Origin of the sequence: Shewanella benthica KT99 (genome assembly GCF_000172075.1) — a bacterium.
Classification (GTDB): domain Bacteria; phylum Pseudomonadota; class Gammaproteobacteria; order Enterobacterales; family Shewanellaceae; genus Shewanella; species Shewanella benthica_A.
Genome location: NZ_ABIC01000034.1, coordinates 1 through 47647, shown reverse-complemented (window position 1 = coordinate 47647; position 47647 = coordinate 1). Strand labels below are relative to the sequence as shown.

The window sequence follows — 47647 nt, the reverse complement described above, 5'->3', positions numbered from 1 at the left end:
ATTGGATTGTTTCAGGAGTTGGCTGAAAGGTTAGCTGATGATTCTAAAGTCAGTAAAACTCAATTGAGAATTGCTTTGAGACGCTATACGAGTAGTTGGCGTTATCTGAAGGGTGTAAAAGCAGGTGTTCAGCGCATCGACCTCGAAGGAAAAGAGTGTGGAGAGTTGGAGCAAGAACATGTCGAACACGCACAATCGACGCTTAAAGAGAGTCAGGAAAAAGCGAAGGCGAAACGTGTAGAAAAAGCTGCGGCGGCAAGGAAGGAAGTGCAAGCTGCTAAGCAAGCCAAGAAATCCGTGCCTAAACGAGCCAAACCAGCGAAAGAACCTGCACCAGTTGTTAATTTGACGCCAGCAGTGTTAAATGAGCTGAAACAAAATCAGCGTGTTAGTATCAAACTTGGTAAGTCGCCAGTTTCTGGTGTTATCGTTGACATTAAGAGAAATGATGTTCAAGTCCAATTAGACTCAGGCTTAACCATAAAAGTTAATGTTGAGCTCATCATGCTTTAATTTTAGTAAAGGAGTAACTTGCTTGATGCGAAAAATTACCTTGGCTGTCTCAATCGCCAGTATTTTTGTCGGATTTTCGGCGTGGGCGTTAACACCTACAATTCCATTCAGCGAGTTACCCGCTTTAACGCAGGAGCCACAACATAAAGTTGCGAGCAAGCGCGTGACAGGCCTTTTCACTCGTTCTCACTATCACAGATTCGATTTAGATGATGCTTTTTCCGAGCAAGTGTTTAAACGTTATTTGAAGCAGCTGGATTATCGACGTAATGTGCTGCTTCAGAGCGATATTGATAGTTTCAACATGTATTCGAAACAGTTCGACGACATGCTTAAAAGCGGTGATTTGACACCTGCTTATAAGATGTTTGAACGGGTTCAACAAAGACGTTACGACCGTTTTGCTTACGCACTTACCTTATTAGACAAAGAGATGGACTTCACTGTCCCTAATGACAAATATCAGTATGATCGTGATAATGCGACCTGGCCAAAAGATGAAGCGAAAGTGGATGAGCTTTGGCGTCAACGTGTAAAATACGATGCATTAAACTTGAAATTGACCGGTAAGACATGGGACGAGATAGTCCCAGTGCTTGAAAAACGTTATAACAATGCGATAAAACGTTTGAGTCAGACTAAGAGTGAAGATGTATTCCAAGGTGTGATGAATGCATTCTCTCGAACCATCGAGCCACACACGAGTTATCTTTCACCGCGTAATGCCGAACGTTTCCAGATGGAGATGAACCTGAGCCTTGAGGGGATTGGTGCGGTATTGCAAATGGATGATGATTACACAGTTATCAAGAGTCTTGTGGCGGGTGGTCCAGCGGCGGCCAGTGAAAAGTTATTTCCCGAAGATAAAATCATTGGTGTAGGTCAAGAAGGTAAGGAGATCGTCGATGTCATCGGTTGGCGATTAGACGATGTAGTCGAACTGATTAAGGGTCCTAAAGGCAGCAAAGTTGTGCTGCAAATTTTACCTAAGAAGGGGGGCTCTTCGGCGAAGTCTTTTGAAGTCGTCATCATCAGAGATAAGATACGTCTCGAAGATAGAGCGGCAACATCCGAAGTGATAGAGCCTGATAATGGCCTCTACGCAAATCGTAAAGTGGGTGTCATTCAGATCCCTGGTTTCTATATGAACCTATCAAAAGATGTGGCTAAAGAGCTGGTTAAACTCAAAGAAGCCCAAGTTGAAGGTATCATCATCGACCTTAGAGGCAATGGCGGCGGTGCATTAACCGAGGCCACTTTGCTGACCGGGTTGTTTATCGAGCAAGGTCCAGTGGTTCAGATAAGAGATGCTAACGGCAAGGTTTCACAGAATCGTGACAATGATGGCCGTACCAGCTATAGCGGTCCATTGACTGTGATGGTGGACAGATACAGCGCATCGGCATCTGAAATTTTTGCTGCGGCATTGCAAGATTACGATCGTGCGCTAATTGTGGGAGAATCTACATTTGGTAAAGGTACTGTGCAGCAACACAAGAGTCTAGGTCGCATCTATGACATGTATGATAAACCTATTGGTCATGTGCAATACACGATAGCTAAGTTTTATCGCATCAATGGTGGTAGCACCCAACTCAAAGGTGTGACACCCGACATCTTTTTCCCGAGCGCATTAGAGCCGGGTGAGTATGGTGAGGCCGAAGAAGATAATGCACTGCCTTGGGACAAGGTGCCTGTGGCTCAATATGGCACCTTAGGTGACATCAATCCTAATCTGGTGACTCGTTTAGATTCTAAACACCAAGAGCGCATAAAAAACGATGTGGAATTTGGATATGTTAACCAAGATATCGTCGATTTTAAGCTGCATCACAATGAAACTACAGTGTCATTAGTCGAGAGCGAGCGTGTTGCCGATCGAGAAAGCAATGAAAAGAAACAGCTCGAGAGACTCAATGAACGTCGTGTTAAGCAAGGCTTAGAAATCGTCAAAACTTTGGATGATAAAGATGAGACCAGTAGCGATGATAAAGAGGCTAAGTCGAATGAGGAAGAAGTTAACATCCCCGATGCCTTCCTCGATGAAACTGTCTATATCACCTTAGATCTCGTCGACAGTGAAAGGCTTGCCAAGAACCAATCACACTAGATTGATATGATTTTTAAAAACGCGCTTCGAGCGCGTTTTTTTATATTTATTATTCAGCTTGTGGCGACATAAGCGTTGCAAAGGATTTAAGGTCTGTTTATGAAACAAGCACAAGCAAAATACCTAAAAGACTACACAGCTCCGACATTCAGCATCACTCATCTGGACTTGAGCTTTAACTTAGATGGGAAAAACACTCAAGTGATGGCTAAGAGCCAGGTGGTTAGACGAGACAGACAAGCGACAAGCTTGTTACTCGATGGAGATGAAATGAAAATTTTATCGGTGAAAATCAATGGTGGAGATGTTAACTACAAGCAAGGCTTAACGAGCCTGAGTATAGATATACAATTCGATGAGTTTGAACTCGAAATAGTGACTCAGCTAGACCCAGAGGCAAATTTGAGCCTGGAAGGTCTCTACATGTCAGACGGGGCATATTGTACTCAGTGTGAGGCTGAAGGCTTCAGACGAATCACCTATTTCCTCGATAGGCCTGATGTGCTGGCCATCTATACGGTGCGTATAGAAGCCGATAAGGCCGCTTTCCCTTATCTGTTAAGCAATGGTAATCCGGTCGAAAAGGGCGATCTCGATGGCGATCGTCACTTTGCCAAGTGGCATGATCCATTTCCTAAGCCTGCTTACTTGTTTGCCCTGGTTGCCGGTGATTTTGACTTATTAGAAGATGAGTTTGTTACCCGTAGCAATAAAGCCATCAAATTGCAGATTTTTGTCGATAAAGGCAATTTAAATAAAGCGCATCATGCCATTGCGTCACTGAAAAAATCCATGGCATGGGATGAGTCACGCTTCAATCTCGAGTATGATCTCGATATTTACATGATCGTAGCGGTGGACTTTTTCAACATGGGGGCCATGGAAAACAAGGGACTCAATGTTTTCAACACTAAATATGTTTTAGCCGATACCAACTCAGCTACCGATGATGATTACCACGGCATCGAAGCTGTGGTGGGACATGAGTATTTCCATAACTGGACAGGAAATCGGGTGACTTGCAGAGACTGGTTCCAGTTGAGCCTCAAAGAGGGGTTAACGGTTTTCAGAGATCAAGAATTTAGTTCAGATCTGGGCTCGAGAGCGGTTAACCGTATTCATGCCATTAAGGTGATAAAGAATCAGCAGTTTGCCGAAGACTCAGGCCCAATGGCTCATCCAATACGCCCCGAATCTGTCATCGAGATGAATAACTTTTATACGGTAACTGTGTATAACAAAGGCGCCGAAGTGATCCGCATGATGCATACCTTACTCGGGGAGCAGAAATTTCAGGCCGGAATGCAGTTGTACTTCGAGCGTCATGATGGTCAAGCGGTCACTTGTGATGATTTCGTTGCCGCAATGCAAGATGCGAGCGGCGTCGATCTGGTTCAATTTAAGCTGTGGTACAGTCAGTCCGGCACCCCAGTGGTGACGGTTGAAGAAGAGTATGATGAGGCAAACGCGTGTTACCGTTTAAGGATTATGCAGAGCACTCCGGAGTCAGCGGAGCAAAAAGACAAGCAAGCGCTGCATATTCCTTTCGACTTAGAGTTGTTATCCAGTCAAGGTGAGTCGATGTTGAGTGAAGTGCTCGATGTTAAACAGGCAAGCCAAGAGTTTGTCTTTAATGATATCACTCAGAAACCTGTGCCATCTTTACTGCAGAATTTCTCTGCTCCAGTTAAATTGGTGTTCGATTATTCCATTGAGCAATTGGTCCATCTAATGAGATTTGCCAACAGTGAAGTTGCTCGTTGGGAAGCATCAGTGACTCTGGTAAGCCAGTCGATTTGGGATAATGTCGCTAAGTTGCAGCTCAATCAAGCCATGCATGTCGATCCCAGAGTCGTTGATGCCTATCGAGGTGTGCTGCTTTGTGAACGCTTAGATCTTGCCTTAGTCGCAGAGATCTTTACCCTGCCGAGTGTTGCCGCGCTCATAGAGCAAGTTGAATCGGTAGAGCTCGATGCCTTAGCGACGGCGCGAGACTTCGTGAGCGAAGAGATAGCCAATGCCTGTGAAGATGAGTTACTCACTCGCTACCGAGAACTGATGGGGCAGGATAATGCCGCTGCTCGTGCGCTTAAAAATATCTGTCTATTCTTACTTCAAAAAGTCTCCGATGAATATCAAGAGTACGCCGAGAAGCAGTATCGTCACGCGGAGAATATGACTGACAGTTTAGGGGCGCTTCAAGCCGTGAATGGTGAAGCATCGCCTATCAGAACTGAGCTGATGTCAGATTATGAATCTAAGTGGAAAGCGACGCCATTAGTGATGGATAAGTGGCTGACCTTACATGCGACTTGTGGTGATGATAATTGTCTGGACACCTTAGTGGCCTTGACTGAACATGAGTCTTTTAGCTACTCAAACCCTAATAGGGTCAGATCATTAGTCGGTGCTTTTTCCGCCGGTAATCTGGTTCAATTTCATCACATAGAAGGCAAGGGCTACGATTTTTTAACCGATGCGATCATCAAGCTTAATAAGGTGAACCCTCAGGTCGCTGCGCGTATTATTACGCCTTTGATTCAATTTAAAAAGTTTGATTTAAGCAGACAAGCTATGATGAAAGCATGCCTCGAGCGTATCTTAGGCCTACCAGACTTATCTACAGACTTGTTTGAGAAAGTGTCCAAGGCACTTGGCCTCTAAATCTACTGTTAATCATTAAACATACCAGCCCCTAGTAGCTTGGTTTCTAGGGGCTTATGTCTCATTTTTTGTAGTTGCCTTTATGATCTTTTATTTTTCACTCAATATCACTTATCACGATTTTCAGCTATTCTACCGAGGAGAGGTGAATAAGGTCGAAGTCCATGACCGTAATGGCAGAACCTTGTGGATCCATGGCAGACATTTTCGCCGTTTCTTAACACGCTCGGGTATTGTGGGTCAGTTTAAGATGGAACTAAACGCTCAAGGAGAACTGGTCTCTCTTTGTAAAGTCTAAATCACTCTAGAGTAATTACTTCAAACGGGTGATTAATTTGCCCCCCTAAGCTTTCTTGCTCGAAACTAAGTTAATTTACTGTATTTACAGTTAATTAACTTACCTTGTCCGCAATAATACCTTCACCTATGTTTGATTTTAAATCAAGTGTTTGAAATAAAGCTTTAAAATCAGCTAACGTCCTTAATTCTTTGGAAGATTTTCTTAAATCCCGCCTTGCTCATAAGATGTAAATGCTGTAACAATAGTGTTACCTGCACGCTAACAAGATGTTGGTTGCCATTCCTAATAACAAGAATTCAGCAGGTTACGGAGAAGCGCTAAAATGAAAAAGGTTAACAACAGCTTTATGAAGTCGACACTTGCTTTAGGGATCGTAGCGGCACTGAGCATGGGGACCACATCCAGTGTCAATGCTGTATCTTTCGATTGGGGAGAGGTTGAAGGCACGTTCGATTCGACATGGTCAGCGGGTGCGAGCTGGCGTGTAGAGGGGCGTGATTGGGACAGCCACATAGGTAAGGTCAATCACCCGCAATTTGATTGGTCTAACTATTCGGCATTTGGTAATACCAAGTACAGCTCGGATCAGATCTGGGCACAGCCCGGCTCTTATTCCAGTAACGGTGACTTGAGTAATCTACTCTATTCTCAGGGTGATACTACTGCGGTCGTGTTTAAGGGCTTGCATGAGCTATCGCTTAAGTATGAAAATTTCGGTGTGTTTGTTCGTGGTATGTATTTCTACGATCAGAAAGCCAATGACGGCAGCTATGGTTTTAGCGACCCGTTGACGGGAAATGAGTACGATCCTTGTGCCGATTCCAAGTCATCAGAGGTGCAATGTAAAGATATTCGCCTACTCGATGCCTTCGTTTATGGTGATTTCGATTTTAACGATGGCGCCAACCCGCTAACAGTCCGAGTCGGTCAACAGGTTATTTCCTGGGGAGAAAGCACACTCATTCCTCATGGTATAGGTGTGATCAATGCGGTGGATCTGAATATTCTCAATGCGCCAGGCGCCGAGCTCAAGGAAGCGTACAGACCTCAAGGTATGGTTTGGGCATCTTTTGGAGTCACAAATGAACTTTCGGTGGAAGCTTTCTATCAGTACGATTGGGAGCCAATTTGGGTGCCAACACCAGGTTCATATTTTTCGACTAACGATTTCGTCGGTTACGCTGGTTATGGCCAGAATGCTCAGCTAGGTTTTCAGTCGAATCCTGACATGAACCTTGATTTTCTTATTTCTGAGTACAATGATCTTGTTGCCATGATCGGGTCTGGCCTATATAGCCCAGAGCAATTGGGTGCATTAGCCCTGGCGTATCCAACCAAAGCGACCTTAGTCCAAGATCAGGCCAGCGCCAGTGATTCTGGGCAATACGGTATTAAGCTTGGCTACTATGCTCCCCAGCTGGGAGAGACCGAGTTTGGCCTGTATTACATGAATTATCACAGTCGTCGTCCGTTGATCAGTGGTACTACGGCTAACTTTACTCAGGAAGCGATTGGACGTGATCTAGCAAGGCTCGGCGCAATAGCTGCCGCTGGCGGTTCTGTCGATCGTGATACTTTACTGGGTCTAGAGACATTCTCTAAGGCGCAAATTGAGTACCCTGAAGACATTCAACTCTATGGTTTTAGTTTCAATACGCTTATCGGTGATACGTCGGTGGCGGGGGAAATTGCCCATCGTCAAGATGAGCCATTGCAAATTGATGATGTGGAACTCCTGTTCGCCGCCATGCCGCAACAGCTGGCTAACGCAGGTATTCGTCCCGATTTTGATGGTATATCTCAAATGGACACGGTTGCACCAGGCCAGTATGCCGAAGGTTTCATTCGTTTAAACACCACACAGGCGCAGGCGACCTTTACTCATCTATTTGGTCCGACATTGGGGACCAGTAATTTGGTCATGTTGGCCGAGATTGGCGGCGTCTGGATCCACGACATGCCAGGATTTGACGAGCTAAGACTCAATGGTCCGGGTACGGCCCGCTCTGGTGGTAATCCTGATATGCCGGGAATTATCGAAGCCGTTCACAATGGCCCCGAGACTAACCCCTTCCCGACAGACTTTGCCTGGGGTTATCGTCTGATTGTCAAAGCGGATTACAACAACTTGTTTGCCGGGGTAAACATGTCGCCGCGGATGATTTTCTCACATGATGTTGAGGGTATAACTCCCGATCCTATGTTCCTGTTCACTGAAGGCAAAAAATCTGTGTCTATTGGGGTTAACTTCGATTACCAGAGCCGTTGGGGAGCCGATTTCTCCTATAACAGCTTTTTCGGTGGTGTAGGCACGACAAACCAGATGTCAGATCGTGATTACGTGTCATTTAACATCAAATATTCAATCTAGATCACAAGGACAATAATAATGAAGAAACTTGCGATATTGTCGGCGGCTGTGATAGTTGCTTTGAGTGTACCGAGTGCATGGGCAAAAGTTACCGAGGCTGAAGCGGCGAAATTAGGCTCTGAACTGACGCCTCTGGGCGGAGTTAAGTCGGCGAATGCCGATGGCTCTATTCCTGCCTGGGATGGTGGGATCACCACGCCTCCAGCTGGCTATAAGAAGGGGATGCATCATCCCGATCCATTTGCCAGTGATAAGATAGAATTTACTATCACTAATGCCAACAAGGATAAGTATAAAGCGCACCTTACCGATGGTCAGAACAAACTCTTTGGACTGTATCCTGACACTTACAAGATGAATGTCTATCAAACCAGACGTACAGCTTCTGTGCCTCAGTTCGTCTATGATGCGACTAAGGCGAACGCGACGCGTGCCGAGCTGGTTTCCCAAGGTAATGGCGTGAAGGGTGCCTCTATCGGCGTACCTTTCCCGATCCCTAAAAATGGATTAGAGGTTATCTGGAATCATGTACTGCGTTTTCGTGGTGTTGACGTCAAAACCTCACGTAGTCAAGCCGCGCCTACGGCTGGCGGCAGCTATACGTTGGTTGAAACGACCGAAGAGATACGTTTTCAGTATTCACGTCCTGAAATGACGCTGGATAAGCTTGCAGCTTCAAATACCCTGTTTTATTTCAAGCAAGTCGTGACTCAGCCTGCTCGTCTTGCGGGTACGGCTCTGCTCGTTAAAGAGACCATGGATCAAGAAGCTTTACCAAGACAAGCTTGGACCTATAACACGGGACAGCGTCGAGTGCGTAAGGCACCTAACGTGGCATTCGATACGCCGGGCTCGGTCTCTGATGGCCTGAGAACAACGGATGATTTTGACATGTTCAACGGCTCGCCAGTCAGATATAACTGGGAGCTTATGGGCAAGAAGGAAATTTATATTCCTTATAACGATTACAAACTTCATTCAGATCAATTGGAGTACGATCAGATTATTCAACCGGGTCATATCAACCCTGAGTTTGTCCGTTGGGAAAAGCATCGTGTTTGGGTGGTTAAGGCTCAACTTAAAGAGGGCATGCGACATATCTATAAGACGCGCGTTTTCTATATAGATGAAGATTCATGGCAGGTATCGCTTGCCGATATGTACGATAATCGTGATGAGCTATATCGGGTTGCGGTTGCGCATGCAATCAACTACTACGAAGTACCAACACATTGGACTACGTTAGAGGTCTTCCACGATCTTCAGTCCCGTCGTTATATCGCCATGGGTTTAGATAATGAAGGCCGCATGTATGATTTCGACGCCAAGCTCAGTGAAGCTAACTTCACACCGGCGGCATTGAGACGTGCAGGTATTCGTTAACCCTCAGTTTTAAGGGGCGGGACACCGCCCCGCTATTCTTTAAGGAAGTCTGTATGTTGTTTAGCATGCTTCGATCAGTCTCTATCTGTCTGTTGTTAATTGTTTTTTCACAGGCTCGCGCGCTGGCTAATGAGGCCTATGATGTTAAAGGTCAAATACAAGCTTTAGCCATTGATTCTATTATTCTTGATATTGCGACGAATGGAGACACTGTTCTGGCCGTGGGCGAACGGGGACATGTATTTGTCTTCGATGAACAGGCAAGCCCTCAGTGGCTACAAGTGCCAAGCCCGACCAGCGCTCATCTCACTAAGGTATTTTTAATCACTCCTCAACGTGGCTGGGCCGTTGGCCACGATGCGACCATAATACGCACCCAAGATGGAGGGAAAACCTGGCAGTTACAGATGGAGTCCAGGGAAATTGAAAAACCCCTATTGGATATTCATTTCTTCGATGAGGAAAATGGCATCGCAGTTGGTGCTTATGGACTGTTTTATCGCACCAATGACGCCGGGGAACACTGGCAAAGTGAGTATCATCAAGAGTTATTATTCGAAGAAGATGTCGATTATTTGGCCGAATTAAAGCTCGAGGACGAAGCCTTCTATTTGAGCGAGCGAAGCTCCTTGCTGCCACACTTTAACCGGGTTATTTCAACAACAAACGACCAGTTAGTGATGGTGGGAGAACTAGGTTTAGTGGCTGTCTCCAATGATCAAGGGCGGCAATGGCAGAAGTTAGACTTTATCTATGAAGGCTCCATGTTCAATGCTGTCTATGTTAAAGATTCATTATTTGTTATGGGGTTGCGGGGGCATGTATTTAAAACCGATGCAAGCCTGACAAACTGGAGCGAAATCTTATTACCCGTGACCTCTACCATCAATGGCGTTATGGTAAAAAAGGACGGCAACCTTCGTCTCGTCGGTAATGCTGGTGTGGTTATCGATGTCACGTTAGCGGGTAAAACTCAGCTGGTCGAGCAGCGCCAAGGTGAGAATTTAGTGTCGATAGTTCAAGATCCTCAAGGTCATATCTGGATTGCAGGTACCAAAGGCCTCTTCAAACAACAATAATAGGATCTTAAGATGTTAGAAAAATTAGTTAATGGATTAGAATCCTTTTTATTCAGGCGACGGGCCTTCATCATCTTGCTGTTTATGTTAACTACCATTTTCTTGGCATTTCAGGCCAGTAATTTGAAAATGGATGCGGCATTCATCAAGAATATCCCGCTCAATCACAGTTACATGAAAACCTACTTGAAACACCAAAATGATTTCGGCGGTGCTAACAGCATCATGGTTGCCGTTGAAGACACCAGTGGTGATATTTTCAATGAAAACTTCTTCGATGCGTTGAAGAATGTCCATGATCAGCTTTTCTTTATTCCGGGTGTCGACAGGGCACAAGTCAAATCCCTGTTTTCCCCTTCCACACGTTTTACCGAAGTGGTAGAAGATGGTTTTGCCGGCGGTCCGGTCATTCCAGCTGATTTTTCTACTACTCCAGCGGGTCTGGCTGCTGTTAGAGACAATATAGAAAAAGCGGGAATCGTCGGTCGACTCATTGCTGAAGATTATTCTGCCGCCATGGTCAAAGCCCAGTTGATGGACTTCGATCCGCAAACGGGTAAGCCTCTCGATACCTTAGCATTCGCGGCGCAATTGGAGCAAGAATTGCGCAAAAAGTATGAAAATGACCATATAAAAATTCATATTATAGGCTTTGCCAAGATGGCTGGAGATGTGGCCGATGGGGCTAAGGGTGTCATGCTCTTCTTCCTTATCGCGATTGTCGTCACGGCTATCATGGTTTACCTCTTCTCTAAGTCATTTATTCTTACCTTGTTGCCCTTAACCTGTAGTTTAATTGCAGTGATCTGGCAGTTGGGTTTATTAACTGTAGTGGGCTTTGGGCTAGACCCTATGTCGATACTGATCCCATTCTTAGTGTTTGCCATCGGGGTGAGTCACAGTGTGCAGATGATTAATGCCGTACGCCGTCGAGTGCTTGAAGGGGAAACGACGAAGGCGGCTGCAGCACTTGCTTTTAGAAGTTTATTGATCCCGGGAGGCATCGCGCTTCTGTCCGATACCGTGGGTTTCTTAACCCTGTTATCCATAGACATCGGCATTATCAGAGAGCTGGCTATCTCAGCCTCTCTGGGTGTTGCCGTTATCATATTAACGAATCTGATCCTATTGCCACTCATCATCTCCTATACCCAAGTTTTGGCGGAGAAATCGAGTGATGCCTCAATTGAGCGTACCAATCGAATCTGGGAGTTTTTGTCTCGATTTGCGACGACAAAATATGCTATCTGGGTGTTAGTGGCGACAACAGCGTTATATGCCTTAGGTTTGCAGCAAGCGAACCTGATGAAAGTGGGTGACTTACAGGGCGGGGCACCTGCACTGCATTTCGACTCTCGCTACAATCAGGATACTTTTTACATCACAGATAAGTTCTCAATCACCACCGATGTGTTGACGATTATTGTCGAAGCCTTCCCGGAAGCTTGTACTTACCACTCTGTGCTGACACAGATAGATGAATTTGAATGGTTAATGAGTAACACGCCTGGGGTGGAGACCACTGCAAGTTTGGCGTCGGTTGCCAAGCGAGTTAATGCTGGCTTCAATGAAGGCAATCCCAAATGGCAGGTTTTGCCTAGAACCACAGCTAGCCTGGTACAGGCGGTTGGGCGTGTACCGACGAGCTCTGGGCTACTCAACAGCGACTGTTCAGTCATGCCTATTTATCTTTTCTTGAAAGATCACAAGGCTGAGACGATTGAAGTTGTCATCGATAAAGTGAAAGCATTATCTGCGACGATGAATAATGACAAGTTGCAGTATCGACTCGCATCTGGGCCCGTTGGCGTGATGGCCGCGACGAATGAAGCTGTGGCCGCGGCTCAATTACCTATGATGTTATATGTGTATGGGGCGGTATTCTTCCTTTGTCTGATTAGTTTTAGATCTCTTAAAGCGACGATATCTGTCATCTTGCCTTTGTATGTGGTTTCGACATTGGCCCAGGCCTTGATGACACAACTCGATATCGGCTTGGCAGTGAGTACCTTACCGGTAATAGCCCTAGGTGTCGGGATTGGTGTCGACTATGGTATCTATATCCTTTCCACTATGGCAGGCAGACTCAGAATGGGGATACCGGTGCAACAGGCGTATTATGAAGCTCTGGTTGAGCGAGGCAGTGCGGTTATTTTTACCGGACTCACATTGGCTATCGGCGTCAGTACTTGGTTCTTTTCGGCACTTAAGTTTCAAATGGATATGGGGATACTGCTGACATTTATGTTTCTAGTAAATATGTTGGGGGCCATAATTATTTTACCGGCGATAGGCGCGGTTATGTGGCGAAAACCCAGAGAAGCATAAGTTAACAGGGAGCTTAGGCTCCTTTTTTATTGCATTGAAAATGCATAGTTACGCTGTAATGCCGATTGATTTTTCATCTAGGGGGACTAAATACCCCTGTTACTGGTTTTAAGGTGGATCTATCACTAAAATAACGCTCGAAATGTGACAGCTTTAGTAATAAACTTCGCCCATGACCTAGGTCACATTATTTTGACTGGTCATTTGTAACAAGCATCCCAAAAATTATAAAAGCGCTGCCATAGACCCTTAAAGGAAACAGCAACATGGCCTTGAAAGATGCAATGCCTTCAGTACTGCTCGAAAACGTAGTCAATCTTATTCATGCAAAAGTTCCTACAACACAAGCGAAACAGGTCGAGCAGTTTGCCACCTGTCTGTATGCCCACATGTCGAAAGACGATCTTAAATCCCGTAACGATAGTGATCTTTATGGTGCCGTATTAAGTCTGTGGAATGCCGCGAATATGACCGTGAAAGGCGAATCACATATTCGGGTTTTTAATCCCAGTCAGTCGAAGCATGGTTGGCAATCAACGCATTCAATCATAGAAATCATTCAACCTGATATGCCTTTTTTGGTTGATTCTGTGGGTATGGCGCTCAATCGCATTGGCATCACTACCCATATGATGCTGCATACGCCCGTATCGATTAAGCGCACCAAAGATGCTATTACCCAAGTTATCTATGGTGACGACGGCAAAGGTAAACTGGAAAAGGTTGCCGTATTCCTCATCGAGATAGATAGACTCAGTAGTAAAGATGATATTAAACATATAGAAAAAGAAATATCATCTGTACTTGGTGATGTTGCAGCCTCGGTCAATGACTGGGGAGCTATGTCCGTTAAGCTTGATGAAACGATTAAAGATCTCGCTATTCGCCCATATCCAGGTGAAAAACAAGAGCTTAAAGAGGCTATTGACTTCCTTAACTATCTGAATAATCATCACTTTACCCTGTTAGGGTATCGTCGATATGACTTACGTAAAGTTGAAGGCGATCTAGAGCTGATTGCCGATACGAGATCAAGCCTAGGCTTGATGAACATACCTGGTAAACCTCAGCCCGAGGCTGGATTGTTATTGTCTAGATTTTCGGCAAGTGCCCGCAAAGAAGCTTTAGATCATAGCTTGCTGCTGCTGACTAAGAGCAGCGAAAAAAGCCGGGTCCATCGTCCCGCTTATGTGGATTATGTCGGCGTTAAGCGTTTCGATAAGCAAGGTAATGTCATTGGGGAAGACAGATTTCTCGGTCTCTACGCCTCTAACCTGTATAACCGCAGCCCTCGCGAAATCCCATTATTGGCCGAAAAAGTGCAGCGCGTACTGGACCGCTCAGGTTTAACACCTCGCTCACACGATTATAAAGCCTTGATGCACATACTTGAGACCTTGCCCAGAGATGAACTCATTCAGAGCAATGTTGAAGAGCTGGCTTATGTCGCTCACGGCGTACTCGAGATGCAAGACCGAGATAAGTTAAAGTTGTTTGTGCGTAAAGATGGCTTCGGACGTTTCTTCTCTTGTCTGGTGTATGTGTCTAAAGACAGATACAACACTAAGTTACGTGAAGATACTCAACGTATTTTGGCTCAGCATTTTAACAGCGATGCCGAGGTTGAGTTTACCACTTATTTTTCTGAATCAAGACTTGCGCGTACTCACTATATAGTGAAAGTCGACAATAACAGTATGGATGTAGACGTGGTTGCCATTGAAAATAATTTAACCGAAGCTGCTCGTTCTTGGGAAGATAAACTTAATGATTCTCTCAACAGTGCCCGTGGCGAAGAGTCTGGCACTAGGCTAATGAAGCGTTATATCACCGCATTCCCACGTAGCTATCAAGAAGATGTATTACCCAGTTCGGCGCTGGTGGATATTTTGCAATTGGAAGCATTGGATGATGCTCATAAACTGGGTATGCTGTTTTATCTCCCCCAAGAAACAATATTAAATAATAGTAAAGTGCGCTTGAAGCTGTTCCATAAAGATGAGCCGATCCATCTTTCAGATGTCTTGCCTATGCTGGAGAATTTCGGTCTTAGAGTGATCAATGAGCGTCCTTATGAGATAAAAACCTCCGATGGAGATACTTATTGGATCTTAGATTTTCTCATGACAGTTCAGGGCTCTACCACTGAAAATGTTGCAGAGAGTCAAGACCGATTTCAGGATGCGCTTTCTCAGGTATGGAAAAAACAGCTTGAAGATGATGGTTTTAACCGTTTAGTCTTGGCAACAGGTCTTAGTGGTCGCGAAGTGTCTATACTGCGTGCTTATGCGAAATATATGCGTCAAATTGATGCAACATTCAGCCAAGCGTATATCGAAGAGACATTTACCCGCTATCCTCAGCTCGCCGATCTCTTGGTTAAAATGTTCATTCGTAAGTTTAACCCCAAACTTAAGACCCGCACCTTGGGCAAGTTTATTGAACAGATAAACTTACGATTAGACGAGGTGTCTAGCTTAGATGATGACAGAATTATTCGTCGTTATTTAGACCTTATCAATGCCACATTAAGGACTAACTTCTATCAAACTACCGATGACGGTGCCGTTAAGCCTTATTTGTCATTTAAGTTTGCGCCGGAAGAGATTCCTGAGATGCCGCGTCCACTGCCAAAATTTGAGATATTTGTCTACTCACCGAGAGTCGAAGGCGTGCATCTTAGGGGCGGCAAAGTGGCCCGTGGTGGCCTGCGTTGGTCTGATAGGCGTGAAGATTTTAGAACTGAAGTGCTGGGTTTAGTTAAAGCGCAGCAAGTTAAAAATACCGTGATCGTCCCCGTTGGAGCGAAAGGTGGATTCGTCTGTAAACAGCTACCAACCGATGGCGGCCGCGAAGCCTACTTCGCGGAAGGCCAAGCATGTTATCGGATTTTCATTCGTGGTCTACTCGACATCTCAGATAACATCATTGAAGGTGAAGTTATCCCGCCAAAGAATGTTGTACGTCATGATGATGACGATCCCTATCTGGTTGTTGCGGCTGATAAAGGTACGGCGACTTTCTCTGATATCGCTAACAGTATTTCTGAGGAGTACAATTTTTGGTTAGGTGACGCATTCGCCTCCGGTGGTAGTAATGGCTACGATCATAAGAAAATGGGCATCACAGCTCGTGGTGCTTGGGAGTCGGTTAAACGTCATTTCCGCGAAATGGGTATCGATTGCCAGACTACTGATTTTACCTGTTTAGCCATTGGTGATATGGCGGGGGATGTATTTGGTAACGGCATGCTGCTCTCGGAACATATCCGTCTCGTCGCGGCTTTCAACCATCTGCATATTTTTATCGACCCAAATCCTGATGCAGCATCCAGTCATAAGGAACGTGCTCGCATATTCGAACTGCCTCGTTCTAGTTGGGAGGATTACAACAAGGAATTGATCTCTAAAGGGGGGGGGGTATTCCTTCGCTCGGCTAAGAAGATCTCTCTGTCAGCAGAGATGAAGGAGATGCTAGATACCAAGAAGACGACGATGACACCGGCAGAGCTACTGAAAGAGCTGCTGAAGATGAATGTCGATCTTATCTGGAATGGTGGAATCGGTACATATGTGAAGGCATCGACTGAAACTCACGCGGAAGTGGGTGATAGAGCCAATGACGCGCTGCGTGTCAATGGTGATGAACTTAGAGCAAGAATTATAGGTGAAGGCGGTAACTTAGGCTGTACTCAGCTAGGTCGAATCGAATATGCCTCTCAAGGTGGCCGCATCAATACCGATTTCGTTGATAACGTGGGTGGTGTGGATTGTTCCGATAATGAAGTGAATATTAAGATCTTACTCAATGCCTTAGTTGCCGACGGTGAGATGACGCTTAAGCAACGTAATCGTCTCTTGGTTGAGATGACTGATGAAGTAGGACGTATAGTCCTGCAAGATTGTAACGATCAAACCCGGACCATTTCAGTGACTCAGGTTCGTGGTGCAGAGCAGTTAAAAGAGCAGATCCGCTTCATTCATTATCTGGAGAAAAATGGCAAGCTAGACAGAGGGCTTGAGTTCCTGCCTTCCGAAGATGAGCTGGCAGAACGCTTAGCGAACGGTAAGGCATTGACTCGTCCTGAATTATCTGTGCTGGTTGCATACGCAAAAATGGTGCTTAAAGAGCAGTTATTGACACCGGAAATTACCGACGACCCTTTCTTAAGTCAATTACTGATTGCTTATTTCCCACAGCAATTACAAGAGAAGTACAGCGATCGTATGGCTGCTCATCCTCTGCGTGGGGAGATCATCGCCACCTCATTGGCCAATGAGTTGGTTAATGATTTGGGTCTTAATTTTGTTCAACGTATGCAAGATGAGACTGGTGCCTCAGTCGCCGAAGCCGCGATTTGTTATACTATGGCTCGTGAAGTATTTGGTTTAGCTGATATAACTAAAGATATCACCTCTCTCAATGGTATTATCCCTGCGGTAGTACAGGGCGAGATGTTGCATCAATTACGTCGTAATATTCGTCGAGCCTGTCGCTGGTTCCTGCGCCATCGTAATCGCAGTCACAGTATTGAGCAGTCTGTCGCGTTTTTCAGTCCTGTATTTGCGGATTTAAAAGCGAATGTTCATGGTTACATGGTTCAAGCTGAAGCTGAAGGCATACAAGCTGAAATTGCAGCACTGGTGAAAGAGGGGGTCAATGAACCTATAGCGACGAATGTGGTTAATATGAGTACGCTATTTTCTGCACTGGATATTGCTCAAATTGCAGAGTTAGAAAGTAAGCCAATTGCACTGGTTGCACAGACTTATTTCAAGTTAGGCGCACGCATTGACTTGCATTGGTTCCTCGAACAGATCAACGAGCAACCGGTTGCTAACCACTGGCAAGCACTTGCCAGAGCGGCATTTAGAGAAGAGTTAGATTGGCAACAGCGTTCACTGAGTTCAGTGGTGTTAAGATCATGCACCTCGACTTGTGATGCTGATATCATCATCGATCAGTGGATAGACTCTAATCGGGGCTTGTTGGAGAGATGGTTCCATATGCTCGCAGACTTTAAAACTTCGCAAAGCCATGAGTTTGCCAAGTTCTCTGTCGCCTTACGTGAGTTAAATCTTTTGATTCTTCATTGTGAAGGTTAAAAGTAAATAATAATATTAATCAGCCCTGGCATTTGCCGGGGCTTTTTTCGGTCTAGGAGAAAGCATGTTTTACAAAATCGCTCAAAAAGTCATGTTCCAAATGGATCCTGAGAGAGCGCACCATATCGCACTCAGCAGTCTTAAATCCACGGCGAATACCCCGTTAGATTGTTTCTACGCTCAGACGTTTGAACAAGCACCTGTTGAGTTTATGGGGATAACTTTCCCTAATCCTGTCGGTTTAGCTGCCGGTATGGACAAGGATGGTGAATGTATAGACGGTTTTCATGCTATGGGTTTTGGCCATATCGAAGTGGGCACTGTGACACCCAAGCCCCAGTCAGGTAATGAGCAACCACGTCTATTTAGATTAAAGCCTGCAAAAGCCATCATCAACAGAATGGGTTTCAATAATAAGGGAGTCGATAATCTTATTACTAACCTCAAAAAGGTAAAATCCGCTGCTCTGGTTGGTGTCAATATCGGTAAAAATAAAGATACGCCAGTAGATCAAGGTAAGGATGATTATCTTATCTGTATGGAGAAGGTGTACCCATACGCGGCATATATTACTGTCAATATCTCCTCTCCAAATACACCAAGTTTGAGAAGTATGCAGTATGGGGATCTGCTCGACGATCTATTGAGTTCACTTAAAGAGAAGCAGAAAGATCTTGCACAGAAGCATGGTAAATATGTGCCTCTGGCATTAAAAATTGCGCCTGACTTAACGCCTGATGAAATTGAAAACATTGCTATTTCGCTCATTCACAACAAATTTGATGGGGCTATTGCGACAAATACGACCCTGAGCCGTGATGGTGTTAGCGGACTTGTCAATGCAAATGAAGCCGGAGGGCTAAGTGGTAAGCCACTGAATTTATTGTCTACATCTGTAATAAAACAACTTTCTGATTGTCTTCAGGGTGAGATTCCGATCATAGGTGTTGGTGGCATTAATTCAGCAGCTGACGCGCTGGATAAATTCGATGCGGGAGCCTGTATGGTGCAAATATTTTCAGGATTTATTTATCAGGGACCTGAATTGATTAAAGACATAGTCAATGCATATCGGGTTCGCTAATTAAAAGATCGTTTTCCAGATCTATTTAAGATCGCGTGATCACAATTTGATCGCGTATAATCGATGTAATATACTTTTATCTGGTTTAATTTATTTTAATTATTTTTGATATTGAGTGAAATATCATCTATTATCGGCTTGTATTCAATATGACAGGTATAAGGTTATGTTATTAATGCCAAAAATGGATTGGCAATGGAAATATAATGATGCGTATGGTGTGTTAAGCGTATCATTAGGTTCAGAGATGGAATTTCTGACCCCTTATAAGATGAAAACGTTAATTCCTGATGCTTTGATGGAGTTAGAGTTTGATATGGAACATGCCAAATTTTATATTGAGTTTCTCGACCTTATCTCAAAATCATTACACATAACGGGGGCTTTGCAAGTTCAGCTAGCGCTCAATGCCACTGCTGCACATTTTTTATTAAAGCCACAAATGCCTAAATCATGGTTTTTCTCTACCAGTAGTATGTGTGTCTTTAGTGAACTCGGTAAAGTTTTTCAGTTGTCTTGCCAGGGAGGGAAAGCACAGGTCTTGGTCGTAGACACGAGTGTTCAAGCCTCATTAGTGATGTTACTGGAGAAAGAGTTACAGCTGAGTGATAGCAAATCACTAGGTCAATTCGAATGTATTAAAGTGATGCACGATAGGCTGCATCCAATTATGCTTAATCGGCAGATTGTGGCGGCATAGCGGGCTATTCAGCCATATTTCAGTTTCATTGCTCGTCCACTTACTACCTTAGGTAAGTGCTTTATCTAGGAAGTGGGTTATTATCCAAATAGTGCTAATTCATCTCCAATAAACTTGTATGTATGATTATAGGCAATATTTTTATTGATAATAAGAATGAATATTTAGGTGAGAGTATACTAGGGGGGGATTAAATTAATTTAAATATTTGAAATTGGTTGCGGGAGCTGGATTTGAACCAACGACCTTCGGGTTATGAGCCCGACGAGCTACCATACTGCTCCATCCCGCGTCCGATAAACGCCATAAGTTGTTTTAATTCTGCTTATAAAGAATTGGTTGCGGGAGCTGGATTTGAACCAACGACCTTCGGGTTATGAGCCCGACGAGCTACCATACTGCTCCATCCCGCGTCCGATTTTAACTTCATTTGATGAAGATAAACAATGGCCATAAAGCGTTTGTTTATCTTCCTTCTCGAAGCGGGGCGAACTATAGCGATATGGTTTGGCTATTGCAAGCCTGATTTTAAATAAAGAACTTAACCGTTCATAAATAAAGCTAAGAGGGCGGTCTTTGTACAAACACGCGGAAAACAACTGGAATAATCTCCATGAGAGCCAATAACTTTTTATCATTTCAGTGCTCATCAAGGTATAATGTCTGATTGATTTTTACTGTGTGTCTATCTATACGATGTTAAATTTTTTTGCTGCGGCTCCTAGGGGCTATGAATATGCGTTATCACTCGAGTTAGCTGAACTCGGTGCCTCTGAAATTAAAGAGAGCGTGGCGGGTGTCTACTTTAGCGCATCTCTCGAGCTGGGTTATCGAATTACGCTTTGGTCACGTTTGGCGAGTCGAATCATTTTCGTTATACATAAAGGACCATGCGAGTCACCCGAACAGCTCTATAATGCTGCTTATGGTATAGATTGGCAGATGCAGTTTTCTAATCGCAGTACATTTAGCGTCGATTTCCATGGTCAGGGTGGTTTCATCAATAACACCATGTATGGTGCACTTAAGATCAAAGATGCCATTGTCGATCGTTTTCGCGACGACGATTTTTCAAGGCCGGATGTCTCTCGCCACGATGCAGATTTTCGCATCGATGCACACTATCGTCGTGGAGAGATCACCATAGGCTTGAATTTCTCCGGCCCCGCACTGCACAAGCGTGGTTATCGCTCGACCACAGGTGAGGCTCCTTTAAAAGAGAATCTTGCCGCCAACATGCTGGTTCGTAGTGGCTGGAAGAAAGAGCAAGTTTCACTGCTGGACCCTTTTTGTGGCAGTGGTACTATCTTGATTGAAGCTGCCATGATGGCTTGTGATATTGCGCCAGGTCTGCATCGTGAGCGCTTTGGTTTTGAGCATTGGCTAAGACATAATGACAAACATTGGCAAGAATTGCTCAATGAGGCCCGTGCTCGAGCCTCTATTGGCATAACCCGCTGCAGCACTAAATTTTATGGCTCAGACATAGAGCCTCATCTCATCTCTATCGCTAAACAAAATGCAGAAAATGCCGGTGTGAGTGACTTAATCGAATTTAATGTTAGCGATGTCTTAGAGCTTAAAGTGCCGGAAGCTAGCGGTTATCTGATCAGTAACCCTCCCTACGGTGAACGTCTGGGTACTGTAACTGAGTTGCTTCAACTCTATTATCAGTTGGGTGATAAATTTAAGGCTGAATTTGGTGGCTGGAAAATAGCCATGTTAAACAGTGATAAAGAGCTGTTGTCTGCCTTAAAGCTTAAAGCCGATAAACAGATGAAGATGAGTAACGGTCCACTGGATTGTGCATTCAATCTCTATACTGTGCATGCCGAGAATACTCGCCGCGTCGACCCTGAGAATATCAAGATAGAAGGGGACGTTAGCGATATCGCTGTGCCTTTCGCGAATCGTATTAAGAAGAATTACAAGCAACTTAAGAAGTGGGCGAAGAAAGAAGGGATCGACAGTTACCGTATCTATGATGCCGATCTACCCGATTACAAGGTTGCCATTGATAAATATCTGGATTATGTCGTTATCCAAGAATATACCGCGCCAATGGATATTCCCGAGTCGGTGACCAAGCGTCGTTTGACCGATGTGCTTATTGCCTTACCTAGTGCGATTGGTATCGATCCTAAGAATATCATCTTGAAGAAGCGTGAGCGTCAAAAGGGCACCAATCAATATCAGAAGCTCTCAACGACTAAGCTTGAGGTTATCACTACTGAATATGATGCCAAATTTAAGTTAAATCTTAAAGAGTATCTCGATACAGGTCTGTTCCTCGATCATCGTCTTACCCGTAAACTCGTGGGCGAAAAGTCTAACAATCGCGATGTCCTCAACCTGTTTGCCTATACGGGAACGGCTTCTGTACATGCAGCACTCGGTGGGGCTAAAACGGTTACCACCGTCGATATGTCTAATACCTATATCAGTTGGGCGAAAGAGAACTTTGCCTTAAATGGGCTAAATGACAATAAGTATTCGTTTGTACAGGCCGACTGTTTGACTTGGATCAAACGTACCCGTGATACTTATGACTTCATTTTTATCGATCCGCCGACGTTCTCAAATTCGAAACGCATGGAAGACTCCTTCGATGTGTTACGTGATCATGTGGCTTTGCTGACTGACTTGATTAAGATCCTCAGGCCAGGTGGTGAGATCATCTTTTCCAACAATAAGCGTAAGTTTAAGATGGAGATAGCAGCCCTGGAAGCTGTTGGCATTAAAGTTGAAAATATCGACAATCAAACCTTACCCATGGATTTTAAGCGTAACCCACAGATCCATAACACTTGGCTGCTAACCCATGCCGAGTAAGTCCTATATCTTGTTCCACACCGATGCGTGTCATCTGTGTGAGTTAGCCGAGCCGTTGATTATTATGTCTGGTATCTCATACATAAAAACAGACATCTGTGATGATGAAAAGCTAGCTGAGCAATATGGCATTCGTATCCCTGTGCTAAAACAGGTAGATTCTCAAAATGAGCTCAATTGGCCATTTGATGAAGATGTATTAAATAAATTTTTAGGAGCATAAATTGAGTCTTGTTCGTATTAATAGTGGCTCTCTAGCCTATGGTCACACCCCACTATTACAAAAAGCTGATTTTACCATTGAACCTGGTGAGCGCGTCTGTATCGTTGGCCGAAATGGTGCCGGTAAGTCCAGCCTGATGAAAGTATTGAGCGGTGATGTTTTGCTCGATGACGGTGAATTTAATATCGCCAGCAACGTTAAGGTGAGTCGTTTACAGCAAGATCCACCCAAAGCTGAGCAAGGCTCTGTCTATTCCTACATTTCTGCCGGCCTTCAGGACATTGGCGAGAAGCTCGAACGTTATCATCAGTTGGCCCATGATGTTGGCACCGCAGAGCCGGTGCAGATGAATCGCATGCTTAAGCAGATGGAGCTGCTTCAGGAAGATATAGATCACCTCAATGGCTGGCAGTTAGACAGTCGCATCAATCAGAATTGTGAACTACTGGGATTAGACCCTGACAGTGCCTTGACAGAGTTGTCGGGTGGCTGGCAACGTAAGGTGGCCTTGGCCAGAGCCTTGGTCAGTGAGCCGGACCTGCTACTACTCGATGAGCCTACCAACCATCTGGATATCGATACCATTGAATGGTTGGAGCAGTTTCTGTTAAATTACAAGGGTGCCATCGTATTTATCAGCCATGACAGGGGATTTATTCAGCGTATGGCGACGCGTATTGTCGATCTCGATCGCGGTGTCATTACCTCCTGGCCGGGCAATTATCAGACATATCTGGATGGTAAAGCCGAGTGGTTACGTGTCGAAGCCGAGCAAAACGCGCTATTTGATAAGCGACTAGCAGAAGAAGAAACTTGGATCCGTCAAGGCGTTAAGGCCCGGCGTACACGTAACGAAGGTCGTGTTCGTGCATTAAAGGCTTTGCGAGTCGAACGAATGGCGCGTCTCAATCGACAAGGCGGTGCTAAGATGGCCGTGGCCGATACCGAGCGATCCGGCAAGCTTGTTTTCGATATCGAAAACCTGAACTACAACCTGCCAGATAAGAACTTGGTGAAGGATTTTACCTCGACTGTGATGCGCGGAGACAGAATAGCCCTGATTGGTCCTAACGGTTGTGGCAAGTCGACCTTAGTCAAACTCTTGATTGGTCAGCTAGAGGCTCAGTCGGGTAGTATCAAGGTAGGGACTAAGCTCGAGATTGCCTACTTCGATCAGTACAGAGAAGCGCTCGATCCTGAAAAGACAGTGGAAGAGAATGTAGGTGAAGGTAAGAAAACGGTCACAATTAATGGCCAAGATCGTCATATTTTGAGTTATCTGCAAGACTTCCTCTTCTCACCGCTGAGAGCGAGGACACCAGTTAAAGCACTTTCAGGTGGAGAGAAAAACCGTTTATTGCTAGCACGTCTGCTGTTAAAACCGGCTAACTTGATTATTCTCGATGAACCCACCAACGATCTTGATATTGAAACCCTCGAATTGTTAGAGTCTTTGTTGACCGATTATAAGGGAACCTTACTCTTAGTGAGTCATGACAGAGAATTTATCGATAATATCGTGACCAGTAGTTGGTGGTTCACCGGCAATGGTGGCTGGAGTGAATATGTCGGTGGCTATGAGGATGCCGTGTCTCAAGGTGCTAAATTTTATTCTGAGGAACCTCAGTCAACAAAGAGTGTCCAACCCCAGAAGGTTGAGATTAAACCCGCAGAAAAAACCAAAGTCGAAAAGAAGTTATCTTATAAACTTCAACGTGAACTCGAAGCGCTACCGGCTAAGATGGAGCAGTTAGAAGCGCAAGTTGAAGTGTTGCAACAGAAAGTGAGTGCGCCAGATTTTTATGCTCAAACTCAAGATAAAATTAATCTCCAACTCGGCCAGTTTGCCGACAAAGAGCAGGAGTTGGAAGTATGCTTCGAGCGATGGGAAGAGTTAGAGTCGCTCAAGTAATACAAAATTAAAACTAGAAATAGTATGGGAATAGCGTTAATGAAGTTGAAACTGGATAAAGCACTATCATTAGTTGCACTGAGTGTAATTGGTGTTTTGCAAGGTGCCAATGCTGCACCTGTGTATGAAATTAAAAACCTAGACGACATTTATAGTCAGACAGACGGCGCTGAATTAATCGGCACATTACAAGGCACTCGTAGTGGCTATGGTATGGCAATTAATGCCCAAGGCGAATCATTGGGTGTCGCTAAGGGGAAGAAGTATCTCAGCGTGTCTGAGGATGATGATGGTGTCATCGATATCGAAGATGGTATCGCGCCAGAAGAGAGAATAGTACTTTCTATTAATACGCCTATCAAGGCTAACAACTTCACCTTTACCGCTCAGGACAATGATCCATCTTCTAAAAATTGGCTTCCTGTATTTGACAGCGTCAATGGCACCACAGATCCAGGCTTAACGGATCCAGATGTTCCCGAGACGATCAATTCCGTCGATGCGTATTATTATGGTATCAATGACTCAGGTGTTAAAGTGGGTTCGATGACGGCGCCGGAACAAACCGAGCCCTATACCGGCAGTACGGCAGATCAAGAGTTTTGGTACTATAGAGCGTTTGAAGAACGTGGTTTCGTTAAAAATGCCGATGGCACAGAGATAGCTCTGGTACCGCCTCTGACCGAATATGTCAAAGATGATGAAACCCCTGCAGTTAACGTGGGAGGCTATTCTGTCGCGGCTAAAGTGAACGCTAGCGGGCTAGTGGTGGGCTATGTCGGCACCGAGTTGTCTAAGAATGCTAAAGATCGTATCGATGGCTGTATTGAGAGTGACACCTATCCACTAGATGTCTGTGTGCAGAAATTGCAGTTCCCCTATAACCAGTACGGTAACAGTTATATTAATTACCAAGTGCGCGGTTATGTGTGGCAGTTAACTGCGGATGGGACGGCTGTAGAGACTCAGACTCAGTTACCATTAGGGCTAACCCCAAGCTCAAGTTCTACTTATACGGCTCAAGGCCTGGGAATCAATAACGAAGGGACTGTCGTGGGACGCTCTCATGTTTATCGTCGAGGCAATAAAGATAAGCTGGCTTATGATGCCGCGTATTGGACGAAGAACGAGGCTAGCGGCGAGTATGACGAGGATAGTTATAATTGGGTGCCTATGATAGACAATAGATATCAATCTATTGCTTACGATATCAATGATAATGGCATCTTAGTGGGCAGTTATAAGCAATATCTGCAAGGATATGTAAGAGATAAATTCTTCTATTTCGATACTAATGGGACTGAAGACGAAGACATAGTGACTCCCTATGATTTTAGCAGCAGCACTGGAATCTCAGATCTGAGCAGTAAGCCAAAAGATATCAACAACCAGGGTCAGGTAGTCGGTTATATTGAAACTACCCACGATAAGGAAAAACCGCGTCCTAAGGCGGGCTTCCTGTTCGATATTAATACTGGTGAGTTTAATAACTTAAACCAGCTGCTAACCTGTGAGTCTAAAGGTTTCGAGAAGGTCGACGCTACGTGTGATGCTAAGTGTAAGTGGCAACGCAAACAGGTTTCAGTACAAGATGGCACCGGCAAGACACTCACCTATAATGAAGATCTTGTGGTTGTCGAGGCTAACAGCATCAATGACACAATTGACAATAAACCAGCTTACATTGTCGGCACTGTGTCGGTGCGTAAGCCTCAGTACAAATTCGATTCAGCCGGTAATTTGGTTATAGGTGATAACGGCCTGCCTATCTTCGCAGTGAACGGTAATGGTGATCCACTGACCTCTTACCTGCCACGTATGGTGGTGCTGCAAGTCAATGGAGAGGAAGCGAGCGATGATTGGTTAAAGGCCAATAATTGTGTCGATAACAATGAAGAACCTGATGATTATGAGCGTAAAGGCGCGGCCAGTTTTGCCTGGTTGTTTGCTTTACCCTTAGTTTGGTTCCGTCGTCGCTACTCGAAGACATAGCACAAATATTCATTTGAAATAATCAAGGTCAATGCTTGTTATAGCGGGTACAGGCTCTTGTAGAACAAGAACATAGGAAAGTCGAGGCAAAGGCCTCGATTTTTTTGTCCAAAAAACTCAACAGCTTAAAAAATAACCAAGAAAATTGGTTAAATTTTGATTGATTTCGAGTCGAAAAAGATCTATTTCTATCAAGTGAAGCTATCGCTTCTTTGTATGTAAAACAGAGGATGCTTGCATGAAGAGACAAAAAAGAGATCGTTTAGACCGAGCTTTTTCGAAAGGATTTCAAGCCGGAGTTGGCGGCCGCTCAAAGGAGAATTGTCCGTACTCGATACTTGATTCTAAGTCACAGTGGTTAGGGGGGGGCGCGAAGGCGTAGATGGCCGAATAACTGGCTTATTTAATAAGTAACGCAGCATTTTGCCCTCCTGATAACAGAAAACTGTAGCCGAAGAGGGCATTTTCATGTCTGGTTTATTAAGCTTAAAACCACAATTACCACAATAAAGTCTAGAAATTGCTCGTATCGGTGAAGATGCCGACTTTCAAATCTTTAGCGCTGTAGATCTCGCGTCCATCGACTTCCATGGTTGCATCAGCGATACCCATGGTGAGTTTGCGGTAAACTTTACGCTTAATCGTCAGTTTATAGGTGACCTTCTTGGCATCGGGAAGTACTTGTCCGGTAAATTTAACCTCTCCCACTCCGAGTGCTCGACCTTTACCTTCGGCGCCTTCCCAACCGAGGAAGAAACCGACTAACTGCCACATAGCATCAAGCCCCAGGCAGCCCGGCATCACGGGATCGTTTTCGAAATGACAGCCGAAAAACCACAACTTTGGATCGATATCCAATTCAGCAATAATTTCACCTTTGCCGAATTCACCGCCATCGGCATTTATCTTAACAATGCGGTCGATCATCAACATATTGTTTATCGGCAGACGCGGAGAGTCTTTACCTAATAACTTAGCATGACCACAGGCGATAAGATCTTCTTTATTGAAACTGTTTGCATTACTCATTGATTTACTTACTCCAACAATATGAACAGCCAAGGTTAGCGAACACGTGTACGCTAAACAACTCCGATCAGCTAGAAAACTTCAATTTTCGGAGCAACTTCTCAAAAAATGTACTTTCTTCATCGGAATAGCCCGCTAAACTTGCCAATCGAGCCTGGACCAGACCATAGAGTGAATCTTCAGGGAAATGATTATCTTCATCGGCAACGCCGGCTGTGGTATTCATTAGTAGCTCGATGGCTTCATCGATATGTTTTATTTGGAAAATGCTAAATTTTTCGGCTTTAATCGCGGCGACGAGTTTCGCTGACAGGTTGAGTTGTTGGGTGTTGGCTCTGGGGATTATGACTCCTTGAATGCCCGTTAGTCCACGACGTTCACATAAGTTAAAGAAGCCTTCAATTTTTTCATTGACGCCTCCTATAGCTTGTACTTGACCGAATTGATCTATGGCACCGGTTGCCGCAATACTTTGATTAATCGGTTTTTCAGTAATGGCAGAGATTAAACTGCAGTATTCAGCAAGTGAGGCACTGTCTCCATCGATCTCTTGATAGGATTGCTCGAAGACGATGTTGGCATTTAAGTGTAGTGGGGCATTTTTACCGAAGATGCGATATAAACAAGAAGATAAAATCATCATCCCCTTAGCATGGATATTTCCCCCCAGTTCAGATTTTCTTTCTATGTCGGCGACCTCTCCATCGCCATAATGAACCGAAGCGGTAATACGTGCTGGCTCTCCATAGCAGTATTCAACCGTTTCGAGTACCGTCAGACCGTTAATTTGGCCGATCCTCTCGCCATCTGTGGGTAAGTTTATAAACTTATCATCGAAATTTTGTGCCGATAGTGTCTCAGAGGCGTTATGGCGCAGCTGATAACGCGTTAAGGCGTAGGTGATATCGTCAGCCGAAATTTCAGATTTACCACAATATGCGTGAGCCTGAGATATGAGTTGCCCCACTTGAGATGATAGCAAGGTCAGGCGTCGCTGATGATCGGCTAATCGTGCACTGTACTGAAATAATGGTGCCAAGGCGGATTGCGATAGAGACACTTGATTGAGCGCCGCCACAGAAATTAACCAGTTGCCATATTCTTCTTCGGTATGATGGGTTAAATCCAGTTCGTAACTCATCTCTCCCAGAAGAGGGAAATGAGTTGAAAACTGGCTCTCTTCTATCCAACAGGCACTGTATTGGTTACTCGTGCCGACGAGTACAATCTTGCAATTGAGGGGCACAGGCGGAAGCAGAGAATGGATTTTATAGCTCTTAGATGACAAAATATTGAGTAGCAGATCCCATAAACCTTCTCGCTTCCACAGGGAATCAGCACAGATAAACAGGGTATGGCATTGAGCGAGTGCGCCAGCTTGATATTGGAGTTTATCAAGATTATCTGCATTGACGGGATGTTGGCGGGTATTTAAAAGTCTACCGACTAAATCAGTACGTTTAATATTGCCTGATAGGTAAGAGTAATTTTGTCTTTTATGGGTGAAAACTAGCGGTTCTTTCTCTTCATCCAGTACTAATTCTTGTTGCTCTATCCACTGAAAACTGAGTGTATTGCTATCATTTGAACCAATGAGCAGCTGAGGAGCCTTATTTTCTTGCTGGTTAGCTAACGCATCAATGAATGCTTTCCTATCTATCCCCGCAAAATCTGCAAGATACATATGCTGGTGTGCCGTTTTAGTCAAAAGTGTGAAAGCGTCAACGACTCTCTCTTGACCTAAAAGCAAATTTTTCTTTGCGTTTTTTAGTGTTGAGAGTACAGGAAGGTTATGCTGAGGCGTTAATGATGACACTGGAATGACGTTTGGATTCATAGAAACATTAGCTACTTTAAAAATAGAAATTAGAATTTAGATTACTGATATGTTAGCACATCAAGCGTATAGCCCATATTCTAATTGAAGCTTGGACTCTGGGTTATGAGATAAATTGCAGTAATTAGAGCTCGATAGGTGTAGGTCAGAATATTTGAGTAAAAGTCCAAGCTAGGTATCATGTATCTTGAACAAAATATTGTGTGTTACCTAGCCACTTAACCCCAACCTTTAAAAAAAGAGTTTACTTCGATCTTAGATACTTATAGTATTCGCAGCGTTCGGAGAGATGGCAGAGTGGTCGAATGCACCGGTCTTGAAAACCGGCATGGGTTTATAGCCCATCTAGGGTTCAAATCCCTATCTCTCCGCCACATTTAAGACGAAGCCCGTTATCGAAAGATAACGGGCTTTTTTGTATCTGCAGCATTTCAGAATAGTCCAACAGGATTGGCTGAGACAATGTATCTATTCCGCGCGACAAATTGCACCTATTACACCCGCATCTGCCTATCTAAATCTCTGAGAGATCTGGGTTATCCATTTGATTTCAAAGTGTCACTTCTAACCAAAGTCCGCTCTGTTACAGTCACGCGAAATTTTTCCATTGCTCAAGCGAACAAAATACTGCTCGATAGCGTGACTATTGAAACTGATTTTGAAGACTTCAAACCGCTTATCGATCGAGCAATTGATCCGTTGTGAGTCCAATTTGGTTCTGTTGATGCTCTTATCGTGCCTATTAGAGTTCAGAGTGCAGATAACTCACGTGAGCGATGAAACAATAGATGAACGTGGTATTAAGCTAAACATGGCGCTAGATAATTTCATCACTTCAAACTGACGATTACAGAACACAAACAGGTGCTCGTTACAGGGCTCTCGCCGCAATGTGGTGAAATAATCAAACGCATTAATGCCGTGGAATGTGCAACCAGCAGAAGCGGCTTTATTACTAAACTTATTTTTAAAACGATCATATAGTTGCAACCCAGCTAAAATATTTCCTAACATATAAAGTTCATTTTCATGGCTTACTTAACTTTTAACACCAGAAATTAACTCAATTTCACACTCATCATTCACCAAATCATATGGCACTACGTTAAGCTTTAATCCTGGCTTAAAATAAAATGGCTCTAGTGGCGCATTAAACTTTTCGTGTTGTGGGTAAATCAGGTATAGCGCTGAGGTAATACAATAAGTGCAACAGATTAAGGTTGAAAAGTGAGAGAGCTGAAGGCAGAATTTTAGTTCACACACACAAATTCAGAGTCGGTCATGAACAAACAGTACCATCAGCTCACTCAGGAACTACGATACCAAATATCTGCCTCCCGTAAAACAGGTATGACACTTCGTCAGATCGCCGAGGAAGTCGGGGTACATTTTAGTACCGTATGCCGTGAGTTAAAGCGAAATATCACCAGCCTAAACTATGACCCGAAAATGGCACATACGTTAAGCTGTAAGCGTAAAAGGATGTCGAAAAAGCCTGTAAACGCCAGCCAAGTACTGACGAGATCATTCGAAAATGCATGGTGCTTAACTGGTCTCCTGGGGCGATCTGTGACCGCATGCCAATAGAATTCGCCCCAAGTGAATGCTTGAGTCATACAACCATTTATCGGCGTGTTGAAGAGAATAAGCAGCAAGGTGGCACTTTATATAAGCAGCTACCTCGCTATGGTAAAACACGTTGGAAAGGTGGAAAAAGGAAGCGTAATGCGGGTGTCAGCTTGATCCCAGACCGAGTAGATATCAGTGAACGCCCGAAAATTGTAGCAGCAAGAGAACGAATAGGTGACTGGGAAGGCGATACCGTTCATGGGCAAGTCCATACTGCATTGACAATAACCTTGGATAATGGCGGTGAGTTTGCAGGCCATATGAAGGTTCATGAAGCGACGGGAGCGAAGGTTTATTTTGCCAAACCTTATGCGAGTTGGCAGCGAGGAACGAATGAAAATACTAACGGTCGGATTCGGCGGTTTTGGCCTAAGAAATTCGACATGGCTAGGCTGACGGAGGAGGAAATCGAGAACAGGATATTGCAACTAAATTTAACGCCAAGAAAGATATTAGGCGGGCTAACACCCCTCGAGGTCTTTACTGGTAAGCGTGTTGCACTTATTGCTTGATTCCAGCTGTACCTCACTCAGTACGAATGTACCGGCGAATGAATTATTGCCAGATTTAACCGCCTATTAGGGATTTCTTTTTCCATTTTTCTTCGGTTAAACCGATAACAGAACTCACTAAGGTATTCTTGAAGGTATTTTCCCGAAACTCCATGAAATGTGCCGAGTAAAAAGGCTTTTAAGTTACCTATTGCAATATGAACCCAAGGCAACCATTCATCGACCAACTCACTCGGTGTAACCCTAGCTTCATGCTGTTGAGTGTTATCTATGATATTCAAAGCGGCTAGTCCGTCAATATGAACTTCTTGCTGTGCATTTAAGTGCCTAGCAATAAAATCGTTAACGGCTTCATGACAAACACTGTCGACGGCCTGCATAGCGATAAATCCCGCGCGTTTCACTTTGCTTTCAACAGCAATTAACACACGCGTTTACCCTGCGGCTCCACGTCCGCGTTTACCTTTTCTCTTTCCCCCAACGAAGGCATCATCAATTTCAATGAGACCTGAAAGCCTATATAGACTGTCTCTATGACCCATTGCCGTTCTCAACTTGCTCAATATTAAGCGTGCCGTTCGCCAATTAACCTCAATGAGTTTACTGAGTCTCAATGCTGAAATGCTGCCTTTATCTGAGCCGAGAAAGTAGATGGCCCAAAACCACTTCGCTAAGGGAATACGGCTACCATGGAATACAGTATCTGCGGTGACAGATGTTTGTTTATGACACTGACTACATTCATAGACATCACGAGTAGTGAGCTGATAACTATGCTCACAACTGCACCTAGGACAAATAAAACCAGTACGCCATCTGATGTGCTTTAGGTGGTTTAAACAATCAATTTCAGAACCCAACTGGCGTTGCCATTCAAAAAACTAGCTTCAGCGTTTCATCGTCAATCTCACTTCTAGTCGTGATTTATACAATAAGAATAGACTGAAACTGACTCATATGCAGAGGCATGAAAATATATTGCGCTGCTCAAGTGATGTGCAGAATCGTATACCAATAGTTATTTGGCTTTTTATCGCGCAGATTAATGTTCGACTATCGAGTTGACCATGGCTGGTTTAATCTAAATTAGCATAGGTAAAACAAATAAATACAATGCTTTGGTTGTTATTCGCTCAATGTAATGGCTTGCCTGCGATGAATCATCTCGCATATTAAAAAACGAGCTTTCTTATTGAGGGTTTATGGGCTAAATTAGCATTAAATAAGAATTTGAATCAGGCAAGATTCTTCACGTCAGCCCTAAGGTAATTTGAATTGATTTCAGTATATTTAGTCGACGATCATGAGCTAGTTCGCACCGGAATTCGCCGTATTATTGAAGATGAGCGTGGCATTAAAGTCGTGGGCGAAGCTGGCGACGGAGAAACCGCGGTTCAATGGAGTCGAAGTAACGAAGCCGATGTCATCCTGATGGACATGAACATGCCTGGGATAGGCGGCTTGGAAGCGACACGTAAAATTTTACGTTATCAGTCTCATGCAAAAATTATCGTGCTAACAATTCAGACTGAAGATCCATTCCCGACTAAGGTGATGCAGGCCGGTGCATCAGGCTACCTAACCAAAGGTGCAACACCACCTGAGGTGTTGCAGGCGATTAGGCAAGTGGCACATGGGCAAAGGTATCTTTCTCCGGAAATCGCCCAGCAGATGGCTCTGAGTCAATTTAGTTCGAGTGATGAGAGCCCATTTCAATCACTCTCTGAGCGTGAGTTACAGATCATGATGATGATCACCAATGGCGAAAAGGTGAGTGAGATTGCAGCGCAACTTAATTTGAGCCCTAAGACAGTCAATAGCTATCGCTATCGTTTATTTGCTAAATTGGGTATCAATGGTGATGTTGAGCTGACACGCCTCGCGATCCGTTATAAAATGATTGATGCAGGGCAGTTCTAGCCATTTAACATGACTAATGTTAGACATAGCGTCAGAAATTCGTTAGTCATGGGTAGAAACTGTCGCGATTCATTAGCGTAAACAACTTTAGCCATTTTACCTATGCCAGTTCAGTTTGATTCAGTGCTGTTTCTAAAAAGTGTCTCTTCATCGCCGGGTGTTTATCGCATGTATGACGCAGAGGATGTCGTCATCTATGTGGGAAAGGCCAAAGATCTTAAGAAGCGTCTTAGCTCCTATTTTCGTAAAAACCTTGTCCATGTAAAAACTCAAGCCTTGGTCTCTCATATCGCCAATATCGATGTGACCGTGACTCACAGTGAGACCGATGCGCTGATCCTCGAAAATGATTATATCAAGCAGTATATGCCCAGATATAACGTGTTACTTCGAGATGATAAATCCTATCCATATATTTTACTGAGCCATCATAAACACCCTAGACTTGCCTATCATCGTGGATCTAAGAGGGATAAAGGGACCTATTTTGGCCCTTATCCAAATGGTGGTGCTGTTAGAGAAAGTTTGCATTTGATGCAAAAAATATTTCCTATCAGACAATGTGATGATCTTTATTATAAATCTCGCTCTCGGCCCTGTTTACAATATCAGATAGGTCGATGTAGTGCCCCTTGTGTAGATAAAATCAGTAGTGAAGAGTATGAAGCGCAAGTCAAACTAGCCAGCTTATTTCTTAAGGGCAAGAATCAACAGGTGATGGTTGAGCTAGTGTCGAAAATGGAGGCTTGCGCGCAATCCCTTGAATATGAAAAAGCGGCTAGCTATAGAGATCAAATCTCTGCACTGAGAAGAGTGGCTGAGCAGCAGGAGGTGTCAGGTACCTCTGGTGATATGGATGTGATTGGTGCGCATTACGCATCGGGTGTGGCTTGTTTTCATCTGCTCTTCATACGCAATGGTAAAATTTTTGGTAGCCGAAGCTACTATCCAAGTGTACCGGATCAAACCGATATGGATGAAGTCTTGAGTGCGTTCATGATCCAGTTTTACCTCAATGGCGATAGTCAAAGAACGGTGCCGAAAGAGATTTTATTGAGTCAGAGCTTCGATGATTTACCTCAGTTAGAGAAGGCGATACAAACGGCGCTGGATAAAAAGGTAGAGATTAAAACGAATGTACGCAGTGAGAGAGCGAATTTTTTACGTTTAGCCGTTACAAACGCGACTAATGCGGTGAATACCCGGCTGTCTCATAAGAATACCGTCGAACAGCGCTTCTTATTATTAGAAGAGGCCCTGGACATGACGACGCGAGTCCAAAGAATGGAATGTTTCGATATTAGCCACACTATGGGAGAGAGCACTGTGGCTTCCTGTGTTGTTTTTAATCGAGAAGGTCCGAATAAGGCAGACTACCGTCATTACAACATTAATGGTATCACGCCAGGTGATGATTATGCGGCCATGAAGCAGGCGATCACTAGGCGGTTTGATAAAATTGATAAAACTGGCAAGATCCCGGATATCTTATTTATCGATGGAGGTTTGGGTCAGCTTAGAATTGCACAAAAAATCATAGATGAAAAATTCGCTCATCTTGATACGGCTCCTATGTTAATCGGTATCGCTAAAGGAGAGGGGAGAAAGCCGGGCCTGGAAACCTTGATCTACGGTGAAAATGAACTTTCTTTCTCCATCGCAGCAGACTCTGGTGCTTTGCACTTGATACAGCATATTCGTGATGAGTCTCATCGCTTTGCCATCACAGGTCATAGAAATAAACGACAGAAGACACGCAATACTTCTACACTAGAATCCATTGCCGGGGTCGGACCGAAACGTCGCAAGGCCTTGTTACAATTTTTAGGTGGATTACAGGAAGTGAAAAACGCAAGTGTGGCAGAAATGGCGAAAGTGCCGGGGATCAGCGTAGATATGGCGAAAAAAATACATGATTCATTGCGAGGCTAGCTAAATTAAGGCAAAATTGGCGCTGCTTTTAAACTATTGGTTTTCTCATGCCGTTTAATATACCTATAGCTTTAACTTTGTTCAGATTATTTCTGTTACCTGTGTTTATAGTGGTTTTCTACCTTCCTTATTCTTGGGCTGCTTTTGCAGCAGCCTTTATTTTTTGGTTAGCAGCTGTTACCGATGCACTGGATGGCTATGCCGCTCGAAAATTAAAGCAGTCTACTCGATTCGGTGCTTTTCTGGATCCCGTGGCTGATAAGATCATGGTTATCACTGCACTCGTTCTGCTGGTCGCCGATAACAATAATATCTGGCTCACATTGCCGGCTTTATTTATGATTGGCCGCGAGATAGTTATCTCGGCGCTGCGTGAATGGATGGCTGAGATTGGTAAGAGAGGGGCCGTTGCTGTCTCCTGGATCGGTAAATATAAGACGGCGACACAGATGGTGGCTATAACCGGTCTTATCTGGCATCCCAACAATTTCCTTACCTATGCAGCATATGCACTGCTTTACGTTGCCACAGTCCTCACTTTTTGGTCAATGATGAATTATATCTTGGCTGCTTGGGGGGATTTGACAGCGGAATCGGATAATTAAAATGCAATAAGGTTATTTAGTATTCAAACAGTCATTTATCGGTAAATATGAGATTGACTCCTGATACTAAATCGGTAAAATTCCATTTCGCAGTCAGGGGAAAGCTTCTTAGGAAACGACTTACTGCAAAATAAGATTTTGTATGGATGTAAGCGACATTAGCTCAGTTGACTCTTTATTAAAATCAACTGCGCGATACCTAGTTATGGGTATCGGTAATTTGTTTCGAACCCGATATGTCGCTCCAATCATACAGGGTCATAGGTTCGAACCTCTCTTTATAATAAGAGAAGAACACTCTAATCTTACAAGATAAAAATTAGGCGCGATGGCAGAATGGCTATGCTACGGATTGCAAATCCGTCGATCTCGGTTCGACTCCGGGTCGCGCCTCCATATTTAGATTGTGATGAGTTTGGCTTTTTATTAAGAGCAAAACAGTATTAACTACCGATAATACGTATCATCAAAGTCAACGAGTTTGCCCGAGTGGTGGAATCGGTAGACACAAGGGATTTAAAATCCCTCGATGAATAATCGTGCCGGTTCAAGTCCGGCCTCGGGTACCATCATTTCTCTTTGAGAATTGGCAATGAGCCTCAACGGAAGTTGGGGCTTTTTTGTATCTTTAGTTAATATTTCGATTGACCGTCAATGCACGGCAATAAGGGTAGCAATTTTTTTGCTATTTCCTCAGCATAGATACTCGACTTGCAATATTCGAGTAAGATTGCAAATTCATCTCCCCCTAATCTTGCTGCGATATCTGTCTCTCTAAGCATATATTTAAGCCGTATTGAAATTTTCTGGAGTAGGGCATCGCCGATATCATGGCCTAGGGTGTCATTGATTAGTTTGAACCTGTCTAAATCTAAGAGGAGCAATACTACCGAGGTATTGAAGCGTTTCGAACGCTTGATTGCCTGAGTGTAGACCAGAATTTGATAACTTCATTAATTTCATGATGATGCATTTAAATCGTTTTATTTTGTGACATAGGTTAAGAATTTAGATTATTTGCTATCAAGTCCGTGACTCTGAAAGTCTGAGAGCGATATAATGTATACGCTTTGTTTCGTATCAGTAGTAGAAGGTTGTTAGTTATGAAAGGTGTTGTTTCAAAAGGTTTTACCCTTATCGAGCTTGTGGTGGTTATTATAATTTTAGCTATTCTAGCGGTTATTGCTCTGCCTAAGTTTATCAATTTAGGTCAGGATGCGCATGATTCTGCTGCTAAAGGCGTTTTTGGTGCATTTCGTTCTGGAGTGACTATGTATCACAGCTGCTGGGCTGCATCGGGAGCCAGTGCTCGTGTTGAAGAGCTGGCCTGCTATGGTGATGGCACCTTAGACTCTAGCTTTACAGGTTATCCCTTGAGTACGACTAATGGCGGCGATGGTACAACATTAAACCTTGATAAATGCCGGGAAGTTTGGCAGGGGTTATTGGAAGGGGATGAATACGTACTGAGATATTTAGGGCAAGCTGATGATTTTGGCAAGGACACCGATATTGTTTATTATTACGCAGGTGTAGAATTATACAAGGATGACGGTAGCGTAAATAATTTCGGCTACTGTTTTTATGACTACATCTCCGATAACCGCTCTAAAGTTGAACATTGGGAACTAAAATATTGGCCGGGGAATGGTAAAACCGAGATAGTCCGTGCTAAACAAAGCTAACTCGAAGAGTAGAATTAAGTTTTGCTCTTCAAGTTAAGCTTTGCTAACAGAGTAATCTGTAAATCCTCCTGGCGTATTCTACTCAGCACGCGTTAAATTTTGCCATACTTACATCATTAACCAGATATGTTTACCTCTGGTGAAAAGTTCGGAGATTGCATCTGTCGATCATGTAGGTGAATTTATGTTTACAAGGTGTTCGAGTGCAATAGTGTTCGCTGTTTTAGTTGTTCTGTACCAGACCACTCCTTGCTATGGATCGCTCAGAAGCCGCATTTAATTCTTTGCTCTATCAAGTTCAATTTGTATGGTTAATTAAACCATCAAAGCAAATTGAACTTGATTATAGGGCATTAACTTTAGAGCCCAAGGAATTAAAACTGGCCAGAGTAGAAGGGATTTAATCTGAACGAAAAATCAATGCGTTTGAAACAAAATAGTGTTTTTTAGGCAGGGCTTGTTACCTCAATGATTGAGGAGGGATAAGGAGATAAAGTATGTTGATTGAGTCGGGTTATCCGATAGTTTCTAGATGTTGACAACACTTAACAAAGTACCGTCGTCGCTTACCCAAGTGTTCACAATAGCTGGTGAGTTCTTGCAGTGTACCCACTGGACCATGAAGTGATTTGCCAAATTCAGAAGTTATTTTTATCCAGTTGTCACTGGGGATATTTAATCTGGTTAATATCTTAGCCATTTTGCTCTAATAGGGTTGAGTTTGACATAGGCCATACAGGCTAGCATTGCCGTTTCATCGAGCAAGGCCTTTCACCTTTATCAAACTTTCGAGTGGTTTCAGTGCCCTTGAAGACTTGATGCCAATGCCCAACGACCTCTCTATCAGTCCAACGATTAGAGTGATAAATATCTACACACAACACTAGGTGTAAATGATTGGACATCACCGCATAGGCTGCAACATCTATGGAAAACGCACTGGCTAATGTCAGCAATTTCGATTCAATCCAGTCACGTAAGCTGTTGTTAATAAAGTCTTACTGTGTTGACCTCATCGTCGTGCCAGAAGAAACAGTGATTTGTCTATGATATTAATATTGCCAACGTTTTGAATTATTTACCCCTCTGGTGCTGTAAATGGAAGCAAGGTACAATTCTTCCTTAACGGAGGTAGAATAGTCATGTTTGAACCCCTGCTAACGCAGCCTGAAATCCTTACTTTTGATCATGGGTCGACGCTTAAAATACATCTCAATGAAGCTATCAGTGATTTTGGCTTGCTACAGGCCATGAGTGGTCATGTTGGTGAGTTTATTCTAGTCGAAGTTGGTCCGACATCATTATCTGTGTTATTCAGATTGCATCCATTTTTATCGCTTAAGTGCGAAGCACAGATGACGCAAACCAAGCCTGACACAAATAGCCTATCAAGAGGGGTAGGGCAAGGTTGGCGCTTATTTTCTGGATTAGGCGTTTCTCCCACCTTATGTGGACAGCAGCTTAGGTTGGGACTGGCGATTAATGTAGACTTCAAAGCCAATGAAAATGCCGATTTCAGTATAGCCAAGTCTACTATGTGGCAATTGGTGGCGCTCGAAGAGGATTTGCGCCTGTTTCATGGGCCCAGAGAGTTAGTCGAGGCGAGAGCTTTGGCTGTAGCGAACTCGTGCTAAGGCACCCGGATGTCAGTGTGGAAGTATTGAAGCTAGATGCGCAACTGTCCCGCAAGAAGCAGTGGCTATCACGGAGTTTCAATCAATCTATGGAGCGACCCAATTGGCAAGATGCGGCGAATCAACAATTAACTAATGATGTTCAGGCTCGTAAATTAGAGTATTATCGCCTGCTTTCGACTCCTGCCGTCAATGAGATGATACAAGATCTCATTTTGAATGAAGAGTAACCTAGGACCATTGGATTAAAAATGAAATACGTTTGCCCCATCTGTAAAACCTCTTTGATGCTTCAGTTGAAGACCTGGTCCTGCTCCAATAACCATAGATTTGATTGTGCTAAAGAGGGCTACGTCAATCTGTTGCCGGTACAGAACAAACACTCTAAAGATCCTGGTGACAATAAAGAGATGATGTTTGCCAGGAGAGAGTTTCTTAATCAAGGTCATTATCAACTGCTCAGTGACAGAGTGAATGCACTCGCCAAGCGCCATTGTCCGGGCGCCAAGCTGGGTTTAGATGTAGGCTGTGGGGAAGGCTATTATAGCCACCGCTTGTTTGATAGTTTGCCTGAGTTGGACCTGCAAGGGCTGGATATCTCTAAGTCAGCATTAAAATATGCGTCTAAGCGGTATAAAGACATGGGCTTCTGTGTTGCCAGTGCTTTTGAAATGCCATTTGAAAATGAGCAGTTCGATTTCATGTTACGAATATACGCTCCCTCATTAGACGCGGAGCTGAGACGCGTCATTAAACAGGGCGGTACGTTCATTACGGTATCTGCTGGCAAGCATCATCACTTTGCCCTGAAAGAACTCATTACGAGGCGCCTAAACACCATATTAGTGAGAGTAGCTATATAGAGGGCTTTGAATTAGTTCATAGAGAAAACTTAGAGGCCGAGCTCGTGTTGAACAATGAGGTGGAGATCACTCATTTCCTTAATATGACTCCCTATAGCTGGAAGTTAACTCAGCAGCAGAAATCTCTTATGATAAGCGAAGGCCTCAAGTGTGAACTGGATTTTAAAATCGAAGTTTTTAACGCTATTTAATTTTGAAATCGTAATCCTTGGTTAAAAATTAACCAAGGATTTGTTTTTACACCATTTATTTTATTGCTCGCGACAATTTGAACAAGCGCCAGAAAATAAAGCGAAATTAGACTGACTTATTGTGTTTGATTGTTGACATAGGCCGAGAATGATTTATAGTGAACGCAGCTTGAAAGTTGGGCTTATTTTTATGTGTCAATGCGATCCGTTCGTCCTGTTAACATAAGTAATACCGGCATTTTCCAGCTTTACTGCCGTTTTGGCTTTATTTTTTATTTAGTTACAGGATTTATATCATGTCTCAAGTTACTGGCGTTGTTAAGTGGTTCAACTCTGACAAAGGTTTTGGATTTATCGAGCAAGAGTCTGGTCCAGACGTCTTCGTTCACTTCCGTGCGATTCAATCAGACGGTTTCAAAACTCTTGACGAAGGTCAGAAAGTTCAATTCACTGTGACTCAAGGTCAGAAAGGTCCACAAGCTGAAAACGTTACTATCGTTTAGGTTTGGACTTTCGATTAGCTTTTAGCTAATCCAAAAGAATTTGTAAGAGCTGCGATTTTTCGCGGCTCTTTTTTTTCCTGTAATTATATAATAATCATTCAAATCAAAGTGTTAGGTTTTATTGGTGCCTCATTCAGCATAGTGTTAGTTGAGAGCCACTCTTGGTATCCAATACCCATCTTCATTTCTCCAAAGCTGACCTAGCCTCAAGCAGGCTTTTATCGCGACTAATTTTGTGTTTTCTATAGGATTAAATCGATACGTGGCCGGGGGATACCTATGGGTATAAGTCTTGGATTTTGGATAACACTGCATAGAATGACAATGACAGCTAAATGACAGGGACTAATATAAAGTTGCGGATAAAAGAAGGGCGCCTCATGGGCGCTCTTGCTATTGATAGAGGTGAGATTAGGCTATTAGCTTAAGAGAAAAGCTTGTCTTCCAGAGTACGTCCCTTGAGTATCGACTTGTACCTCCAGCCGTGACAGGCGAATAGGGTAAAAAGCTGCACCTCTATATTTTTTATTTCACTGGCTGCGTAATGAATTAAAAATTCATTCTCCTGTTTAAGAGTCACCGAGTTTATTCCTGTTAGTGCTTCAACTCGTGAAATTAACGCCTGATGGTCGCACTCCTGCATCGAAATCGTCAGGTACTCATCGAGTAAGTTCTCTTGCATAGAAACAGATTGGCCTAACTTCCCCTTATCTAAGTAGAGCACCTGATCACAGAGTTTCTCTAACTCATCTAAGTTATGTGAGCTAATGACGAAGGTGATATTCGATGAAAGGGACTTGACCAGCTCTCGGACCACCTTGGCATTGACAGGATCCAGCCCTGCCGTGGGTTCATCTAATAGCACCAGCTGGGGTGAACCGATTAAGGCCTGAGCTATGCACGCACGCTTGCTCATCCCATGACTTAATGCCGTTGGCTTTTGCTTGACAACATCACTCAGCCCCACCAGTGACAGGACCCGCAGACCCTCGGCCTTAGCCTGGCTCTTGGTCAATCCTTGCAGGGTGCCAAACAGGGTGAATTGGGTGATAAGATTGAGATTTGGATCCAGACTGGCATCTTGCGGCAAGGAGGAGACTCTGCCGAGTAATTTTCTACTGCCGGGTTTCTCACCCATTATGGTCACTTTGCCGTGACTGGGCAGCAGGTAGCCGCATAGTAGGCTAAACAGGGTGGTCTTGCCCGCACCGTTCGGGCCCACGAGGGCGATAGGCGCTCCAGGTTTCAGTTCGAGTGTGACCGAGTCCAGTGCGAGTTTACTGCCGTATGATTTACTGAGATTTTCACATTTAATCAGACTCATAGTGAACTCCTGATCATGTAACTTCTGCCGAGGAAAAGTAACACGCCTGCTTGAATGAGAGGTATTGGGGCATAGATCAGGCTAGAGATCCCTTGAGTATTGATCATCATGCTTAGCTGAGCACCGGGTAATATCCAACTTAATAGCTCGCCAATCGCGGGGAGCTGAGTATTGACGATAGCGATCACAATCGCACTCACTGCCCAGAGCAAGATGGCGTAGATAGTAGCTTGTCTGGCGGAATTGGCGTACAAGGAGAGTAGGGCCATCAAGGCCGTATATGGTAGTAATATGATGAATATATTAATAAATACCATCAGGCCTGAGCCTAATGCAGGCAGTAACAGGCTCGGCTCCCGTGACAGTGCCAGCAGTATCGTGGCCGCTACAGTTAACATTAATAGTAAAGATTGAATCAACATGTGGCCAATGAAGCGTCCAAAAAACAAACTATCTCGCCCCGTCCTTAAGATCAAGAAGCGAAAGCTGCCTCGGCTTTTATCTGAGGCAAATTGATCCGCGGAGACAAAAATGCTGAACAGAGGAAAGAGATACAGGGCCGCTATCCAAAATATTGCCATCTCGGCGACTTGCCACTGGAAGAGTCTATCGACCAAAGACTCGCCAAATATCCCGGCGATCAACTGCCTGAAATCTGCGCTCAGGAGAATATCCGAGGCGCCACGAATGGGATAGAGTAAGATCAGCATCCACACGAGTGCGAAGGCGGTGAGGGCTACCAAGCCCTTGGGATTAAACAGCAGCTTCTTTAATTCAAATTTGGCCAGTATGAGTGTGTTGCGCACTAAGCCGGTATTTAGGTTAGGTTCCAAAATTATCCCTTATTATTGTTATCGAACACAGATACAGACGTCAGATTATCAGTTGAGAAAATCCTGCAGTGCTTCTTTTAGCTGGGCGACTTCGCGCTCGAGCGTGGTCACTCTGGCGACTAAATCGGCTTGAGCTAAATTCTGCTCTTCAGAGACTGGTTCAGACTCTGGGGCTGCGATTGAACGAGCACTGGTTGGCGTGCATGCGATATCAGATTCGCTCGCTTGGACCGCCTCGTCTGAAAAAAGCCCGATAAAGCGAGAGTCCCGTCTCCCAGGCTCTCTGGCAAGCTGCTTGACTAATGCCGGCTCGGTGAGGGTTAGCGAGTGTAAGGTCTTATCGACTTCGCCGACATCGTGGAAAAGGTGTAAACGGCCACTTCGACTCTTCAACTCTCCCGGTGTCTGCGGCCCACGTAGCAGTAATAAGCAGATGATAGCGAATTGAGCCGAATTGAACTGTAGATCGCTAAACTCGGTATTACAGAATCTATGTTTATACTTAACCACTCGCGAACCGAAGCCGGTTTGATCTGTGACTAGCCTGCGTTTCATCAGCGCATCGATACAGGCTTGAGTCTCGGCTTCCGTCATGGCCAGAACCGGATCTCGACTCGACTTTTGGTTACAGGCCATAGTGAGTGAATTGAGGGATAAGGGGTATTGATCTGGGGTGGTGACTTCTTTCTCAAGTAGACAAGCGATCACCCTTGCTTCATGGAGCGTGAGATTCATTTCAGTTAACTCATAAAAAAAGCATGACTTTGTTATAACAGAGTCATGCTTTTAATCAAAGAGCCAAGCAATAAGTTACTGGTTTTATGCACGATAACTAGACAATTATCGAGGCTAAGGCCAGATGTAGCTAGTCTTCTACTATTCTAATGCCATCGGGTGCTATGGTGATCTGCTTATTCTTATACAGTCCGCCTATACTTCTCTTGAAGGCTTTCTTACTCATCGACATTTTGGCATAGATGGTTTCTGCGTCTGTCTTATCATTGAGAGGCAGGAAGCCGCCGGCTTGGTTAAGCTTAAACATGATGCTAGTAGAATGTTTATCCAACTCGGATTTTACACCCTGTTGCAGGATAAGGTCTATCTTGTCATCGCTGCGTACTTGCTTGATGAAGCCCTTCAACCTTTGACCAAAACTTAGGGTCCGAAACACCTCATTTTTGAAGATAACGCCCCAATGGCTGTGGTTGATGATAGCCTTATAGCCAAGATCTGTGCTGCCACCTATGATCAGGTTAACTGCTTCATCTTTATCATATGGAGGCGGCGTTCTGTCGAGGAACTTATCGACTTTAGCCGAGGCGACAATGCGCTCATCGACGTTGCTGGTGTAGATATAGACTAAGTAGGAGCGACCCACTTCAATCTCTCTATGTTGTTCAGCGAAAGGGAGTAGCAGATCTTTATCTAGACCCCAGTCGAGGAAGGCACCGTATTGACCGGTCGCAACAGCTTCTAAATAGGCAAACTGACCCACTTCAGCCAGAGGCTTCTTGGTGGTCGCAATGATGGCATCTTCGGAGTCCAGATAGAGAAAAACAGCGACTTCATCACCGACATTACACTCTTTTGGGACCACCTTGCTAGGCAATAGTACTTGGCCTAGGTCGTGTGCATTGAGATAAACACCAAAGTCGACTCGTTTTACGACTTCGAGGGTGCAAGATTTTCCTATTTGTATCATGTGACTCTCTGTTGCTTAGGGACTGCTTCGATGCTGGATTATAGTGGAAAAAGGATTAACAATCTTTAAGTGATTTTAATCTCTGGGGCCGATTTGTTTAAAAAGTCGACGTCGAGTGCAGATTTACCCTCAATCATGTTAATCTTGACGGGTTTTTTGACCTTATATTTTTATATCTTATGCTTGCAATAGCATCGTCCTGGGTGTTTAATTACGCCCCATTTTTATGGTCTGAGTAGCAGGCTTCACATTGAAACCTAGGCTAGCTTGTTCCATGGTTTGTGCTGGCACAGGCGTCGATATCGCCTTTGTTTTTGATTTTTTTTTTAGGTTTAACAATTATGAGTGATTGGTCTATTAATGATGCCCGTAACGGGTATAACGTTAATTATTGGAGTCAGGGGCTCTATGGGATAAGCGATGCCGGAGAGGTCACCGTTTCTCCCGATCAAGCTAACCCGGAATTTACTATTGGCTTAAATGACCTTGCCCAAAGCATGGTCAAGTCTGGCGTTGCCCTTCCCGTATTGGTTCGTTTTCCGCAGATTTTGCATCATAGGGTCCACAGTATCTGTCACGCATTTAATCTGGCAATTCAGAAATACCAGTATGAGTCAGATTACTTGCTGGTTTATCCGATTAAAGTGAACCAGCAAAAGACGGTAGTAGAAGAGATCCTCGCCAGCCAGAAATCGAAAGAGGTGCCGCAACTTGGCCTGGAAGCTGGCAGTAAGCCGGAGCTGATGGCTGTGCTGGCCATGGCCCAGAAAGCCAGCTCGGTGATTATCTGCAATGGGTATAAAGATGTTGAATATATCCGACTCGCGCTCATCGGCGAGAAATTAGGCCATAAGGTCTACATCGTACTCGAGAAATTGTCGGAGCTTAAAAGCATACTCCAGGAAGCTAAAAATCTAGGTGTGACACCCAGACTGGGTTTACGTGTACGTCTGGCGTTTCAGGGCAAGGGTAAGTGGCAGGCCAGTGGCGGAGAAAAATCAAAATTTGGTCTCTCGGCGGCTCAAGTACTGACTGTGATTGAATCTCTCAAAGATGAAAACATGTTAGATTGCTTGCAACTTCTGCATTTTCATCTGGGATCGCAAATTGCGAACATCCGCGACATAAGACAGGGAGTGAGTGAAGCCAGTCGTTTCTATTGTGAGCTGCAAAAGCTTGGCACCAATGTAAAATGTTTCGATGTCGGTGGTGGCTTAGCGGTCGATTATGATGGCACTCGCAGTCAAAGCAGCAATTCGATGAATTATGGTTTGACGGAATACGCCAACAACATTGTCAGCGTGTTGACCGATATCTGCAAAGAATATCAGCAACCTATGCCACAAATTATCTCAGAGTCTGGTCGATACCTCACGGCTCACCATGCGGTGCTTATCTCAGATGTGATCGGTACCGAAGCCTACAAGGCTGAAGTCATTGAAGCGCCCGACGAAGCCGCGCCTCAGCTGTTACATAATATGTGGCAATCTTGGGTTGAGGTGAGTGGGCGTGCGGATCAACGGGCATTGATAGAGATTTATCATGATTGCCAGAGTGATTTGGCCGAAGCTCACTCATTGTTTGCCTTAGGTCAGCTGTCTCTTGTACAGCGGGCTTGGGCGGAGCAAGTGAACTTAAGGGTGTGTCATGAACTTCAAGGCGTCATGAGCACTAAGTATCGTTTTCATCGGCCCATCATAGATGAGCTTAATGAAAAGTTAGCCGATAAGTTTTTTGTGAACTTTTCTCTGTTCCAGTCGTTACCCGATGCATGGGGCATAGATCAAGTTTTTCCGGTATTGCCGTTATCGGGCCTGGATAAAAAGCCAGAGCGACGCGCGGTGATGTTGGATATTACCTGTGATTCCGATGGGTCTATCGATCAGTACGTCGATGGGCAGGGCATAGAAACCACCTTGCCGGTTCCGGCCTGGAGTGCCGAGAGCCCCTATCTCATTGGCTTCTTCTTAGTGGGTGCCTATCAGGAGATCTTAGGCGATATGCATAATCTCTTCGGTGATACTAACTCTGCCGTGGTCCGAGTCGATGAGAATGGCCTGACCAATATTGAGTCTGTTTTAGCGGGCGATACGGTCGCGGATGTACTCAGGTATGTAAATTTAGATGCGGTAGCCTTTATGCGAACCTATGAAGAGCTGGTTAACATGCATATAGAAGAATCTGAGCGTGCTAATATCCTAGAAGAGTTGCAGTTAGGCTTGGAAGGCTATACCTATCTGGAAGACTTTACTTAACTTGAAGGCCTCAATGAGCACTGATTTTGACAGTGATACTTGAGGCCAAGGTAATCCTATATGGTATTTGAAGGTTCTGAAAAGATCATCGAGCTGGGTGTGCAGCCGGGTTCGCCTTCATTAAGACGTTTACCCTATGCATTTTGGCAGACTCTGGCGGCGAGTGCGGGCGCCGAAATTATCTCTTGTGTGAAAAATGAAGCGTGCGATGCTTATCTGCTCAGCGAGTCTAGCCTGTTTGTGTGGGATGGACGGTTCAGAATGCTGACTTGTGGCGCGACTCAGTTATCCAATGCTCTGGTGCTGTTTATCGAAAGGCTAGGGGCTGAGTCGATTGCTTACGCGACTTATCAGAGAAAAAATGAGTATCTGCTGCAGCCACAAATTCGCAGCTTCGAGCAAGACCTTGCTTATATCAACCAGACCATAGCAGGTAAGGGATACAGAATAGGCCATCTGGACAGTCATCATCATTATCTGTTTAGCGCCAATGGCGCAGCGCATTCGGCTAAGTCACAGACTGCAGCTAAGCCTTTAGCCACCATTGAGCTATTGATGTATCAGTTAAGGGGGCCTGTGGCGGAGTATTTTCGTTC

33 protein-coding genes, 5 tRNA genes and 5 pseudogenes are annotated in these 47647 nt (G+C 44.3%); 31 read left to right on the top strand and 12 right to left on the bottom strand.

Annotated features, from left to right (window positions below; genetic code table 11):
* The 11 genes from proQ to KT99_RS14640 form a co-directional block, all read left to right on the top strand.
* The coding region (gene proQ, locus KT99_RS14690; RefSeq protein ID WP_050774370.1) for an RNA chaperone ProQ at positions 1 to 513 on the top strand (513 nt) is incomplete at its 5' end.
* 25 nt (positions 514 to 538) lie between these two features.
* Positions 539 to 2623 (top strand): carboxy terminal-processing peptidase, encoded by a 2085-nt coding sequence (prc, locus tag KT99_RS14685; RefSeq protein WP_005501491.1) that lies wholly within the window; start codon positions 539 to 541, stop codon positions 2621 to 2623.
* A gap of 99 nt (positions 2624 to 2722) precedes the next feature.
* Positions 2723 to 5287 (top strand): aminopeptidase N, encoded by a 2565-nt coding sequence (pepN, locus tag KT99_RS14680; RefSeq protein WP_005501489.1) that lies wholly within the window; start codon positions 2723 to 2725, stop codon positions 5285 to 5287.
* 82 nt (positions 5288 to 5369) lie between these two features.
* Complete coding sequence (locus KT99_RS14675; protein ID WP_005501488.1) at positions 5370 to 5585, top strand: DUF2835 domain-containing protein; 216 nt, start codon at positions 5370 to 5372, stop codon at positions 5583 to 5585.
* A 325-nt stretch (positions 5586 to 5910) separates the two neighbouring features.
* Positions 5911 to 7959 (top strand): DUF1302 domain-containing protein, encoded by a 2049-nt coding sequence (locus tag KT99_RS14670; RefSeq protein WP_005501487.1) that lies wholly within the window; start codon positions 5911 to 5913, stop codon positions 7957 to 7959.
* 18 nt (positions 7960 to 7977) lie between these two features.
* A complete protein-coding gene (locus KT99_RS14665) occupies positions 7978 to 9342 on the top strand; it encodes a DUF1329 domain-containing protein (RefSeq protein ID WP_005501486.1) in 1365 nt (454 codons plus the stop codon).
* 53 nt (positions 9343 to 9395) lie between these two features.
* A complete protein-coding gene (locus KT99_RS14660) occupies positions 9396 to 10421 on the top strand; it encodes a WD40/YVTN/BNR-like repeat-containing protein (RefSeq protein ID WP_005501485.1) in 1026 nt (341 codons plus the stop codon).
* Between the two features lie 12 nt (positions 10422 to 10433).
* Positions 10434 to 12749, top strand: coding sequence for an efflux RND transporter permease subunit (locus KT99_RS14655; RefSeq protein WP_005501484.1), 2316 nt, complete (start codon positions 10434 to 10436; stop codon positions 12747 to 12749).
* A 266-nt stretch (positions 12750 to 13015) separates the two neighbouring features.
* Positions 13016 to 17854 (top strand): NAD-glutamate dehydrogenase, encoded by a 4839-nt coding sequence (locus tag KT99_RS14650; RefSeq protein ID WP_005501483.1) that lies wholly within the window; start codon positions 13016 to 13018, stop codon positions 17852 to 17854.
* A 64-nt stretch (positions 17855 to 17918) separates the two neighbouring features.
* Positions 17919 to 18938: a quinone-dependent dihydroorotate dehydrogenase gene (gene pyrD / locus KT99_RS14645; protein ID WP_005501481.1), complete on the top strand. Its 1020-nt coding sequence runs from the start codon at positions 17919 to 17921 to the stop codon at positions 18936 to 18938.
* A 166-nt stretch (positions 18939 to 19104) separates the two neighbouring features.
* Positions 19105 to 19638, top strand: coding sequence for a cell division protein ZapC (locus KT99_RS14640; RefSeq protein ID WP_005501478.1), 534 nt, complete (start codon positions 19105 to 19107; stop codon positions 19636 to 19638).
* 215 nt (positions 19639 to 19853) lie between these two features.
* On the opposite strand, the gene KT99_RS14635 is transcribed toward KT99_RS14640, so the two are convergent.
* Positions 19854 to 19930, bottom strand: a tRNA-Met gene (locus KT99_RS14635).
* A gap of 44 nt (positions 19931 to 19974) precedes the next feature.
* Positions 19975 to 20051, bottom strand: a tRNA-Met gene (locus KT99_RS14630).
* A gap of 283 nt (positions 20052 to 20334) precedes the next feature.
* Between KT99_RS14630 and rlmKL the strand changes: the two genes are divergently transcribed.
* The 5 genes and pseudogenes from rlmKL to rmf all read left to right on the top strand — a co-directional run bounded on the left by rlmKL (position 20335) and on the right by rmf (position 27011).
* The gene (gene rlmKL / locus KT99_RS14625) at positions 20335 to 22470 is read left to right on the top strand and encodes a bifunctional 23S rRNA (guanine(2069)-N(7))-methyltransferase RlmK/23S rRNA (guanine(2445)-N(2))-methyltransferase RlmL (protein ID WP_005501476.1); all 2136 of its coding nucleotides are present in this window, start codon (positions 20335 to 20337) and stop codon (positions 22468 to 22470) included.
* A complete protein-coding gene (locus KT99_RS14620) occupies positions 22460 to 22693 on the top strand; it encodes a glutaredoxin family protein (RefSeq protein ID WP_005501475.1) in 234 nt (77 codons plus the stop codon). The genes rlmKL and KT99_RS14620 overlap by 11 nt, the downstream gene beginning before the upstream one ends.
* A 1-nt stretch (position 22694) precedes the next feature.
* Entirely contained in the window at positions 22695 to 24605 is a 1911-nt protein-coding gene (locus KT99_RS14615) for an ABC transporter ATP-binding protein (RefSeq protein ID WP_005501473.1), read from the top strand.
* A gap of 39 nt (positions 24606 to 24644) precedes the next feature.
* Entirely contained in the window at positions 24645 to 26597 is a 1953-nt protein-coding gene (locus tag KT99_RS14610) for a DUF3466 family protein (RefSeq protein WP_005501471.1), read from the top strand.
* Positions 26598 to 26835: 238 nt separating this feature from the next.
* A pseudogene (gene rmf, locus KT99_RS14605) lies at positions 26836 to 27011 on the top strand (ribosome modulation factor).
* Between the two features lie 99 nt (positions 27012 to 27110).
* On the opposite strand, the gene fabA reads toward rmf, so the two are convergent.
* Positions 27111 to 27626, bottom strand: coding sequence for a bifunctional 3-hydroxydecanoyl-ACP dehydratase/trans-2-decenoyl-ACP isomerase (fabA, locus tag KT99_RS14600; protein WP_005501469.1), 516 nt, complete (start codon positions 27624 to 27626; stop codon positions 27111 to 27113).
* Positions 27627 to 27693: 67 nt separating this feature from the next.
* Positions 27694 to 29463 carry a S16 family serine protease gene (locus tag KT99_RS14595; protein ID WP_005501466.1) on the bottom strand — a complete coding sequence of 590 codons (1770 nt, stop codon included), beginning with the start codon at positions 29461 to 29463 and terminating at the stop codon, positions 27694 to 27696.
* Between the two features lie 283 nt (positions 29464 to 29746).
* Between KT99_RS14595 and KT99_RS14590 the strand changes: the two genes are divergently transcribed.
* Positions 29747 to 29837 (top strand) — tRNA-Ser (locus tag KT99_RS14590).
* A gap of 391 nt (positions 29838 to 30228) precedes the next feature.
* On the opposite strand, the gene KT99_RS14585 is transcribed toward KT99_RS14590, so the two are convergent.
* Positions 30229 to 30477, bottom strand: a complete 249-nt coding sequence (locus KT99_RS14585) for a hypothetical protein (protein ID WP_005501464.1) — start codon at positions 30475 to 30477, stop codon at positions 30229 to 30231.
* 267 nt (positions 30478 to 30744) lie between these two features.
* Here KT99_RS14585 and KT99_RS22975 point away from each other — a divergent pair, with 267 nt between their 5' ends.
* On the top strand, positions 30745 to 31050 hold the full coding sequence (locus KT99_RS22975; protein ID WP_232504303.1) for a helix-turn-helix domain-containing protein: 306 nt from the start codon (positions 30745 to 30747) through the stop codon (positions 31048 to 31050).
* Entirely contained in the window at positions 31002 to 31604 is a 603-nt protein-coding gene (locus tag KT99_RS20195; RefSeq protein WP_005501462.1) for an IS30 family transposase, read from the top strand. Before KT99_RS22975 ends, KT99_RS20195 begins: the two co-directional genes overlap by 49 nt.
* Positions 31605 to 31621: 17 nt before the next feature.
* Here the strand turns inward: KT99_RS20195 and KT99_RS14570 are convergent.
* A pseudogene (locus tag KT99_RS14570) lies at positions 31622 to 32464 on the bottom strand (IS1595 family transposase).
* 415 nt (positions 32465 to 32879) lie between these two features.
* Here KT99_RS14570 and uvrY point away from each other — a divergent pair.
* From uvrY to KT99_RS14545, 5 genes are all read left to right on the top strand, one after another.
* Positions 32880 to 33524 carry a UvrY/SirA/GacA family response regulator transcription factor gene (uvrY, locus tag KT99_RS14565; protein ID WP_005501456.1) on the top strand — a complete coding sequence of 215 codons (645 nt, stop codon included), beginning with the start codon at positions 32880 to 32882 and terminating at the stop codon, positions 33522 to 33524.
* Between the two features lie 102 nt (positions 33525 to 33626).
* Positions 33627 to 35456: an excinuclease ABC subunit UvrC gene (uvrC, locus tag KT99_RS14560; RefSeq protein WP_005501454.1), complete on the top strand. Its 1830-nt coding sequence runs from the start codon at positions 33627 to 33629 to the stop codon at positions 35454 to 35456.
* Between the two features lie 47 nt (positions 35457 to 35503).
* Positions 35504 to 36061 (top strand): CDP-diacylglycerol--glycerol-3-phosphate 3-phosphatidyltransferase, encoded by a 558-nt coding sequence (gene pgsA / locus KT99_RS14555; protein WP_005501452.1) that lies wholly within the window; start codon positions 35504 to 35506, stop codon positions 36059 to 36061.
* A 322-nt stretch (positions 36062 to 36383) separates the two neighbouring features.
* Positions 36384 to 36457: transfer RNA gene (locus KT99_RS14550), tRNA-Cys, on the top strand.
* A gap of 87 nt (positions 36458 to 36544) precedes the next feature.
* Positions 36545 to 36630, top strand: a tRNA-Leu gene (locus tag KT99_RS14545).
* A 63-nt stretch (positions 36631 to 36693) separates the two neighbouring features.
* Here KT99_RS14545 and KT99_RS14540 read toward each other — a convergent pair.
* Positions 36694 to 36981: a diguanylate cyclase domain-containing protein gene (locus KT99_RS14540; RefSeq protein ID WP_269764052.1), complete on the bottom strand. Its 288-nt coding sequence runs from the start codon at positions 36979 to 36981 to the stop codon at positions 36694 to 36696.
* 183 nt (positions 36982 to 37164) lie between these two features.
* Between KT99_RS14540 and KT99_RS14535 the strand changes: the two genes are divergently transcribed.
* The gene (locus KT99_RS14535; RefSeq protein WP_005501445.1) at positions 37165 to 37746 is read left to right on the top strand and encodes a prepilin-type N-terminal cleavage/methylation domain-containing protein; all 582 of its coding nucleotides are present in this window, start codon (positions 37165 to 37167) and stop codon (positions 37744 to 37746) included.
* Positions 37747 to 38260: 514 nt separating this feature from the next.
* On the opposite strand, the pseudogene KT99_RS22970 reads toward KT99_RS14535, so the two are convergent.
* Positions 38261 to 38723: pseudogene (locus KT99_RS22970) on the bottom strand (hypothetical protein); the annotation flags it as partial.
* Positions 38724 to 38888: 165 nt separating this feature from the next.
* Here KT99_RS22970 and KT99_RS14530 point away from each other — a divergent pair.
* The 4 genes and pseudogenes from KT99_RS14530 (at position 38889) to KT99_RS14520 (ending at position 40937) form a co-directional block, all read left to right on the top strand.
* Positions 38889 to 39380 carry a hypothetical protein gene (locus KT99_RS14530; RefSeq protein WP_005501443.1) on the top strand — a complete coding sequence of 164 codons (492 nt, stop codon included), beginning with the start codon at positions 38889 to 38891 and terminating at the stop codon, positions 39378 to 39380.
* A gap of 17 nt (positions 39381 to 39397) precedes the next feature.
* Positions 39398 to 39610, top strand: coding sequence for a hypothetical protein (locus tag KT99_RS22965; RefSeq protein WP_005501442.1), 213 nt, complete (start codon positions 39398 to 39400; stop codon positions 39608 to 39610).
* 21 nt (positions 39611 to 39631) lie between these two features.
* A pseudogene (gene rlmA, locus KT99_RS14525) lies at positions 39632 to 40434 on the top strand (23S rRNA (guanine(745)-N(1))-methyltransferase).
* Positions 40435 to 40730: 296 nt separating this feature from the next.
* Positions 40731 to 40937: a cold-shock protein gene (locus tag KT99_RS14520; protein ID WP_005501438.1), complete on the top strand. Its 207-nt coding sequence runs from the start codon at positions 40731 to 40733 to the stop codon at positions 40935 to 40937.
* A gap of 424 nt (positions 40938 to 41361) precedes the next feature.
* Here KT99_RS14520 and KT99_RS14515 read toward each other — a convergent pair whose 3' ends face one another.
* The 4 genes from KT99_RS14515 to KT99_RS14500 form a co-directional block, all read right to left on the bottom strand.
* Positions 41362 to 42261, bottom strand: coding sequence for an ABC transporter ATP-binding protein (locus KT99_RS14515; RefSeq protein ID WP_005501429.1), 900 nt, complete (start codon positions 42259 to 42261; stop codon positions 41362 to 41364).
* Complete coding sequence (locus KT99_RS14510) at positions 42258 to 43094, bottom strand: ABC transporter permease subunit (protein ID WP_005501428.1); 837 nt, start codon at positions 43092 to 43094, stop codon at positions 42258 to 42260. Before KT99_RS14510 ends, KT99_RS14515 begins: the two co-directional genes overlap by 4 nt.
* Positions 43095 to 43142: 48 nt before the next feature.
* Positions 43143 to 43829 (bottom strand): YceH family protein, encoded by a 687-nt coding sequence (locus KT99_RS14505; RefSeq protein WP_005501427.1) that lies wholly within the window; start codon positions 43827 to 43829, stop codon positions 43143 to 43145.
* Between the two features lie 130 nt (positions 43830 to 43959).
* The gene (locus KT99_RS14500) at positions 43960 to 44796 is read right to left on the bottom strand and encodes a CvfB family protein (RefSeq protein WP_005501426.1); all 837 of its coding nucleotides are present in this window, start codon (positions 44794 to 44796) and stop codon (positions 43960 to 43962) included.
* A gap of 341 nt (positions 44797 to 45137) precedes the next feature.
* Here KT99_RS14500 and speA point away from each other — a divergent pair, with 341 nt between their 5' ends.
* Positions 45138 to 47051, top strand: coding sequence for a biosynthetic arginine decarboxylase (gene speA / locus KT99_RS14495; RefSeq protein WP_005501425.1), 1914 nt, complete (start codon positions 45138 to 45140; stop codon positions 47049 to 47051).
* Between the two features lie 60 nt (positions 47052 to 47111).
* Positions 47112 to 47647, top strand: a pseudogene (locus tag KT99_RS14490) (adenosylmethionine decarboxylase); the annotation flags it as partial.

What these genes read in the sequence shown, in the direction of transcription:
- KT99_RS14535 (WP_005501445.1), top strand. Translation starts at nt 37,165, where the DNA reads ATGAAAGGTGTTGTTTCAAAAGGTTTTACCCTTATCGAGCTTGTGGTG.
- KT99_RS14505 (WP_005501427.1), bottom strand. Translation starts at nt 43,829, where the DNA reads ATGAATCTCACGCTCCATGAAGCAAGGGTGATCGCTTGTCTACTTGAG.
- speA (WP_005501425.1), top strand. Translation starts at nt 45,138, where the DNA reads ATGAGTGATTGGTCTATTAATGATGCCCGTAACGGGTATAACGTTAAT.
- KT99_RS14520 (WP_005501438.1), top strand. Translation starts at nt 40,731, where the DNA reads ATGTCTCAAGTTACTGGCGTTGTTAAGTGGTTCAACTCTGACAAAGGT.
- uvrC (WP_005501454.1), top strand. Translation starts at nt 33,627, where the DNA reads ATGCCAGTTCAGTTTGATTCAGTGCTGTTTCTAAAAAGTGTCTCTTCA.
- KT99_RS14665 (WP_005501486.1), top strand. Translation starts at nt 7,978, where the DNA reads ATGAAGAAACTTGCGATATTGTCGGCGGCTGTGATAGTTGCTTTGAGT.
- pyrD (WP_005501481.1), top strand. Translation starts at nt 17,919, where the DNA reads ATGTTTTACAAAATCGCTCAAAAAGTCATGTTCCAAATGGATCCTGAG.
- KT99_RS14500 (WP_005501426.1), bottom strand. Translation starts at nt 44,796, where the DNA reads ATGATACAAATAGGAAAATCTTGCACCCTCGAAGTCGTAAAACGAGTC.
- KT99_RS14515 (WP_005501429.1), bottom strand. Translation starts at nt 42,261, where the DNA reads ATGAGTCTGATTAAATGTGAAAATCTCAGTAAATCATACGGCAGTAAA.
- KT99_RS20195 (WP_005501462.1), top strand. Translation starts at nt 31,002, where the DNA reads ATGGTGCTTAACTGGTCTCCTGGGGCGATCTGTGACCGCATGCCAATA.
- KT99_RS14595 (WP_005501466.1), bottom strand. Translation starts at nt 29,463, where the DNA reads ATGAATCCAAACGTCATTCCAGTGTCATCATTAACGCCTCAGCATAAC.
- rlmKL (WP_005501476.1), top strand. Translation starts at nt 20,335, where the DNA reads ATGTTAAATTTTTTTGCTGCGGCTCCTAGGGGCTATGAATATGCGTTA.
- KT99_RS14650 (WP_005501483.1), top strand. Translation starts at nt 13,016, where the DNA reads ATGGCCTTGAAAGATGCAATGCCTTCAGTACTGCTCGAAAACGTAGTC.
- KT99_RS22975 (WP_232504303.1), top strand. Translation starts at nt 30,745, where the DNA reads ATGAACAAACAGTACCATCAGCTCACTCAGGAACTACGATACCAAATA.
- prc (WP_005501491.1), top strand. Translation starts at nt 539, where the DNA reads ATGCGAAAAATTACCTTGGCTGTCTCAATCGCCAGTATTTTTGTCGGA.
- KT99_RS14670 (WP_005501487.1), top strand. Translation starts at nt 5,911, where the DNA reads ATGAAAAAGGTTAACAACAGCTTTATGAAGTCGACACTTGCTTTAGGG.
- KT99_RS14640 (WP_005501478.1), top strand. Translation starts at nt 19,105, where the DNA reads ATGTTATTAATGCCAAAAATGGATTGGCAATGGAAATATAATGATGCG.
- KT99_RS14530 (WP_005501443.1), top strand. Translation starts at nt 38,889, where the DNA reads ATGTTTGAACCCCTGCTAACGCAGCCTGAAATCCTTACTTTTGATCAT.
- fabA (WP_005501469.1), bottom strand. Translation starts at nt 27,626, where the DNA reads ATGAGTAATGCAAACAGTTTCAATAAAGAAGATCTTATCGCCTGTGGT.
- KT99_RS14660 (WP_005501485.1), top strand. Translation starts at nt 9,396, where the DNA reads ATGTTGTTTAGCATGCTTCGATCAGTCTCTATCTGTCTGTTGTTAATT.
- KT99_RS14675 (WP_005501488.1), top strand. Translation starts at nt 5,370, where the DNA reads ATGATCTTTTATTTTTCACTCAATATCACTTATCACGATTTTCAGCTA.
- pgsA (WP_005501452.1), top strand. Translation starts at nt 35,504, where the DNA reads ATGCCGTTTAATATACCTATAGCTTTAACTTTGTTCAGATTATTTCTG.
- pepN (WP_005501489.1), top strand. Translation starts at nt 2,723, where the DNA reads ATGAAACAAGCACAAGCAAAATACCTAAAAGACTACACAGCTCCGACA.
- KT99_RS14610 (WP_005501471.1), top strand. Translation starts at nt 24,645, where the DNA reads ATGAAGTTGAAACTGGATAAAGCACTATCATTAGTTGCACTGAGTGTA.
- KT99_RS14655 (WP_005501484.1), top strand. Translation starts at nt 10,434, where the DNA reads ATGTTAGAAAAATTAGTTAATGGATTAGAATCCTTTTTATTCAGGCGA.
- KT99_RS14620 (WP_005501475.1), top strand. Translation starts at nt 22,460, where the DNA reads ATGCCGAGTAAGTCCTATATCTTGTTCCACACCGATGCGTGTCATCTG.
- KT99_RS14585 (WP_005501464.1), bottom strand. Translation starts at nt 30,477, where the DNA reads ATGTTAGGAAATATTTTAGCTGGGTTGCAACTATATGATCGTTTTAAA.